This is a genomic window from Geodermatophilus siccatus (genome assembly GCF_900103785.1).
GTDB classification, from domain to species: Bacteria; Actinomycetota; Actinomycetes; order Mycobacteriales; family Geodermatophilaceae; genus Geodermatophilus; species Geodermatophilus siccatus.
In genome coordinates, this window is the sequence record NZ_FNHE01000008.1 from 62,941 (window position 1) to 117,816 (window position 54,876).

The 54,876-nt window shown below is 74.7% G+C and carries 61 protein-coding genes and 1 tRNA gene (2 of these 62 cut by a window edge); 36 read left to right on the forward strand and 26 right to left on the reverse strand.

Features of this window, described 5'->3' with window-relative positions:
- The 5 genes from BLS21_RS15410 to BLS21_RS15430 form a co-directional block, all read right to left on the reverse strand.
- Window positions 1-293 carry the 5' portion of a Clp protease N-terminal domain-containing protein gene (locus tag BLS21_RS15410; RefSeq protein ID WP_091220083.1) on the reverse strand. 247 nt of this gene lie to the left of the window's left edge, so 293 of the gene's 540 nt are visible here — the first part of the coding sequence; it begins with the start codon at window positions 291-293; its stop codon lies off the left edge, out of view.
- A 2-nt stretch (window positions 294-295) separates the two neighbouring features.
- Window positions 296-529, reverse strand: coding sequence for a helix-turn-helix domain-containing protein (locus BLS21_RS15415; protein WP_091220085.1), 234 nt, complete (start codon window positions 527-529; stop codon window positions 296-298).
- A gap of 57 nt (window positions 530-586) precedes the next feature.
- Window positions 587-886, reverse strand: a complete 300-nt coding sequence (locus tag BLS21_RS15420; protein ID WP_091220087.1) for an antibiotic biosynthesis monooxygenase — start codon at window positions 884-886, stop codon at window positions 587-589.
- Window positions 887-906: 20 nt separating this feature from the next.
- On the reverse strand, window positions 907-1,377 hold the full coding sequence (locus BLS21_RS15425; RefSeq protein ID WP_245700463.1) for a YbaK/EbsC family protein: 471 nt from the start codon (window positions 1,375-1,377) through the stop codon (window positions 907-909).
- Window positions 1,378-1,444: 67 nt separating this feature from the next.
- Window positions 1,445-2,413: a zinc-binding dehydrogenase gene (locus tag BLS21_RS15430; protein WP_091220089.1), complete on the reverse strand. Its 969-nt coding sequence runs from the start codon at window positions 2,411-2,413 to the stop codon at window positions 1,445-1,447.
- 119 nt (window positions 2,414-2,532) lie between these two features.
- On the opposite strand from BLS21_RS15430, the gene BLS21_RS15435 reads away from it, so the two are divergent.
- A complete protein-coding gene (locus BLS21_RS15435) occupies window positions 2,533-3,405 on the forward strand; it encodes a class I SAM-dependent methyltransferase (RefSeq protein ID WP_091220092.1) in 873 nt (290 codons plus the stop codon).
- 118 nt (window positions 3,406-3,523) lie between these two features.
- Here BLS21_RS15435 and selD read toward each other — a convergent pair whose 3' ends face one another.
- Entirely contained in the window at window positions 3,524-4,531 is a 1,008-nt protein-coding gene (gene selD / locus BLS21_RS15440) for a selenide, water dikinase SelD (protein WP_091220094.1), read from the reverse strand.
- 23 nt (window positions 4,532-4,554) lie between these two features.
- On the opposite strand from selD, the gene BLS21_RS25195 reads away from it, so the two are divergent.
- From BLS21_RS25195 to selB, 5 genes are all read left to right on the forward strand, one after another.
- Window positions 4,555-4,650, forward strand: a tRNA-OTHER gene (locus tag BLS21_RS25195).
- A gap of 74 nt (window positions 4,651-4,724) precedes the next feature.
- The gene (locus BLS21_RS15445) at window positions 4,725-4,973 is read left to right on the forward strand and encodes a carboxymuconolactone decarboxylase family protein (RefSeq protein ID WP_091220097.1); all 249 of its coding nucleotides are present in this window, start codon (window positions 4,725-4,727) and stop codon (window positions 4,971-4,973) included.
- 12 nt (window positions 4,974-4,985) lie between these two features.
- On the forward strand, window positions 4,986-5,333 hold the full coding sequence (locus BLS21_RS15450) for a carboxymuconolactone decarboxylase family protein (protein WP_139177158.1): 348 nt from the start codon (window positions 4,986-4,988) through the stop codon (window positions 5,331-5,333).
- Window positions 5,334-5,391: 58 nt separating this feature from the next.
- The gene (gene selA / locus BLS21_RS15455) at window positions 5,392-6,717 is read left to right on the forward strand and encodes an L-seryl-tRNA(Sec) selenium transferase (RefSeq protein WP_091220101.1); all 1,326 of its coding nucleotides are present in this window, start codon (window positions 5,392-5,394) and stop codon (window positions 6,715-6,717) included.
- Window positions 6,708-8,513 (forward strand): selenocysteine-specific translation elongation factor, encoded by a 1,806-nt coding sequence (selB, locus tag BLS21_RS15460; RefSeq protein WP_245700465.1) that lies wholly within the window; start codon window positions 6,708-6,710, stop codon window positions 8,511-8,513. Before selA ends, selB begins: the two co-directional genes overlap by 10 nt.
- A 25-nt stretch (window positions 8,514-8,538) precedes the next feature.
- On the opposite strand, the gene BLS21_RS25200 is transcribed toward selB, so the two are convergent.
- Window positions 8,539-8,688, reverse strand: coding sequence for a hypothetical protein (locus tag BLS21_RS25200; RefSeq protein WP_175479582.1), 150 nt, complete (start codon window positions 8,686-8,688; stop codon window positions 8,539-8,541).
- Between the two features lie 88 nt (window positions 8,689-8,776).
- Here BLS21_RS25200 and BLS21_RS15465 point away from each other — a divergent pair, with 88 nt between their 5' ends.
- A complete protein-coding gene (locus BLS21_RS15465; RefSeq protein ID WP_091220756.1) occupies window positions 8,777-9,151 on the forward strand; it encodes a PH domain-containing protein in 375 nt (124 codons plus the stop codon).
- 64 nt (window positions 9,152-9,215) lie between these two features.
- Here the strand turns inward: BLS21_RS15465 and BLS21_RS15470 are convergent, their stop codons facing one another.
- Entirely contained in the window at window positions 9,216-9,986 is a 771-nt protein-coding gene (locus BLS21_RS15470; RefSeq protein WP_091220102.1) for an enoyl-CoA hydratase-related protein, read from the reverse strand.
- A 37-nt stretch (window positions 9,987-10,023) separates the two neighbouring features.
- Here BLS21_RS15470 and hemW point away from each other — a divergent pair, with 37 nt between their 5' ends.
- From hemW to BLS21_RS15495, 5 genes are all read left to right on the forward strand, one after another.
- Window positions 10,024-11,244 carry a radical SAM family heme chaperone HemW gene (gene hemW / locus BLS21_RS15475; protein ID WP_091220759.1) on the forward strand — a complete coding sequence of 407 codons (1,221 nt, stop codon included), beginning with the start codon at window positions 10,024-10,026 and terminating at the stop codon, window positions 11,242-11,244.
- A gap of 144 nt (window positions 11,245-11,388) precedes the next feature.
- Window positions 11,389-12,273, forward strand: coding sequence for an ABC transporter ATP-binding protein (locus BLS21_RS15480; protein WP_091220104.1), 885 nt, complete (start codon window positions 11,389-11,391; stop codon window positions 12,271-12,273).
- Window positions 12,270-13,010: an ABC transporter permease gene (locus BLS21_RS15485; protein ID WP_091220107.1), complete on the forward strand. Its 741-nt coding sequence runs from the start codon at window positions 12,270-12,272 to the stop codon at window positions 13,008-13,010. Before BLS21_RS15480 ends, BLS21_RS15485 begins: the two co-directional genes overlap by 4 nt.
- 20 nt (window positions 13,011-13,030) lie before the next feature.
- Window positions 13,031-14,140: a sensor histidine kinase gene (locus BLS21_RS15490; RefSeq protein WP_091220109.1), complete on the forward strand. Its 1,110-nt coding sequence runs from the start codon at window positions 13,031-13,033 to the stop codon at window positions 14,138-14,140.
- The gene (locus tag BLS21_RS15495) at window positions 14,137-14,742 is read left to right on the forward strand and encodes a response regulator transcription factor (RefSeq protein WP_091220113.1); all 606 of its coding nucleotides are present in this window, start codon (window positions 14,137-14,139) and stop codon (window positions 14,740-14,742) included. Before BLS21_RS15490 ends, BLS21_RS15495 begins: the two co-directional genes overlap by 4 nt.
- A 105-nt stretch (window positions 14,743-14,847) precedes the next feature.
- Here BLS21_RS15495 and BLS21_RS15500 read toward each other — a convergent pair whose 3' ends face one another.
- The gene (locus BLS21_RS15500; RefSeq protein WP_091220115.1) at window positions 14,848-15,219 is read right to left on the reverse strand and encodes a type II toxin-antitoxin system VapB family antitoxin; all 372 of its coding nucleotides are present in this window, start codon (window positions 15,217-15,219) and stop codon (window positions 14,848-14,850) included.
- A 243-nt stretch (window positions 15,220-15,462) separates the two neighbouring features.
- Here BLS21_RS15500 and hrcA point away from each other — a divergent pair, with 243 nt between their 5' ends.
- Genes hrcA through BLS21_RS15515 form a run of 3 tightly spaced genes read left to right on the forward strand, consistent with a single transcriptional unit; the run spans window position 15,463 to window position 18,390 of the window.
- Window positions 15,463-16,485, forward strand: a complete 1,023-nt coding sequence (gene hrcA / locus BLS21_RS15505) for a heat-inducible transcriptional repressor HrcA (RefSeq protein ID WP_091220118.1) — start codon at window positions 15,463-15,465, stop codon at window positions 16,483-16,485.
- A 16-nt stretch (window positions 16,486-16,501) separates the two neighbouring features.
- Window positions 16,502-17,626 carry a molecular chaperone DnaJ gene (gene dnaJ, locus BLS21_RS15510; protein WP_091220123.1) on the forward strand — a complete coding sequence of 375 codons (1,125 nt, stop codon included), beginning with the start codon at window positions 16,502-16,504 and terminating at the stop codon, window positions 17,624-17,626.
- Window positions 17,623-18,390, forward strand: a complete 768-nt coding sequence (locus BLS21_RS15515; protein ID WP_091220125.1) for a 16S rRNA (uracil(1498)-N(3))-methyltransferase — start codon at window positions 17,623-17,625, stop codon at window positions 18,388-18,390. Before dnaJ ends, BLS21_RS15515 begins: the two co-directional genes overlap by 4 nt.
- A gap of 122 nt (window positions 18,391-18,512) precedes the next feature.
- Here BLS21_RS15515 and BLS21_RS15520 read toward each other — a convergent pair whose 3' ends face one another.
- The 3 genes from BLS21_RS15520 to BLS21_RS15530 form a co-directional block, all read right to left on the reverse strand.
- Window positions 18,513-20,126 carry a PhnE/PtxC family ABC transporter permease gene (locus tag BLS21_RS15520; protein WP_245700466.1) on the reverse strand — a complete coding sequence of 538 codons (1,614 nt, stop codon included), beginning with the start codon at window positions 20,124-20,126 and terminating at the stop codon, window positions 18,513-18,515.
- Between the two features lie 73 nt (window positions 20,127-20,199).
- Window positions 20,200-20,946, reverse strand: a complete 747-nt coding sequence (locus BLS21_RS15525) for a phosphonate ABC transporter ATP-binding protein (protein ID WP_091220765.1) — start codon at window positions 20,944-20,946, stop codon at window positions 20,200-20,202.
- Window positions 20,943-21,878, reverse strand: coding sequence for a putative selenate ABC transporter substrate-binding protein (locus BLS21_RS15530; RefSeq protein ID WP_091220127.1), 936 nt, complete (start codon window positions 21,876-21,878; stop codon window positions 20,943-20,945). Before BLS21_RS15530 ends, BLS21_RS15525 begins: the two co-directional genes overlap by 4 nt.
- 197 nt (window positions 21,879-22,075) lie before the next feature.
- Here BLS21_RS15530 and BLS21_RS15535 point away from each other — a divergent pair, with 197 nt between their 5' ends.
- Entirely contained in the window at window positions 22,076-22,435 is a 360-nt protein-coding gene (locus BLS21_RS15535; protein ID WP_175479584.1) for a histidine triad nucleotide-binding protein, read from the forward strand.
- A gap of 65 nt (window positions 22,436-22,500) precedes the next feature.
- On the opposite strand, the gene BLS21_RS15540 is transcribed toward BLS21_RS15535, so the two are convergent.
- The 10 genes from BLS21_RS15540 to BLS21_RS15585 all read right to left on the reverse strand — a co-directional run bounded on the left by BLS21_RS15540 (window position 22,501) and on the right by BLS21_RS15585 (window position 30,570).
- Window positions 22,501-23,286 (reverse strand): GntR family transcriptional regulator, encoded by a 786-nt coding sequence (locus BLS21_RS15540; RefSeq protein WP_091220770.1) that lies wholly within the window; start codon window positions 23,284-23,286, stop codon window positions 22,501-22,503.
- A 93-nt stretch (window positions 23,287-23,379) separates the two neighbouring features.
- Window positions 23,380-24,159, reverse strand: a complete 780-nt coding sequence (gene fabG, locus BLS21_RS15545; RefSeq protein ID WP_091220130.1) for a 3-oxoacyl-ACP reductase FabG — start codon at window positions 24,157-24,159, stop codon at window positions 23,380-23,382.
- 29 nt (window positions 24,160-24,188) lie between these two features.
- Window positions 24,189-25,208 carry a phosphotransferase enzyme family protein gene (locus BLS21_RS15550; RefSeq protein ID WP_091220132.1) on the reverse strand — a complete coding sequence of 340 codons (1,020 nt, stop codon included), beginning with the start codon at window positions 25,206-25,208 and terminating at the stop codon, window positions 24,189-24,191.
- Window positions 25,208-25,855: a microcompartment protein gene (locus tag BLS21_RS15555; RefSeq protein WP_091220135.1), complete on the reverse strand. Its 648-nt coding sequence runs from the start codon at window positions 25,853-25,855 to the stop codon at window positions 25,208-25,210. The genes BLS21_RS15550 and BLS21_RS15555 overlap by 1 nt, the downstream gene beginning before the upstream one ends.
- Before the next feature lie 41 nt (window positions 25,856-25,896).
- The gene (locus BLS21_RS15560) at window positions 25,897-26,178 is read right to left on the reverse strand and encodes a BMC domain-containing protein (protein WP_091220138.1); all 282 of its coding nucleotides are present in this window, start codon (window positions 26,176-26,178) and stop codon (window positions 25,897-25,899) included.
- 60 nt (window positions 26,179-26,238) lie between these two features.
- The gene (locus BLS21_RS15565) at window positions 26,239-26,535 is read right to left on the reverse strand and encodes a EutN/CcmL family microcompartment protein (protein ID WP_091220140.1); all 297 of its coding nucleotides are present in this window, start codon (window positions 26,533-26,535) and stop codon (window positions 26,239-26,241) included.
- Complete coding sequence (locus BLS21_RS15570; RefSeq protein WP_091220143.1) at window positions 26,535-27,089, reverse strand: hypothetical protein; 555 nt, start codon at window positions 27,087-27,089, stop codon at window positions 26,535-26,537. The genes BLS21_RS15565 and BLS21_RS15570 overlap by 1 nt, the downstream gene beginning before the upstream one ends.
- The gene (locus BLS21_RS15575) at window positions 27,086-27,688 is read right to left on the reverse strand and encodes a BMC domain-containing protein (RefSeq protein ID WP_091220145.1); all 603 of its coding nucleotides are present in this window, start codon (window positions 27,686-27,688) and stop codon (window positions 27,086-27,088) included. Before BLS21_RS15575 ends, BLS21_RS15570 begins: the two co-directional genes overlap by 4 nt.
- Window positions 27,689-27,691: 3 nt before the next feature.
- Window positions 27,692-29,284, reverse strand: coding sequence for an aldehyde dehydrogenase family protein (locus BLS21_RS15580; protein ID WP_091220148.1), 1,593 nt, complete (start codon window positions 29,282-29,284; stop codon window positions 27,692-27,694).
- Entirely contained in the window at window positions 29,284-30,570 is a 1,287-nt protein-coding gene (locus BLS21_RS15585) for a class-III pyridoxal-phosphate-dependent aminotransferase (protein WP_091220150.1), read from the reverse strand. Before BLS21_RS15585 ends, BLS21_RS15580 begins: the two co-directional genes overlap by 1 nt.
- 230 nt (window positions 30,571-30,800) lie before the next feature.
- On the opposite strand from BLS21_RS15585, the gene BLS21_RS15590 reads away from it, so the two are divergent.
- A complete protein-coding gene (locus tag BLS21_RS15590; protein ID WP_091220155.1) occupies window positions 30,801-32,411 on the forward strand; it encodes an APC family permease in 1,611 nt (536 codons plus the stop codon).
- A 168-nt stretch (window positions 32,412-32,579) separates the two neighbouring features.
- Window positions 32,580-34,607 carry a primary-amine oxidase gene (locus tag BLS21_RS15595; RefSeq protein ID WP_091220773.1) on the forward strand — a complete coding sequence of 676 codons (2,028 nt, stop codon included), beginning with the start codon at window positions 32,580-32,582 and terminating at the stop codon, window positions 34,605-34,607.
- A 66-nt stretch (window positions 34,608-34,673) separates the two neighbouring features.
- On the opposite strand, the gene BLS21_RS15600 is transcribed toward BLS21_RS15595, so the two are convergent.
- A complete protein-coding gene (locus tag BLS21_RS15600) occupies window positions 34,674-35,144 on the reverse strand; it encodes a TspO/MBR family protein (protein WP_091220158.1) in 471 nt (156 codons plus the stop codon).
- Between the two features lie 44 nt (window positions 35,145-35,188).
- On the opposite strand from BLS21_RS15600, the gene BLS21_RS15605 reads away from it, so the two are divergent.
- The 5 genes from BLS21_RS15605 to BLS21_RS15625 all read left to right on the forward strand — a co-directional run bounded on the left by BLS21_RS15605 (window position 35,189) and on the right by BLS21_RS15625 (window position 39,614).
- The gene (locus tag BLS21_RS15605) at window positions 35,189-36,067 is read left to right on the forward strand and encodes an enoyl-CoA hydratase/isomerase family protein (RefSeq protein WP_245700467.1); all 879 of its coding nucleotides are present in this window, start codon (window positions 35,189-35,191) and stop codon (window positions 36,065-36,067) included.
- 92 nt (window positions 36,068-36,159) lie between these two features.
- Window positions 36,160-37,305: a PhoH family protein gene (locus BLS21_RS15610; RefSeq protein ID WP_245700468.1), complete on the forward strand. Its 1,146-nt coding sequence runs from the start codon at window positions 36,160-36,162 to the stop codon at window positions 37,303-37,305.
- A 5-nt stretch (window positions 37,306-37,310) separates the two neighbouring features.
- Window positions 37,311-37,814 (forward strand): rRNA maturation RNase YbeY, encoded by a 504-nt coding sequence (gene ybeY / locus BLS21_RS15615; protein ID WP_091160483.1) that lies wholly within the window; start codon window positions 37,311-37,313, stop codon window positions 37,812-37,814.
- Window positions 37,811-39,196, forward strand: coding sequence for a hemolysin family protein (locus BLS21_RS15620; RefSeq protein ID WP_091220160.1), 1,386 nt, complete (start codon window positions 37,811-37,813; stop codon window positions 39,194-39,196). Before ybeY ends, BLS21_RS15620 begins: the two co-directional genes overlap by 4 nt.
- A gap of 85 nt (window positions 39,197-39,281) precedes the next feature.
- The gene (locus BLS21_RS15625; RefSeq protein WP_091220162.1) at window positions 39,282-39,614 is read left to right on the forward strand and encodes a cytidine deaminase; all 333 of its coding nucleotides are present in this window, start codon (window positions 39,282-39,284) and stop codon (window positions 39,612-39,614) included.
- Window positions 39,615-39,757: 143 nt separating this feature from the next.
- Here BLS21_RS15625 and BLS21_RS15630 read toward each other — a convergent pair whose 3' ends face one another.
- On the reverse strand, window positions 39,758-40,354 hold the full coding sequence (locus BLS21_RS15630) for a hypothetical protein (protein ID WP_091220165.1): 597 nt from the start codon (window positions 40,352-40,354) through the stop codon (window positions 39,758-39,760).
- A gap of 67 nt (window positions 40,355-40,421) precedes the next feature.
- Here BLS21_RS15630 and era point away from each other — a divergent pair, with 67 nt between their 5' ends.
- From era to BLS21_RS15660, 6 genes are all read left to right on the forward strand, one after another.
- The gene (gene era / locus BLS21_RS15635; protein WP_091220167.1) at window positions 40,422-41,348 is read left to right on the forward strand and encodes a GTPase Era; all 927 of its coding nucleotides are present in this window, start codon (window positions 40,422-40,424) and stop codon (window positions 41,346-41,348) included.
- Window positions 41,348-42,139 carry a DNA repair protein RecO gene (gene recO, locus BLS21_RS15640; RefSeq protein ID WP_091220170.1) on the forward strand — a complete coding sequence of 264 codons (792 nt, stop codon included), beginning with the start codon at window positions 41,348-41,350 and terminating at the stop codon, window positions 42,137-42,139. The genes era and recO overlap by 1 nt, the downstream gene beginning before the upstream one ends.
- Window positions 42,140-42,155: 16 nt before the next feature.
- Window positions 42,156-42,908 carry an isoprenyl transferase gene (locus BLS21_RS15645; RefSeq protein WP_217636151.1) on the forward strand — a complete coding sequence of 251 codons (753 nt, stop codon included), beginning with the start codon at window positions 42,156-42,158 and terminating at the stop codon, window positions 42,906-42,908.
- A gap of 15 nt (window positions 42,909-42,923) precedes the next feature.
- Window positions 42,924-43,202, forward strand: coding sequence for an antibiotic biosynthesis monooxygenase family protein (locus tag BLS21_RS15650; protein ID WP_091220175.1), 279 nt, complete (start codon window positions 42,924-42,926; stop codon window positions 43,200-43,202).
- Window positions 43,203-43,349: 147 nt separating this feature from the next.
- The gene (locus BLS21_RS15655) at window positions 43,350-43,697 is read left to right on the forward strand and encodes a hypothetical protein (protein ID WP_091220179.1); all 348 of its coding nucleotides are present in this window, start codon (window positions 43,350-43,352) and stop codon (window positions 43,695-43,697) included.
- A gap of 162 nt (window positions 43,698-43,859) precedes the next feature.
- The gene (locus tag BLS21_RS15660; RefSeq protein ID WP_281241944.1) at window positions 43,860-45,263 is read left to right on the forward strand and encodes a glycine--tRNA ligase; all 1,404 of its coding nucleotides are present in this window, start codon (window positions 43,860-43,862) and stop codon (window positions 45,261-45,263) included.
- 238 nt (window positions 45,264-45,501) lie between these two features.
- On the opposite strand, the gene BLS21_RS15665 is transcribed toward BLS21_RS15660, so the two are convergent.
- Window positions 45,502-46,140 carry a class I SAM-dependent methyltransferase gene (locus BLS21_RS15665; protein ID WP_091220184.1) on the reverse strand — a complete coding sequence of 213 codons (639 nt, stop codon included), beginning with the start codon at window positions 46,138-46,140 and terminating at the stop codon, window positions 45,502-45,504.
- A gap of 58 nt (window positions 46,141-46,198) precedes the next feature.
- Between BLS21_RS15665 and dusB the strand changes: the two genes are divergently transcribed.
- The 7 genes from dusB to BLS21_RS15700 all read left to right on the forward strand — a co-directional run bounded on the left by dusB (window position 46,199) and on the right by BLS21_RS15700 (window position 54,665).
- The gene (dusB, locus tag BLS21_RS15670) at window positions 46,199-47,371 is read left to right on the forward strand and encodes a tRNA dihydrouridine synthase DusB (RefSeq protein ID WP_091220187.1); all 1,173 of its coding nucleotides are present in this window, start codon (window positions 46,199-46,201) and stop codon (window positions 47,369-47,371) included.
- 41 nt (window positions 47,372-47,412) lie between these two features.
- Window positions 47,413-47,859 (forward strand): hypothetical protein, encoded by a 447-nt coding sequence (locus BLS21_RS15675; RefSeq protein ID WP_091220188.1) that lies wholly within the window; start codon window positions 47,413-47,415, stop codon window positions 47,857-47,859.
- Window positions 47,860-48,200: 341 nt separating this feature from the next.
- A complete protein-coding gene (gene ppdK, locus BLS21_RS15680; protein WP_091220190.1) occupies window positions 48,201-50,912 on the forward strand; it encodes a pyruvate, phosphate dikinase in 2,712 nt (903 codons plus the stop codon).
- A gap of 134 nt (window positions 50,913-51,046) precedes the next feature.
- A complete protein-coding gene (locus BLS21_RS15685; RefSeq protein WP_245700469.1) occupies window positions 51,047-51,676 on the forward strand; it encodes a YdcF family protein in 630 nt (209 codons plus the stop codon).
- Window positions 51,677-51,688: 12 nt separating this feature from the next.
- Window positions 51,689-52,201 (forward strand): hypothetical protein, encoded by a 513-nt coding sequence (locus BLS21_RS15690; RefSeq protein WP_091220194.1) that lies wholly within the window; start codon window positions 51,689-51,691, stop codon window positions 52,199-52,201.
- A complete protein-coding gene (gene dnaG, locus BLS21_RS15695) occupies window positions 52,201-54,087 on the forward strand; it encodes a DNA primase (RefSeq protein WP_091220196.1) in 1,887 nt (628 codons plus the stop codon). The genes BLS21_RS15690 and dnaG overlap by 1 nt, the downstream gene beginning before the upstream one ends.
- The gene (locus tag BLS21_RS15700; RefSeq protein WP_091220198.1) at window positions 54,084-54,665 is read left to right on the forward strand and encodes a hypothetical protein; all 582 of its coding nucleotides are present in this window, start codon (window positions 54,084-54,086) and stop codon (window positions 54,663-54,665) included. Before dnaG ends, BLS21_RS15700 begins: the two co-directional genes overlap by 4 nt.
- 79 nt (window positions 54,666-54,744) lie before the next feature.
- On the opposite strand, the gene BLS21_RS25950 is transcribed toward BLS21_RS15700, so the two are convergent.
- A protein-coding gene (locus tag BLS21_RS25950; RefSeq protein ID WP_245700470.1) for a hypothetical protein crosses the window boundary here: on the reverse strand, window positions 54,745-54,876 show its final stretch. The gene runs 189 nt beyond the window's last position; only the last 132 of its 321 coding nucleotides appear in the window; the start codon falls outside the window, past its right edge; it ends in the stop codon at window positions 54,745-54,747.

Below are 54,876 nucleotides of genomic sequence, written 5' to 3' on the forward strand. Positions count from 1 at the left end.
GCGCCGGGGCCGAAGGTCGCCTCGACGACGTCGCGGACGGCGTCCAGGTCGATGCCGAGGGTCCGCAGCGCCTCGGCGTCCAGGTCCTCACCGCCGAGGTGGGCGGCGACCGCCTCGGCCACCCCGTCGTGGTCGAGCCCCTGCCGGCGCAGGACGGCCGTCGTCGGGGTGTCCAGCCGCAGCTGGGCGAGCAGCAGGTGCTCGGTGCCGATGTGGTCGTGCCGGAGGACGCGGGCCTCCTCCTGGGCCAGGACGACGACCTCGCGGGCGTCGGACGTGAAGCGTTCGAACACGGTCAGTCCCTCCGCCGGAGCGGCCCCCGGCCGCCTGCGTGCTTCTTGTGCACCGCCTGCCTCGTGACGCCGAGCAGCTGGGCGATCTGCTCCCACGTCCAGCCCTGGTCGCGGGCGTTCTCCACCTGCAGGGCCTCGAGTCGCTCGATGAGGGTCCGCAGGGCGCGGACCGCCTTCAGCCCGACCGCGGGGTCGCGGCTGCTGGCGGCGGAGGCGACCTGTGCTGTGTCGGCCATGCGTCAACTGTGGTTGACGCCGCGCGCGGTGTCAACCGTCATTGACGCGGCAGGGTGTCAGTGCACCTGGTGGTGGGTGACCGTGCGCTCGCGGTCGACCAGCCAGCGGTCGTCCTCCGGGTAGAAGACGGCGGTCGAGACGTCGTCGCCGGCGAAGGCGCGGACGGCGTCCAGCGAGGTCCAGAAGCTGAGGGTGACCACCTCGGTGCGGCCGTCGTCGAGGTCCCGGGTGAGCAGGTGGGCCTCGAGGTTGCCGGGGGTGGCGCGGTACTCCGCGATGCCGGTCTCCCGGATGTAGGCCACGTAGGCGTCGCGGTCCTCGGTGCGGACCCAGCCGCGCCAGGTGCGGGCGATCATCGGCCACCCTCCTCGAGGGCTCAGGCCACGGCCGCCTCGTCGCCTCCGGTCAGCCGCAGCAGGTCGGCGTAGGTGAGCGAGACCATCGTGTGGTGGTCGCCGCCGCCTGCCCAGAGGAGCGGGTGCGCCGCGAGGTCGACGTCCACCAGCGCGCGCAGCGGGGCGGGGTGGCCGGTCGGCGCCACCCCGCCGACCTCCTGGCCGGTGGCCGCGAGGACGAACTCCGGGGTGGCCCGCCGCACCCGCTCCGCGCCGACGAGCGCCGCCACCCTCCCCGTGTCCACCCGGTGCGCGCCGCTGGCCAGGACGAGCAGCGGGGCGCCGTCGGCGTCGAACACGAGGCTGTTGGCGATGGCGCCCACCTCGCAGCCGAGCGCCTCGGCCGCGGCGGCCGCCGTCGGGACCGGCCGGTCGAAGCGGCGCACCTCGGCGTCCACCCCGGCCTCGTGCAGCGCGGCGACCACCCGGTCGACCGGGCTCACGGTGCTCACTGGTTCGCTTCCGCGGGGCGCTCCGCTCCTCGCTCGTTCCTCGCTGCGGTGCTCACGCCCTGTCCGCTCACGGCAGCGTGAAGACGATCTTCCCCGCCGTCCGGCCCTCGAGCATGCGCTCGAAGCCCTCGCGCGCCTGCGTCAGCGGCAGCTCGACGTCGATCACCGGGCGCACGCCGGTGGCCGTGCACATCCGCATGAGCGCCTCGAGCTCCTCCCGGGTGCCCATCGTGGAGCCGATGACCGACAGCTGGGTGAAGAAGACCCGGTTCAGCTCGGCGCCGGGGTTGGGGCCGGTGGTCGCGCCGGAGATGACGATGACGCCGCCGGGCTTGAGCGACTTGACGCTGTGGCTCCAGGTCGCCTCGCCGACGGTCTCCATCACACCGTCCACCCGCTCGGGCAGCCGGGCGCCGGTCTCGAACGCCTGGTCCGCACCGAGGTCGAGGGCGCCCTGTCGCTTCTCCTCGCTGCGGCCGGTCACCCACACGCGGAAGCCGGCGGCCTTGCCGAGCACGACCAGCGCGGTGGCGACGCCGCCGCTGGCGCCCTGCACCAGCACGGTCTGGCCCGGCCGCAGCCCGGACTTCACGAAGAGCATCCGGTAGGCGGTCAGCCAGGCGGTGGGCAGGCACGCGGCCTCGGCGAGGGACAGCTCGGCCGGCTTGGGCAGCACGTTGCGCCGGGGGACGGCGACCCGCTCGGCCATCGTGCCCTGGTACAGCTCCGAGAAGAGCGTGCGCTTGGGGTCGAGCGTCTCGTCCCCGATCCAGTTCGGGCTCGCGACGACGCCGTGCACGACGACCTCGTCGCCGTTCTCGTCGAGCCCGGCCGCGTCGGTGCCCAGGATCATCGGCATCCGCTCCTGCGGCAGCCCGACCCCGCGCAGGCTGAACAGGTCGTGGTGGTTCAGCGAGACGGCCTTGACCTGCACCGTCGTCCAGCCGTCGGGCACCTCCGGCTCGGGGCGCTCACCGACCTCCAGCACGGAGAGCGGGTCCTTCGGGGCGGGCGTCGAGACGAAGGCAGCGAGCATGCCCGGACGCTAACCGAGGGACCCGGCGGGGGCGACGTCAGACCGCGTCCGCAGGGGTGGGCAGACCCGTCGCGGTCCGGGACCATCCGAGGTCCAGGCCCCGCCGACGGGAGACGGCGATGACCGTGCCGACGCCACCGCAGCCCCCGCTCGTCGACGCCCGCAACGCCGAGATGGCCGGCGCCTGGAACGGCGAGGAGGGCGAGGACTGGGCGGCGCGGGCCGACCGCTTCGACGCGGCCTCGGCGGCCTTCGACGCAGGTCTGCTGGAGGCCGCCGGGATCGGCCCGGCCGACCGGGTGCTCGACGTCGGCTGCGGCGCGGGCACCTCGACCCGCGCGGTCGCGCGCGCGGCGCCCGACGGGCACGTCACCGGGATCGACCTGTCCGGACCGCTGCTGGCCGAGGCCCGCCGGCGCAGTGCCGCCGCGGGGCTGACCACCACGACGTTCGTCCAGGGTGACGCCCAGGTGCACCCCTTCGAGGCCGCGTCGTTCGACGTCGCCGTCAGCCGGTTCGGGGCGATGTTCTTCGGCGACCCGGTCGCGGCGTTCACCAACCTCGCCCGGGCGCTGCGGCCCGGTGGGCGGCTGGCGATGCTGTCGTGGCAGCCGCTGGCCCGCAACGAGTGGCTGCTCGTGCTCCGCCGGACCCTCGCGGCCGGCCGCTCGTTGCCCGAGCCGCCGGGTGGTGCTCCCGGGCCGTTCGGCCTGTCCGACCCCGACCACGTCCGCCGGGTCCTGGCCGCCGCGGGGTTCGGGTCGGTCCACCTCGCCGAGGTGCCGGGGGTGGTCCGGCTGGGCGCAGACGCCGAGGACGCGTTCGACTTCGTCAGCGGGCTGGGCCCGACCCGGGGGCTCCTCGGCGGGCTGGACGACGGCGCCCGGCGGGCCGCTCTCGACGAGCTGCGGGCCGCCCTGGCGGAGCACGCGACACCGGACGGGGTCCTGTTGGGTGCGGCCGCCTGGCTGACCACCGCCCGCCGGTGGTGAGCGGTCGGCCGGGAGAGCCACGTCGGCCGAGTGAGCAGTTGTCGTCGGCGACCCGCACGGACACGCCGGGCAGGACGACCGCAGCTGCGCGCTCGCAGTACCGCCGACGGTGTCATGGTCAGCGGACGACGACCACGTGCTCTCCGCGCGGGACGAACTCGCCGATCACCGCGGCGCCGGGCACCTCGCCGCCCAGCAGCAACCCGCCGGAGGTCTGCGCGTCGGCCAGGAGCAGCGCCTCGTCCTCGGACACGGCCGACAGGTCGGTGTGCGGCCGCACCCAGTCGAGGTTGCGCCGCGTCCCACCGGACACGAACCCCTCGGCCAGCGCCTCGCGCGCACCGGTCAGGTAGGGGACGGCGGCGGCGTCGACGACCGCGGTGACCCCGCTGGCCCGGGCCATCTTGTAGAGGTGGCCGAGCAGGCCGAAGCCGGTGACGTCGGTGCCGGCGCGGATCCCGGCGGCGACCGCGGCCCGACCGGCGTCGCGGTTGAGCGTGGTCATCGCCGCCACCGCCTCCTCCGACACCTCGCCGGTGGCCTTCATCCTGTTGTTGAGGACGCCGATCCCCAGCGGCTTGGTCAGCGACAGCGGCGTCCCGGCGACCGCGGCGGAGTTGGTGATGACCCGGTCGACGTCCACGACGCCGGTCACCGCCATGCCGTACTTCGGTTCGGGGTCGTCGATGGAGTGCCCACCGCCGACGTGGCAGCCGGCCTCCTGCGCGGCCTCCAGCCCGCCCCGCAGCACCTCCGCGGCGAGCTCGGCGGGCAGCACGTCCCGCGGCCAGCCCAGCAGGTTCACCGCGACGACGGGCGTGCCGCCCATGGCGTAGACGTCGGAGAGCGCGTTGGTCGCCGCGATCCGGCCGAAGGTGTACGCGTCGTCGACGACCGGGGTGAAGAAGTCGGTGGTGAGGACCAGCCCCTGCCCGCCGGCGATCCGGACGACGGCCGCGTCGTCGCCGTCGTCCAGGCCGATGACCAGCTCCGCGGCCGGGTCGACCGGGCCGGCCGCGGTCAGGCCGGCCACCACGGCCTCCAGCTCGCCGGGCGGGATCTTGCAGGCGCAGCCGCCGCCGTGCGCGTACCGGGTCAGCCGGACCTTCTCCTGCGCGGTCGTCACAGCCCCACCGTAAGCTCCGCAGCGGAGGCGTCAGGGCGCCTGGTGGCCCCCGCGGCCTCTAAAGCCGACGTGGCCGAGCACCTCGGTCAGGCGGGTTCGATTCCCGTCCGCCTCCGCCAGCTCGTCGTCCGGCCGGGGCGTCCCGTCCCCGGCCGGACGCCCGTGGACGACGACGTCCGAGGAGGCACCGGCGGTGGCACGCATCCCCCTGGTCTCGGGAGACGACCCGGACGCCGACCCCAGGGCCCGCGCCCTGCTGGCGATGGTCCGGGAGAGCCGCGGGCGCGAGGTGAACGTCTACCGGGGTATCGCGAACCACCCGGACATCCTCGAGGCGGTCCTGAAGCTGGGGCAGGTCGCCTACTTCGGCAACAGCCTGGACCCGGTGCAGCGGGAGCTGGCCTACTACACCTCCGCCGTCACCAACGAGTGCTTCTACTAGACGCCCACCCACGTGGTGCTCGGTCGGAGCGCCGGTATCAGTGACGAGCAGATGGCCCACGTCCTCGACGACCCGCTGCCCGAGGGGCTGTTCACCCCGGACCAGGCGGCGATCGTGGTCTTCTGCCGGAAGTCGACGCTCATGCAGCCCATCGACGACGCGACGTGGGCAGCGCTGCGCGAGCACTTCACCACGCAGCAGGTCCTGGAGATCACCTTCACCTGCGGGCTGAACCAGATGATCAGCCGGTTCCACGCCGCCGTCCGCACCGACGTCGACGCCGAGACGATGGACCAGCTGGGCACCTCCTGCCCCGTCCGGCTGCCGGACCTCCCGGCCGACGGTCCGGCGCCGGCCTGACCTCCCGGTCGGACGGGACGCCGCACCCCGGCGTGCCGGCGACCTACGCTCGGCCCCGATGAGCTCCCAGGCGACAGGCACCGACCCGCGGCGGCGCGTGCCCCGCACCGACACGCTGCTGGCCGATCCGCAGCTCGCCGCCGCCGCCGACCGGCTGGGCCGCGCCCTGGTCAAGGCCGCCGTGCAGGACGTCCAGCAGCGGGTCCGCACCGGCGCGCTCGCCCCCGCCGACGCCGTCCCCGCCGTCCTGGCCGCCCTGCGGACGACGGCCGGCAGCCTGCGCCCGGTGCTCAACGCGACCGGCGTCCTGGTGCACACCAACCTGGGCCGCGCACCGCTGTCCCCGGCCGCGGTGGAGGCGGTCGTCGCCGCCAGCGGCACCACCGACGTCGAGCTCGACCTGACCACCGGCCGGCGCGGTCCGCGGGGGGAGGCGGCGCTGGCCGCCCTGGTCGACGCCGTCCCGGCCGCGGAGGGGGCGCTCGTGGTCAACAACTGCGCCGCCGCGTTGGCGCTGGTGGCCACCGCGCTCGGCGGGGAGCTGGTCATCGCCCGCGGCGAGCTGGTCGAGATCGGCGACGGCTTCCGCATCCCCGAGCTGCTCGAGGCCACCGGGGCCCGGCTCCGCGAGGTGGGGACGACGAACCGGGTCGCGCTCCACGACTACCGCCGCGCGCTGTCCGAGCGCACCGGCGCGGTGCTCAAGGTCCACCCGTCGAACTTCGTCGTCCGCGGGTTCACGCGGGCGGTGCCGGTGGCCGAGCTCGCCGCGGGGCTGGCCGGCAGCGGGATCCCGCTCGTGGCCGACGTCGGCTCCGGGCTGCTGCGCCCGCACCCGGTGCTGCCCGAGGAGCCGGACCTGCAGACCACCCTCGCCGACGGCGCCGACCTGGTGCTGGCCAGCGGCGACAAGCTGCTCGGCGGGCCGCAGGCAGGGCTGGTGCTCGGCCGCGCCGACCTCGTGCAGCGGCTGCGGCGGCACCCGCTCTACCGGGCGTTCCGCGTCGACAAGACGACGCTGGCCGCGCTGGAGGCCACGCTGCGCGGCCCGCAGCCGCCGGTGCAGCAGATGCTCGCCGCGGACGTCGACGACCTGCGCCGCCGCGCTGCCGCGCTCGCCGCCCGGCTGACGGCGGCCGGGCTGGACGCGGTCGCGGTGGAGTCCGAGGCCCGCGTCGGCGGGGGAGGGGCGCCGGAGCACCCGCTGCCCAGCGCCGCGGTGTCGCTGCCCGCGGAGTTCGCGGTGCCGCTGCGCACCGGCACGCCCCCCGTGGTCGGGTACGTGGCGGGCGACCGCACCCTGCTCGACGTGCGCAGCCTGCCGCCGGCGGACGACGAGACGCTGGCGACCGCGGTGCTGGAGGTGGCCCGCCGGTGGACGTGACCGCTCCCGGCACGTCCGGGATGGACGTCATCGCGACTGCCGGCCACGTGGACCACGGCAAGTCGACGCTGGTCCGCGCGCTCACCGGCATGGAGCCCGACCGGTGGGAGGAGGAGCGCCGCCGCGGGCTGACCATCGACCTCGGCTTCGCCTGGACGACGCTGCCCTCGGGCCGCCGGCTCGCGGTCGTCGACGTGCCCGGCCACGAGCGCTTCGTGGGCAACATGCTCGCCGGGGTCGGCTCGGTGCCCGCCGCGCTGGTCGTGGTCGCGGCGGACGACGGGTGGTCGGCGCAGACCGCCGAGCACGTCGCCGTCCTCGACGCCCTCGGCGTGCGGCACGCGCTGCTCGCCGTCACCAAGGCCGACCTCGCCGACCCCGCGCCGGTGCTCGCCGACGTCCGGGAGCGGCTGGCCGCCACGTCCCTGGGGAGCGGGCCGACGGGTGAGGTGCCCGGGGTGGCGGTCAGCGCCGCCACCGGCGCGGGGGTGCCGGACGTCGTCGCCGCGCTCGAGTCGCTGCTCGCCGGGCTGCCCGCGCCGGACCGGGAGGCGCCGGTGCGGCTGTGGATCGACCGCGCCTTCCCGGTCAGGGGCGCCGGCACGGTGGTCACCGGCACGCTCGCCGCGGGGCGCGTCGCCACCGGGGACCGGCTGCAGCTCGGCGGCCGGGAGGTCGGCGTCCGCGGCGTGCACTCGCTGGGGCAGCCGGTCGAGCGGGCCGAGGCCACCGCCCGGGTGGCGCTCAACCTGCGCGGCATCGCCGTCGAGGAGCTGTCCCGCGGTGACGCCCTGCTCACGCCGGGGGCGTTCCGCGGCACCGCCGAGCTCGACGTCACCCTGGCCCGGGGCGGGTGGGCTGCCGGGGACGATGCCCGGCTGCCCGCCGAGGTCGTCGTGCACGTCGGCTCGGCCGCGGTCGGCGCGCGGCTGCGCCCCCTGGAGGGGACGGCGGTGCGGCTGCGGCTGGCCACGCCGCTGCCGCTGCGGGTCGGCGACCGGCTGCTGCTGCGCGACCCCGGCGCCCGCCGCGTGTGCGGTGCCGACGTCCGGGACGTCGACCCGCCGGAGCTGCGCCGCCGCGGAGCCGCCCGCCGGCGGGCCGAGGAGCTGGCCGCCCAGCCCGTCGGCACGGCCGGGGCCGCCGCCGAGCTGGCGCGGCGCCGGTTCGTCCGGGCTGCCGACTTCACCGCGATGGGCTGGCCGGTGCCCGAGCAGGCGGCGGCGGTGGGGCCCTGGCTGCTCGCGCCCGGGCTGGTCGACGAGCTGGCCGCGGCCCTGCCCGGGATCGTCGCCCGCTACCGCAAGCTGCGCCCGCTCGAGCCGGGCCCGCCGGTGGCCGTCGCCCGCCGGGCGCTGGAGCTGCCCGACGACGACCTGGTGCCGGCCGTCGTCCGCGAGCCGCTGGCCCTGCGCGAGGGCCGGGTGGTCGCCGCGACCGCCGGCCTGCCCGCCCGGGTGCAGCAGGCGGTCGACCGGATCCGGGCCACGCTGGCCGCCGATCCGTTCGCCGCGCCGGACGCCGACCAGCTCCGCGCCGCCGGGCTGGGGCCGCGCGAGCTGGCCGCGGCCGTGCGCGACGGGCAGCTGGTCAGGATCGCCGACGGCGTCTACCTCGCCCCCGGGATCGCCGAGCAGGCGCGGGCCCGGCTGGCCGCCGTCCCGGCGCCGTTCACGCTCAGCCAGGCCCGCTCGGCGTGGGGCACCAGCCGGCGGGTCGCCGTCCCGCTGATGGAGTGGCTGGACGCGCGCGGCGTCACCGAGCGGCTGCCCGACGACACCCGCCGGCTGCGGTGATGACGGCCCCCTTCAGGGGGTCCTCTCAGGCGCCGGCCTGGCGCAGGAACACCTCGCGCTCGTCGCTGGAGTCCGCAGCGGGGACGGGGGAGGTGTCGACACCCTCGACCGTGTCCTCCAGCCGCACGGGCTCGGGGAGGTGGCGGAACCGCTCGCGCTCGTCGGGCTCGGTCATGCCCGGAGGGTCCTCCTGCCGGGAGGCCGGGGCAAGGACACACTTGGCGGACGCCGAGAGTGCGTGCTCGGCGACCTACCGTGATGTGGTGATCGACTTCAGCAACGGTTCCGTCTTCAAGCTCAACCCCGCCTCCCCGCAGGAGCTCGGCCCCGAGGTGGCGCCGCTGCTCGTCCCGGGCGAGCAGGTCGTCGCCTGCTTCAAGGCGGTGCGCGACTTCGTCGTCTTCACCGACAAGCGGCTGATCGCCGTCAACGTCCAGGGCATGACCGGCCGCAAGAAGGACTTCACCTCGCTGCCGTACAGCAAGGTGCAGGCCTTCTCGATCGAGACCGCAGGCACCTTCGACCTCGACGCCGAGCTCGACCTGTGGTTCAGCGGGCTGGGCAAGGTCCGCCTGGAGTTCAAGGGGAGCGCCGACATCCGCGGCCTCGGGCAGATGATCGCGGGCTTCGTGCTCTGAGGACCTCCCCGCCGGTGCTCAGCCCCTGCTCACCCGGGTGAGCAGGGGCTGAGCTTCCGGGCTCTCAACGGGCCGCGGGCACCCAGCGGGCCGGGCGCTTCTCCCGGAACGCCGCGATGCCCTCCTGGCCCTCCTCGCCGGCGAAGAAGCGCGCCGAGAGCTCCAGCAGCTCCTCGGCCGAGCCGCGCAGCCCGCCGGCGCGCAGCAGCCGCTTGGTCTCGGCGAGCGCCGCCGGCGCCCCGGCGGCGAGCGCGGTCACCTGGGCGGCCACGGCGGTGTCGACCTCGTCGTCGGGCACGCAGAGGTCCACCAGGCCGCCGGCGGCCGCGGTCGCCGCGTCGAACACCTCGCCGGTCAGCATCAGCCGGTGCGCCGTGTGCGGCAGCATCCGAGGCAGGACGACGGCGGAGATGACCGCCGGCACGATGCCCAGCCGCACCTCGGAGAAGGCGAAGGTCGCCGAGGCCGCGGCGACGACGACGTCGCACGCGGCCGCCAGTCCCAGCCCGCCGGCCCGCGCCGGCCCGCGGAGGACGGCGACCACCGGCTTGGGCGAGCGCCACACGGTCTCCAACAGCTCGGGCAGCTCGCGCACCCCCTGGTCACCGGCCGCGCCGCCGGCCGCCTCGGTGAGGTCCATGCCCGAGCAGAAGACCCGGCCGGTGTGGTCGAGCACGACCACCCGCACCGCGTCGTCGGCCAGCGCGTCGGCCAGGGCCGTGCGCAGCCGGGCGCGCATGGCACGGGAGAGCGCGTTGCGGTTGGCGGGGGAGTCCAGCGTGAGGGTCGCGACCCCCCGGGACGTCGAGACCTGCAGCACGGTGTCGTCGCTCACGTCCGGCATCCTGCCCGGAGCGGCACACTGGACCCAGATGAACACCGTCCTGCCGCTGCTCGAGGCCCCGCCGCGGACTCTGCAGCTCCCCGACAGCGCCCGCGAGGGGCTCACCCGCACGCCCTTCGGGCTGTACGTGCACGTGCCCTTCTGCGCGACCCGCTGCGGCTACTGCGACTTCAACACCTACACCTCCGACGAGCTGGGGCCCGGCGCCACCCGCAGCGAGTACGCCGGCACCGCGATCGCCGAGCTGCGCCAGGCCGCCGAGACCCTGGGCCCGGACCTGCCGACGGTCACCACCGTCTTCGTCGGCGGCGGCACGCCCACGCTGCTGGCCGCCGACGACCTGGCCGCCGTCCTCGCCGCTGCCCGCGAGCTGTTCCCGGTCGCCGACGACGTCGAGGTCACCACCGAGGCCAACCCCGAGACCGTGACCCCGGCGTCCCTCGCCACCCTGCGCGCGGCCGGCTTCACCCGGGTCAGCCTCGGCATGCAGTCCGCGGCCGAGCACGTGCTCGCCGTCCTCGACCGGCGGCACACCCCCGGCCGCGCCGTCGAGGCGGCACGCGAGGCCCGCGCGGCCGGCTTCGAGCACGTCAACCTGGACCTGATCTACGGGACGCCGGGGGAGACCGACGCCGACTGGGCCGCCTCGCTCGAGGCCGTCCTCGCCGCCCCGGTGGACCACGTCAGCGCCTACGCCCTCATCGTCGAGGAGGGCACCCGCCTGGCCCGCCGCATCGACCGCGGCGAGCTGCCCGCGCCCGACGACGACGTCCTCGCCGACCGCTACGAGCAGGCCGACGCCACCCTGCGCGCCGCCGGCTTCGACTGGTACGAGGTCTCCAACTGGGCCCGCGACGAGGCCGCCCGCTGCCGGCACAACGAGCTGTACTGGGCCAACGCCAACTGGTGGGGCGTCGGGCCCGGCGCGCACAGCCACGTCGGCGGGCTGCGCTGGTGGAACGTCAAGCACCCGGCCGCGTACGCCGGCCGGCTGCTGCGCGGGGAGAGCCCGGTGCAGGACACCGAGCTGCTCGACGACGACGACCGCGCGCTGGAGACCGTGATGCTCGGCCTGCGGCTGCGCGAGGGGCTGCCGCTGACCGCGCTGTCGGAGGTCGGCCGGGCCCGCGCCGCCGACGCCGTCGCCCGCGGGCTGCTCGAGCCGGCCGCGCACGCCGCCGGCCGCGCCGTCCTCACCGACCGCGGCCGCCTGCTCGCCGACGCCCTGGTGCGCGACCTCACCGACTGAAGGACCTCCCTGCCCCCCACCGCTCGAACGCTCCCGGCGGGACCCTGCAGGGAGGCCGTTTCCCGTGGGATCTGACAGTTGTCAGGTCCCACTGGCGACGTCCCGCACTACTGCCGGCGGGGCCGTGACCAGCAGGCTCGTCGCGTGCCCCCTGACGCCGTCGCCCTCACCGACCTGACCGTCCGCCACGGCGACGTGCTCGCCGTCGACGGGCTCGACCTGCACGTCCGCCGCGGCGAGACCGTCGCGCTGCTCGGCCCCAACGGCGCGGGCAAGTCCACCACCGTCAGCGCCGTCCTCGGGCTGCTGCGCCCCGACGCGGGCACCGTCCGGGTGCTCGGCCGCGCCCCGGCCGACGCCGTCCGCGCGGGCTGCGTCGGCGCGATGCTCCAGCACGGCGGCCTGCCCGGCGAGGCGCGCGTCGGCGAGGTGCTGCACCTGGTCCGCTGCAGCTACCCGGACCCGTGGCCGCTGGAGGACCTGGTCGCCACCACCGGCATCGGCGGGCTGCTCGGCCGCGACGTCGACGCGCTCTCCGGCGGCCAGCGGCAGCGGGTGCTGCTGGCGCTCGCGCTGGCCGGTCAGCCGCCGCTGCTGCTGCTCGACGAGCCGACCTCGGCCATGGACGTCGAGGGTCGCCGCGCCTTCTGGACGACGATGCGCGACCTCGCCGCCTTCGGCACCACCGTGGTCTTCGCCACCCACCACCTCGAGGAGGCCGACGCGGTCGCCGACCGGGTCGTCGTCATGGCCGGGGGCCGGGTGGTCGCCGACGGACCCTCGGCGGCGGTCCGGTCGGCCGTCGCCGGGCGCACCGTCCGCTTCTCGGCCCCCGACGGCGCGGCCTTCGACCGCGTGCCCGGCGTCACCGGCGCCACCCGGCTGGGTGGCACGGTCGCCCTGGCCACCACCGACGTCGAGGCCACCCTGCGCGCGCTGCTCGCCGACGGGGTCGCGCTGACCGACCTCGAGGTCCGCGGCGCCAGCCTCGAGGACGCCGTCCTGTCCCTGGTGGGAGGCGTGCGGTGAGCCCGCTGTTCGTCTTCCAGCTGCGCCGGGTGGCGCGCAACCGGCAGTTCCTCTTCTTCACCGTGCTGCTGCCGGCGCTCTTCACGGTCTTCTTCACCCAGGTCTTCGCCGGGACGCCGGGCGGCGTCAGCCCCGAGCAGGCCACCGCCACGATGGTGGCGATGATGTCCTACGGCGCGATCGGCGCGGCCCTGGGCGCCACCGTCCGGCCCTCCTTCGACCGGGCGTCGGGCTGGCTGCGGCAGCTGCGCGTCACACCGGTGCCGCAGACCTCCGTGGTGGCCGTCGACGTCGCCGTCGGCATGCTGCTGACCCTGCCGCCGCTGGCCGTCGTCGCGCTGACCGGCCGGTTCGCAGGCGGCGTGCGGCTGGCACCCGGCGAGTGGGCCGGCCTGGTCGGCGTCCTGTGGCTGGGCTCGGCGGTGTTCGTCGCGCTCGGCCTGCTGCTCGGCTGGGCGCTGGAGGAGAAGGCCGCCGGCGGGGCGATCGGCATCGTCGGGACCGTGCTGGCCGCGCTCGGCGGCCTGTGGGTGCCGGTCGAGCTGTTCCCCTCCGGCCTGCGCGCGGTGGCACACGGCCTGCCCTCGTACTGGTACGCCGAGACCGGCCGTGCCGCCGCCGGGGGAGCGCTGCCGCCCGCGCCGGCCATCGCCGCGCTGGTCGGGTTCGCCGCGGTGTTCGGCGGGCTGGCCGTCCTCGTCGCGCGGCGTCGTCCGTTGACCGCCGTCGCGGGCTGATGGAGCTACGGTCGGGCGCCGTGGACCCCCGCCCCCGCTGGTACCGCGTCGGCTGGGCGCTGCCCTGGCTGCTGTTCCAGTTCTTCCCGGCCGCCGACCTGGTGACCACCGACCGGCCGCTCGCCGTCCGGCTGGTCGCCGGCTCCGGCCTGCTGGTCTTCACCGCCGTCTACCTCGACGTCTTCCGGCGGGCCTTCGACCGCTGCTGGAGCGGGTCGGTGCTGGGCCGGCTGGCCGTCGTGGCCGCGCTCGGCGTCGCGCTGGCCGTCTGGCTGGGGCCGTCGTGGGCCGGGCTGCTGATCTACGTGTCGGCGGCCTCGGCCGTGGCGCTGCCGACGCGGTGGGTGTGGCCGGCCGTCGTCGCGGCGGCCGCCGTCTGCGCGGGGGTGCTCGTCCTCCACGGCGAGTCCGGGCTGCTCGTCCTGCCCGTGCTCTGCCTGCTGACCGCCTTCGCGCTGCGCGGCACGCGGCACCTGGTCTCGGTGAACGGCGAGCTGGCCGAGGCGCGGGAGGAGCTGGCCCGCAACGCCGTCGCCGAGGAGCGGCTGCGCTTCGCCCGCGACCTGCACGACCTGCTCGGCCACAGCCTGTCGCTCATCGCGCTCAAGAGCGAGCTGGCCGGCCGCCTGGCCGAGGCCGACCCCGCGCGGGCGCGGGCGGAGATGGCCGACGTCGAGGCCGCGGCCCGCCGGGCGCTGGCGGAGGTCCGGGACGCGGTCAGCGGTTACCGGCAGGTCAGCTGCGGCCAGGCGCTGGCCGAGGCCCGCGCGGCGCTGGCGGGTGCCGGCATCGCCGTCCGGCTGCCGGCCCGGGTGCCGACGCTGCCGGGCCCGGTCGACGCGGCCCTGGGCTGGGTGGTCCGCGAGGCGACGACGAACGTGCTGCGGCACAGCGGCGCCCGCGCGGTGACCGTCACGCTCACCGAGGACGGCGGCGAGGCGGTGCTGACCGTCGCCGACGACGGCCGCGGTCCGGCCGACGACACCGAGCCCGGCTCCGGGCTCACCGGCCTGGCCGAGCGGGTGGGCGCGCTCGGTGGGGTCCTCACCGGCGGCGCGAGGCAGGACGGCGGCTACGAGCTGCGCGCGGTCCTGCCGCTGACGCCGGTGCCCGTCGGGGTGGCGCGGTGATCCGGGTGCTCGTCGCCGAGGACCAGTCGATGGTCCGCGGCGCGCTCCGGGCGCTGCTGGAGCTGGAGGAGGACATCACCGTCGTCGCGGAGGTCGGCCGCGGCGACGAGGTGCTCGCGGCGGCGCGGGAACACGTGCCCGACGTCGCGCTGCTCGACATCGAGATGCCGGGGCAGGACGGGATCGAGGCCGCGCGCGAGCTGGCCGCGCAGCTGCCGGGCGTGCGCGCCGTCGTCCTCACCACGTTCGGCCGGCCGGGCTTCCTGCGCCGTGCCATGGAGGTCGGCGCGGCCGGGTTCCTGGTGAAGGACGCACCCGTCGCCGAGCTGGCCCGCGCCATCCGCGCGGTCGTCGCCGGGGAGCGGGTGATCGACCGGGATCTCGCCGCCGCGGCGCTGGCGCTCGGCGCCACGCCGCTGTCCACCCGCGAGGCCGACGTGCTGCGTGAGGCCGCCGACGGCGCGACCGTCGCCGACATCGCCCGCAGGCTGTTCCTCTCGGAGGGGACGGTGCGCAACTACCTGTCCTCGGCGATCGGCAAGACCGGCGCGCGCACCCGCGTCGAGGCCGCCCGGGTGGCCGCCGACAAGGGCTGGCTGTAGCAGGCCCCCGTGCCCGACGGCCACCCACGAGTGGCGAGGACCGGGGCGGCCACCCTTCCGGGGCCCGCGCCGAGCGTGCGAGGCGTGGGGGGAAGGGGGGTCCTGCTACTGCTGGAGGTCGGGCAGCGGCCGCTGGGCGGGGATCGCCGCGGTCGTGGGGCCGGTCTGCTCGGCCGGGACCAGGGTGTCGAGGTCGAGGACCCGCACGTGGATCACGTTGCGCTGCTGCAGCGCGGCCCGCAGCGGGCGGTGCAGGCCGTCCTCGAGGTAGAGCTCGCCCCTCCACTGGACGGCGTGCGGGAACAGGTCGCCGTAGAAGGTGGAGTCGTCGGCGAGCAGGGTGTCCAGGGCCAGCTCGCGCTTGGTGGTGGTGAGGGTGTCCAGCCGGATCTGCCGCGGCGGGATCATCGCCCAGTCCCGTGTCGACAGCCCGTGGTCGGGATAGGGCCGGCCGTTCCGGACCGCCTTGAAGATCAGGGGACCGACCTCCGCTCTGCGCTGCCTGCTGCGGGCACTGGACCGCCGCCCACCCTAACGGGGGCCGTCTGCGGACGGCGCCGCCCGCCCTCGTCGGCTCCGGGACGCCGACGGCCGTCCCGACGTATGCTGATCTGGCACTCTGTCCGTGCGAGTGCCAGCGCCCGCGACCCGTCGTCCGGGCGCCGGGGGCTCCGGGAGGAGCGCCGCCCGACGCGTCGACCGGTACGGGGAGGTGTCACCGTGGCGCACGACGAACGCCGCCTGCAGGTCCTGCGGGCGATCGTCCAGGACTACGTCTCGACCAACGACCCGGTGGGCAGCAAGGCCCTCGCCGAGCGGCACGACCTGGGCGTCTCGCCGGCCACCATCCGCAACGACATGGCCGTGCTCGAGGAGCAGGGCTACATCACCCAGCCGCACACCAGCGCCGGCCGGGTGCCCACCGACAAGGGCTACCGGCTCTTCGTCGACCGGCTCTCGGCGCTCAAGCCGCTGTCGGTCGCGGAGAAGCGGGCGATCGAGCGGTTCCTCGACGGCGCGGTCGACCTGCACGACATCCTCAGCCGCACCGTGCGGCTGCTGGCCCAGCTGACCCACCAGGTCGCCGTCGTGCAGTACCCGACGCTCTCGCGCAGCGCCGTCCGCCACCTCGAGGTGGTGCAGGTGGCCACCGCCCGGCTGCTGCTGGTGCTCATCACCGACACCGGCCGGGTGGAGCAGCGGCTGGTCGACTGCCCGGTGGACGTCGACCGCGACGACGTCGCCGAGCTGCGCACGCTGCTCAACCAGACCTTCGCCGGGGCCAAGCTCGCCGACGCGGCCGCCCTGGTGCCCGACCTGCTGGAGACCGCGCCGCCGAACCTGCGCCGGCTGGTCGCCGCCATCGGCGCGGTCCTGGTCGAGACGTTGGTGGAGCCGGGGGACGACCGCCTGGTCGTCGGGGGGACGGCGAACCTCGCGCGGGTCGCGGTCGACTTCCCCGGCAGCCTGCGCCCGCTGCTGGAGGCGCTGGAAGAACAGGTCGTCGTGCTGCGGTTGATCAGCGAGGTGGACACCGGGGGAGCCGTGCTCGTGCGGATCGGCGAGGAGAACGCCCACGAGGCGCTCTCCGGTGCGTCGGTCGTGTCCGTGGGGTACGGCTCCGGTGACCGCGCCCTCGGTGGGTTGGGCATCGTCGGCCCCACCCGCATGGACTACCCGACCAACATGGCCGCGGTGCGTGCCGTGGCCCGCTACGTCGGCCAGATCCTGGCCGAGAGCTGAGGTAAGAGACTTCTCGATGGCAACCGACTACTACGGCGTGCTGGGCCTGGCCCGCGGAGCCTCCGACAGCGACATCAAGAAGGCCTACCGGCGGCTGGCCCGGGACCTGCACCCGGACGTCAACCCCGACCCGGGGGCCAAGGAGCGCTTCCAGGAGGTCAGCCGCGCCTACCAGGCCCTGACCGACCCGGAGAAGCGCCGCATCGTCGACCTCGGCGGCGACCCGTTCGACAACGGCGCGGGGGCCGGGGCCGGCGGGTTCAGCGGGGCCGGCTTCGGCGGGCTCGGCGACATCATGGACGCCTTCTTCGGCGGCGGGGCCACCACGCGCGGTCCGCGCAGCCGCGTCCGCGCCGGCGGCGACGCGCTCATCCGGCTGGACCTCGACCTCGACGAGACGGTGTTCGGCACCACCAAGGACATCACCGTCGACACCGCCGTCCTCTGCGACGCGTGCACCGGCGCCGGCACCGCGCCCGGCACCCACCCGACCACCTGCACCACCTGCTCGGGCCGCGGCGAGGTGCAGAGCGTGCAGCGCTCCTTCCTCGGCCAGGTCGTGGCCAGCCGCCCCTGCCCGACCTGCGCCGGCACCGGGCAGGTGATCCCCGAGCCCTGTCCCAAGTGCGGTGGCGACGGGCGGGTGCGGGCCCGGCGGACCATCCCGGTCAAGGTCCCGGCCGGCGTCGAGGACGGCATGCGCATCCGGCTCACCGGCCACGGCGAGGTCGGCCCCGGCGGCGGGCCCGCCGGCGACCTGTACGTGGAGATCGCCGAGCGGCCGCACGACGTCTTCACCCGGGACGGCGAGGACCTGCACTGCCGGGTCACCCTGCCGATGACCGCCGCCGCGCTCGGCACCACCCTCACCCTCGAGACCCTCGACGGCCGGGAGGAGGTCGACATCCGGCCGGGCACCCAGTCGGGCAGCGTGCTCACCCTGCGCGCCAAGGGCGCTCCGCGGCTGCGCGCCACCGGCCGCGGCAACCTGATGGTGCACGTGGAGGTCGAGACGCCGACCCGCCTGGACGCCGAGCAGGAGAAGCTGCTGCGCGAGCTGGCCTCGCTGCGCGGCGAGGACCGCCCGGCGGCCGCTGGTGCCGAGGGCCACGGCGGGCTCTTCTCCCGGCTGTTCAAGTGAGTTCCGTCCCCACCGACGACCGGCTGCCCGAACGCGACGGGGCACCCCTGTTCCTGCTCGACGAGCTGCCCGACACCGCCGACCTGCTGGTCGACGGCGCCGAGGGCCGGCACGCCGTCGACGTGCTGCGGCTGACGCCGGGCGAGCGGGTGCGCGTCGGTGACGGGCGCGGCACCGTCGCCGAGGGCGAGGTGGTCGCGGCCGGGCCGCAGGGGCTGCGGGTGCAGGTCTCGGCCCGCCACGAGGTGCCGCCGCCGGCCCTGGAGCTGGTGCTCGTGCAGGCGCTGCCGAAGGGCGAGCGCGGGCCGCTGGCCGTCGAGCTGGCCACCGAGCTCGGCGTCGACCGGATCGTGCCGTGGGCGGCCTCCCGCTGCGTGACGCGCTGGCGGGAGGACCGCGCGGCCAAGGGCGTCGCCAGGTGGCGCGCGGCGGCGCGGGCGGCCAGCAAGCAGTCCCGCCGTCCACGCGTGCCCGAGGTGACCGACGTGCTGACCACCCGCCAGGTGTGCGGGGCGCTGGCCGACGTCGACCTGGCGCTGGTGCTGCACGAGCAGGCCCGCCACCCGATGGCGCGCGTCGACCTGCCGCGGTCGGGCTCGATCGCGGTCATCGTCGGTCCCGAGGGCGGGCTCAGCGACGGCGAGGTGGTCGCGCTGACCGCCGCCGGCGCGCGCCCGGTGCGGCTCGGTCCGGAGGTGCTGCGCACCTCGACCGCCGGCGCCGCCGCCCTCGCCGCGCTCTCGGTCCGCACCCGCTGGGCGTGACGGCACCTCCGCGATGACCAGGTGAGCTGATCGTCGCGGGTCCTGGCTCACCACCGGTCGCGAGCCAGGACCTGCGACGGTGAGCCAGGACGGCCAGGGATGTCGGCCGGGCATGACAGCGCTCAGCGGAGGGCGGCGCGGGCGCGGTCGCTGACCACGTCGACCGCCCAGGTCAGGACGACGACCGCGGCGAGCACCGTCGTCCCCGCGGCCCAGTCGAAGGTCGCCAGCTCCGAGGCCAGCAGCGCACCGAGGCCGCCGGCGCCCAGCAGCCCGACCAGCACCGTGTCGCGGACGGCCACCTCCCACCGGCACAGCGCGTGGACCAGCACCGGCCCGGCCGCCCGCGGCAGCACCCCGTACAGCCACGCCCCCGCCGGCCGGGCGCCCAGCGCGGTGAGCGCCGCCCGAGGCCGCGGGTCGAGCTCCTCGGTGGCCTCCGCCGCCAGCCGGCCCAGCACCCCCAGCGTGTGGACGCCGAGCGCCAGCGCGCCGGGCAGCACCCCGGGCAGCAGCACGAAGAGCAGCACGAGCGCCCACACCGGCGGCGGCACCGCGCGCAGCAGGAGCAGCCCGCCGCGCACCAGCGCCCCCGCGACCCGCCGTCCGGGGGACGACCTGCCCGCCGGCCGCGCCGCCGGACCGGCCAGCAGCACCGTGCCCAGCAGCGCGACCGCGATCGCGACCACCGACATCTGCACCGTGTCCACCGCGAGCACGCCGAGGCTGCGCAGCAGGTCCCCGTCGGTCGCCGGGGGCCAGGCCGCGCCCAGCAGGTGGCGCAGCTGCGTGACCGTGCGCTCCGACACCAGCGACGCCGGCGACAGCGCCAGGTACCAGCACGACCACCCGACCAGGACGACGGTGCCGACGACCGCCGCGGTGAGCACCGGGTCCCGGCGGGCGGACGCCGGCGGCGCGGCCACCCGCCGGCGCAGCGCCCGCCCGGCGACGTCGGCGACCAGGCAGAGCAGCGACAGCGCGTAGACCGCGCTCCACACCTGCTCCCAGCGCAGCGACGCGAACGACAGCGCCAGCTGGTAGCCCAGCCCGCCGGCGCCGACCATCCCGAGGACGACGGCCGACCGGACGGCGCACTCCAGCCGGTAGAGGGCGTAGGACAGCAGCCCGCCCGCGGCCGGCGGCAGCAGCCCGTAGAGCGCGGCCGCCGTCCGCCCGGCCCCGGCCGCCCGCAGCGCCCGGTACGCCCCGCGCGGCACCTCGTCGACCAGGTCGGCGAACACCTTGGCGGATCCCGCGCCGTAGGGGATCCCGATGGCCAGCACGCCCACCCACGGGTCCAGGCCGAGCACGTTGACCAGCAGCAGGCCCCACACCGCCTCGTGCAGACCGCGCGGGACGGCGAGCACGCCGCGGGCGGCCAGCCAGCCGGCGCGGCGCCGTCCCCACGTGGTGCGGGCGACCAGCGGCGCCCCGACCGCGCCCAGCAGCAGCGCCAGCGCGGTGCCGGCCGCGGCGTAGGCGACGGTGACCAGCGCCGACCGGGCGAGCAGACCGAGGAACGCCGCGTCGGCCGCCGGGTCCAGCGCCGCGGCGGCGAACCGGCCGAACTGCGCCGACCCGCCGGGGTTGAGCACGTCGCCGCTGAACAACCCGGCGCCCGCCAGCGACCAGGCCACCACCACCGCAGCACCCAGGCCCCAGGCCCACCGGCGCCGGTCGCGACGCAGCGGAGGGGCGGTCGGCCGGGTCGGGTGGTCGGCGGTCAGCGTCACGGCGCTTCCTCGCTGGCGCTCGTCAGCGCCGTGCCGGAGCGCGCTCCACCAGCGCGTGACCTCGCGAGCTCGGTCACGTGGTCACCCCGTAGAACTCCGCGAGGTCGGCGTCCGACAGCGTGGCGACCGGCCGGTCGAGCACGACCCGGCCCTCGGCGAGGCCGACCACCCGGTCGCAGTGCCGGCGCACCAGCCCGGGGTCGTGCAGCGCCGCGACCAGCGCGCCGCCCCGGGCCGGCGCCAGCTCGCCGAGCAACGTCAGCGCCCGGTCGGCGAGCACCGGGTCGAGGGCGGACGCCGGCTCGTCGGCCAGCACGAGGTCCGGCTGCTGCACCAGCAGTCGCGCGATGGCCACCCGCTGCCGCTGGCCACCGGAGAGCCGCTCGGTGCGCTCGAAGGCGCGGTCGGCCAGGCCCACCCGGTCCAGCGCGGCCAGCGCCTCGGGCAGGCCCTGCGGGCGCACCAGCGACCAGGCCGCCCGGGCCCCCGACCAGTCCGCCAGCCGGCCGGCGTTGACGTTGTGCACCACGCGCAGCCGGCCGACCAGCTCCAGCGACTGGTGCACCGTGCCCACCCGCGCCCACAGCCGGCGCCGGTCCCGCGCGGACAGCCCCGCGGGGTCGGCGCCGAGCACCCGCACGGTCCCGGCGCTGGGCGGCACCGAGCCGTTGGCCAGTGCGAGCAGCGTGGACTTGCCCGCCCCGGAGGCGCCGACGAGGGCGACCCGCTCGCCGGGACCGACCTCGAGGTCGACCCCGGCCAGCGCCGTCGTCCCGCCGTACCGGACCGTGACGTCGTCCAGCCGCAGGACGGCGGTCAGCTGACCAGCCCCAGGTCGCGGCCGATCTCCTCGATCCGGTCGTAGTGCGACGAACGCGCCGGCACGAACGCGCCCGCACCGAAGAGCTCCAGCACCGGGTCGCCGGGCGGCAGGCCGGTGAAGAGGTCCCGCAGCCGGTCGGCGAGGTCGGGGACGCCGGTCCGCTCGGCGGCCTGCGGGCCGAGCAGCCAGTGGTAGTCGTGGTACGGCGGGCTCTCGGCGTAGCGCACGACCGCCGGGTCGACCGCGCCCTGCTCGCTGCGGGAGCGCCAGACCTGGGAGTTGAGCACCCCGGCCTGGTAGCTGCCGGAGGCGACCAGCGCCAGCGTCGCGTCGTGCGAGCCGGAGAAGCCGGGGCCGCCGGGGAAGCCCTGCGGGTCGACGCCGGCCTCGCGGAGGAACCACGCGGGCATCAGCCGGCCCGACGTCGAGGTCTCGCTGCCGTAGGTGAAGCGCAGCGGGGCCAGCGCGGTCAGCTCGCCGGACGGCGCGAGCCCGGTGGCGGCGTTGACCACGAACACCGAGGTGAAGGCCTGGTCGATGTCGCGCTGGGCGATCGGCTCGGCGCCGGGGGTCTGCAGCCGGGCCTGGACGCCGGTGAGCCCGCCGAACCAGACCAGGTCGAGGTCGCCGGTGCGGAAGAGGGAGACGGCCGCGGCGTAGTCGGTGACCGGCGTGTACTCGACCTCGAGGTCGAGCGCCGCGGACACCGCGTCGGCGACGGTGCCGTACAGGCGCTGCAGGACCTCGGGGTCCTGGTCGGGGATGGCGCCGACGTGCAGCGGACCCGACGGGGCCGAGGCGGCGGAGCGGCCGCACCCGGTCACCGCGGCGGCGAGGGCGACGCCGGCGCCGGCCAGCAGGCTGCGGCGGGAGAGCGGGGGGAGCAGGGCATCGGGGCCACCCGACCGGGCGGCGCGGCGGGTGCTCACTACGTCCGCGCGTGGGGGACGGGGACGGGCACGGGACACCTCCGGCGGGAGAGGAACGGGTGCCCGCCATCCTGACCGACGCCGCGTCGGCCTGCCCCACAGGGCGTGGCCGGGCCCCCTCGCCGGCCCCCTTCGCCGGGGCCCGCGCCGAGCTCGCGGGCCGTGGGGGGCGAGGGGGTCCTTATAGGGTCGAGGACGTGACCGACTGCCTGTTCTGCCGCATGGTCGCCGGCGAGATCCCGGCCGACGTCGTGCACGAGACCGACCGGACGCTGGCCTTCCGGGACATCAACCCGCAGGCGCCCACCCACGTGCTGGTCGTGCCCAAGGAGCACCACCCGACCGTGGCCGCGCTGGCGCACGCCGACCCCGACCTGCTGGGCGCCGTCGTCCGCACGGCCGAGGCGGTCGCCCTCCAGGAGGGTCTGGCCACCGCGGACGGCGTCGAGCCCGGCTACCGCGTCGTCACCAACACCGGCCCCGCGGCCGGGCAGACCGTGCCGCACGTGCACCTGCACGTGCTGGGCGGCCGCGACCTGCGCTGGCCGCCCGGCTGAGTCCCGCCTCGGCGCGGGTCGCGCCGGAGCGGGGCCGGGTCCCCGGGCGTGCGGGCCCGCCCCCGTCAGGCCTGCCCGAGCCCGGTGACGCTCAGTTCGACGAACTCACCGTTGCGGCGGGAGTTGCCGCGCAGCCCCCGCCCGGCGATCCGGGTGATGATGCGGGTGCGGTCGGCGCGGAAGAGGTCCCCGGAGAACTCGAAGGGCGCCCCCTCGCTGTCGTAGGTCGTCCGGGAGATGCTGAGCAGCGGCGCGCCGGTCTCGACCGACAGGAGTGCCGCCTCGTCATCGGTGGCGTGGACGACCTCGATGAGCTCCTCGGCGTCGGCAGGAGTCGTGTCGAACTCCTGCTCGAGCAGCTCGTACAGCGAACCGCCCAGGGGCATCTCGAGCAGCCCGGGGAAGCGGTCGGCGGGGAAGCGCGCGTGGTCCAGGGAGATCGGCGTCCCGTCGGCCAGCCGGATCCGGCGGATGTCGACCACCAGGGAGTCCGGCTTCAACTGCAGGGCCGAGCACGTCTGGTGGTCGGCGACGGTCATCCCGGTCGACAGGACGCGGGTCCCGGCGACGTAGCCCTGCCGGGCCAGGTAGGCCGGGACGCCGGCGATCCGGCTCAGGTCGCGCTCCACCTTGGCGTGGTTGACGAACGTGCCGCCGCCGCGTCCCGGCACGCGTCGCACCAGACCGGCCTCCTGCAGCGCGGCGAGGACCTGTCGCAGCGTCGCCCGGCTGACGCCGTAGTGCTCGGCGAGCTCCCGCTCACTCCCCAGCCGCGACCCGGGCGCCAGGGTGCCGGACCCCATCTCGGCGAGCATCCTGCGCTGCAGGTTCTCGGCCACCGCCTGCTCCATCGCCACGACAGCCCCTGCGCCTTCCCCCGTGAGTACCGGTGTTCCCACGTACCCCGCTGACGACGAGCGTATCGACGCAGGGCCCCGTCCAGGTCACATCTCCTGCAGCGCCATCAACGACTCCGGCAGGACCTGCCCGCCGTCGACGACGATCGACTGGCCGGTGATGTACTCGGCCTCGTCGGTGGCGAGGAACAGCGCCGCGTGCGCGATGTCGTCGACGTGCCCGAGGCGACCCTGGGGGACCGTCGCGGCCATCTGCTGCAGGTAGTCCTCGCCGAGGTCGTCCAGCCCCTCGGTGCGGATGTTCCCCGGCAGGACCGCGTTGATCGTGATCCGCCGTCCCGCCAGCTCCATGGCCGCGGAGCGGATGAACCCGAGCTGGGCGGCCTTGCTCGCGCCGTAGTGCGACCAACCCGGGTACCCCGTCATCGGGCCGGTGATCGAGGAGACGACCACGATGCGGCCGTGACCGCTCTCCTGCAGCGGGGGGAGGCACGCCTGCACCGCGTACACCATCCCCTTGAAGTTCGTGGCGAGGACGTCCTCGAGGTCCTCCGGCGTCATCGCCTCGAGTCGCGCGGAGGGGAAGATCCCCGCGTTCGCGCAGAGCACGTCCACGCCGCCGTACCGCTCGACGGCGGTCCGCACCATCTCCTGGCAGCCCTGGACGTCGGCGACGTCGGCCTGCAGCCCGGAGACCTCCCCGGGCAACGCGGCCATCTCCTTGACCGCCGCGTCCAGGGCCTCCGCGCCCCGCCCGACGATCAGCACGTTGGCGCCCGCGGACGCGAAGACCCTCGCGATGCCGCGGCCGATGCCCTTGCTCCCCCCGGTCACGACGACGGACCGACCCGAGACTGGTGTGAACACGACGACTCCGTTCTCTCAGAGGACGCTGTCTAGAGCAGCGAGTGACCACCCGAAGCGAGGTAGCGCCGGGCGAGTTCGCAGGACGCCGCCGTGTAGCTCGGGCCCTTGACCTGGCACTCACGGGAGTGGGAGTGGGAACCCATCCACGCCACCAGGAGCAGCCGCCGGAGCATGACGAAGGTGGCGAGCATGTCCTCGTCCTCGGCGGGAACCGGTGCGATGTCGCGATAGCCGCGCAGCCACGCGTCCTGCCACTGCGGCAGGCGGGGGTCGTCCTCGAGGAAGGAGACCGCCGTGCCGAAGTCGTACAGGTACCAGGTGAAGCCGCAGTCGTCGAAGTCGATGACCGTCACCTGGTCGTCGTGCACGAGGAGGTTGGCCAGTCGCAGGTCGGCGTGCGCCAGCCCGTACCGGTCCGGTTCCTGCCCGTAGGCCTCCAGTCGCTGCCGCACCAGGTCCGCGGCCGCGCCGAGGATGCGCTCCTCCTCGCCGCCCACCCCGATCCCGTCCTGCCAGCGGCCCCATCGCGGGTCCTCGCCGAGCGAGGACGACCAGTCCCAGGAGAACCTGGTGAACCCGGCGGGACGCTGCCAGGACCGAGCGTGCTGGTGCATGCGAGCGGTGATCCGGCCCAGTGTCTCGAAGCTCTCCAGCGGGACCTTGAGCTCGTCGGGCTCGATCCCGGGGGCGACCTCGAAGAGCACGGCGTGGCGCTCCACACCGTCGACCTCGGCGGTGACCACGCGCTCGCCGTCCTCGGAGGGGAGCACGACCGGCGTGGCGACGCCGGCCTCCTCCCGGAGGGCGGTGACCCAGTCCAGCTCGGACTCGATCGCCGGTCGCGTGTGGTAGTCCTCCCGGTGGACCCGCAGGACGCCGCTGCGCCCGGTGCCGGGGTCGTGGACGAGGTAGGTGGCGTTCTCGGAGAGGTTGATCATCCGGCAGCTCACCTGGTCGGACAGCCCGTACCTGGTCAGCGCGACAGCGGCCACCCGGTCGTCCCCGCGGTCGACCTCGCCCTCCCGGGTCGCCGTCTCCTGCTCCGCCATCAGTGCTCCCGCCCCTCGATCGACTCGAGAACGCTGGTGATCCGGTCGCGGGCCGTCACGACGTCCTTGGCGCTCCCGCTCATGTAGATGCGCCCCGCGGCGCCGATCATCTGCACGTCGACCAGCGTGGTGTCCGGTGCCGCCCGCTCCGCCTCGTTGGCCGCGACCGCGGCGAACAACGCCGGCGTCATCTCGTAGACGAGCAACGCCTCTCCCGGCATCACCATGGAGCCCTGCCGGTTGCGGTTCAGGATCACGGCGTGCTGGTCGGTGATGTCCTCGATGACGTCCTGGTAGAGCACCCGCGGACGCAGCTGGTCGTTGGCCGAGGCACCGGTCCCGTCGAGGACCGCCTGCCCGGCCCGGACGACGTCCTCCAGGACGCGCGAGTGCAGCTCGAGGATGCCGAACTGCCTCTCGACGTACAGGATCCCCGGTTCCACGGTGGGCACCGACTTGAGCGCCAGGTCGATCACGCGCTCGATCGCCAGCGCCGGCGACACCTCGATGATCAGGGCGTGGTCCCGCTCGAACGGCGGGTACCCGCGGGCGCGGGTGGGCGTGCCCATGTACGCGGCGAACTGCTTCTGCAGGTCCTCCACGAGCAGGTACACCCGTAGCTCGGTGCGCGGCGTGCTCTCGCTCACCTCGGTCTCACCTCCGGTCCGTGCGCGACGCGAGGGGTGCGTCAGGGGGCGGCGACGTCGAAGTGACTGCCGAGGTCCGGGTGCGGGCGCGGGATCACGTGGACGCTGACGAGCTCACCGACCTGGGAGGCGCTCTCGGCACCTGCCTCCGTGGCCGCCTTGACGGCGCCCACCTCCCCGGTGATGACCACGGAGACCAGCCCGTCCCCGACCTCCTGCCGGCTGCTGATCGTCACGTTGGCGGCCTTGACCATCGCGTCCGCGGCGGCGAGGGCGGCGACGTAACCCTTGGTCTCGATCATGCCGATCGCGCTGCTTGCCATGTCTGGTTGCTCCTTCTGGTGTCCGCTCGCACGGTGCGAGACGTCGGTGACCGGGGCGCTCTACCGCCGGCCGGGGATCCTCGAACCGGCCGGTAGAGCGGCCTCGCCGTCGTCGCCCGGCGCGTCGATCGAGCCGATGATCAGCGCGTCCACCGGAGGTGGCGTGCCGGGGAACCACGCAGCCGCGACCGAGCCCTGGACGACCAGGACGGACTCACCGACGCCGCTGCCCAGGACGTCGAAGGCCACCAGCCTCGAGCCGCCCCCCGCGACCTCGACCTCGAGGAACGCCCCGCTGGGCAGCCCGTCGATGCGCCTGGTGGACCACACGTTGCCGGTGACGACCGCTCGCAGCATTACCGCTCCTTCTCCACGTGGACGCCGAGCTTGCGGGCCTTGTCCCGGGCGAGCGGGGTGAGCACCGCGCGCCGGCCGAGGACCAGGCGTTCACCGGCCGCAGCCGCGGCGGCCACCGTCTTCTCCGTGACCGCGCCCTGCTCGACCCGCCGCGCCGGCCCCGGGCCCGCCGGGGACGACCGCGGCTCCGGGGCCAGGGAGAACCGGTAGCGACCGGCGCGCAGCTCCTGCCGGCTGCGAGGGTCCTCGAACACCGTCAGCAGGTGGCGCACGAACACGTTCAGGTCCGCGTCGGTGCGGATCCGCACCGACTCCACCCGCCCGGGGCCGCCGCCCGGGGCAGGGGCGTGACCGTTGCCGGTGCCCCCTCCGTGCGCACCGGGGGGGAACGGCAGGGCGGCGGCGACCCGGTCGACGCGCGAGGACGGGGAGCCGTCGACGCGCAGACCGTCCGGGACGGCGTCCCGGGCGGAGGCGGCGACGAGGTCGCGCACGACCTCGCGGACCGTCTCGGCGACGAGCGCCCGCAGGCCCTCCGGGAGCGGCGGGCTCACGTCCGGCTGCCCAGGACCTCGTGGGCAGCCTCGGCGGCCTGCCGGACGTCGGCCTCCCGGCCGGACAGGTAGACCCGTCCGGTCGCCCCGATCATGCGGTAGTCGACGACCTTGATCTCCGCGGCCTTCTCCGCCTCGTTCGTGGCGAGGATGGCGTAGGAGGCGGGCTGCACCTCGAGCACGAACAGCGACTCGCCGGGCAGCGCCATGGAACCGATCTTGTTGCGGTTGATCAGGAACGCCTGCTGGTGGTCGATGGACGAGATGATCGTGCTGGCCAGGATCTGCGGCCGGGTCGCGTCCTCCTCGAGAGCCCCGAGGTCGTCGAGGACGGCGGCAGCGGCAGCCTTCACCGAGCCGGTGTCGCCGTGGAACTCCAGGTAGCCGAACTGTCGCTCCACGACCAGGATCCCCGCCTGGACCTCGGCGTGCTTGAGCGCCACGTCGGTCAGCGGCTCGATGTCCAGGCCCGGGGCGACCTCGATGACCTGGGCCGCCATGTCCGCCCGGGGGAGGGAACCGCGGATCCACGTGCCCAGGTAGCACATGGTCTGCGGCTGCAGCCGGTCGATGAAGATGAAGGAGCGCAGCTCAGCCACGGATCAGCCCTTGCGGAGTTGGGAGAGTTCTTCGAGGACGAGCCGGCGGATCTCCGCCCGGAACCTCTCGTCGTCGCCGTTGTGCCGGGTGCCACGGAACTGCAGGGCGTCGGCGACGATCCGCTCGGTGCGCAGCGTCCGCCCGGGTGCGGGTGCAGCCGTGGCGGACCGGTCGTTCGAGGCCACGGGATAGCCGGGCACCGGTCCGGTCTGGTCCCGCCAGGGGCTCAGGCCGGCGAAGTCACCCATCGGCACCGAGGCGTCGGCGTTGTAGGCGATCTTCGTCCAGTTGACCAGGTGGCGCGGGTGCAGGTTCTCCCCGAGCGAGCTGCGGCCGACGAAACCCGTGCCGACGGTCATCGTGGGAGCGAGGTTCGTGTCGAGCCCCGAGCTGCCGGTGCTGCTGCCGACGTTGACCGCCACTCGCAGGACGGGCACCGTCGCGGCGTACTCCATGATCGTCCCGGGGTCGGTCGAGTGGATCGCCGCGGAGTGGCCGGCGCCTGCGATCCGCACGACGGCCCGTGCTGCCTCGATCCCCCGCTGCGCGTCCGGGACGCGCAGCACGCCGAGGACCGGCGAGAGCTTCTCGTGGGTCATCGGCTCCTCGGGGACCGCCACGTCGAAGGACCCGAGGAGGACCGTGGTGCGAGGCCCTGCCCGCACGCCGGCCTGCTGGGCGATCCAGGATGCGCTCCTGCCGACGACGTCCACGTTGAGCCGGCCGTCGGGGAACACGTAGGCGCTGAGCCGGGCCGTGTCCGCACGATCGAGCACGGCGGCTCCGCAACGCTCCATCTCGCGCAACAGCCGGTCGGCCACCGCGTCCTCGACGATGAGCACCGACTCGTTCGTGCAGAGCACGGAGTTGTCGAACGCCTTGCTCTCGACGATGCGCCGGGCGGCTGCCTTGAGATCGGCACTGGCGTCGACGAGGACGGGCACGTTCCCGGGGCCCACTCCGATCGCCGGGTTGCCCGAGCTGTACGCCGCGCGGACCATCGCCGTGCCGCCCGTGGCGAGGATGACGTCGGTGCGGGGGTCCTCCATGAGCGCGGTGACCATCGGGACGGTCGGCTCGGCCACGCACTGGACCACCCCGTCGGGCGCGCCCGCGGCCACTGCGGCCTCGGCCAGCGCCGCCGCTGCGGCGTTGCAGCACTCCCGGGCCATCGGGTGCGGGCTGATGACGACCGCGTTCCGCGTCATCAGGCTCAGGAGCACCTTGAAGTAGACGGTGGCGACCGGGTTGGTCGACGGGGTCAGCGCGAGGACGACGCCGGCCGGACGCGGCACCTCGACGATCTTGCGCGCCGCGTCGATCCGGGGGGTGGCGAAGTCCTCCCCGGCGTACTCGGCCACGATGCCGCGCGAGCACGCCTCGTTCTTCAGGGTCTTGTGCTCCACCACACCGAAGCCGGTCTCCCGCACCGCCCACTCCGCGTAGTGCCGGGCGTCGCGGTGCCCGGCCTCGGCCACGGCCGCGACGATCCGCTGCACGTCCGCCGCCGAGTAGCGCGCGAACGCGCGAGCGGCCCAGCGGGCCCGCTCCAGGACGTGACCGGCCGTCTGCACCTGCGGGGTCCCCTCGCTCATCAGCTGGCCCTCCGCCGCCCGTAGCCGGCCGCCGCCTCGGCGCGGGCGATGCCGACCGCCGTCCGGTCCAACAGCTCCTCGCACAGGTCGGGCGGCATGAGGATCCCGGGCTTGTACTGCAGCACCCGGGGGTCGAGAGTCGAGAAGATCGCCCAGACGCCGAGCTCGTACAGCTCTCGCATGACGTACTTCGCGCCCTCGGGGTGGTCGAACTCCAGCCCGAACACCACGCCGTTCTGCCGGATGCCGGTGAACCAGGCCGGGTGGCGCGCCTGGATGGCCTCCAACCCGCGCCCGATCAGGTCCGCGATGTAGTGGACCATCGACCGGACCTCCGGTCGGGTGGTGATCTCCAGCGTCTTCAGGGCGACGACGCAACCGAGCTCCGCGCCGCCGAAGGTCGAGATGTGCCCGAACCCGTCCTCGTACAGCCAGGCGCCCGCGCGCTCGCTGAGCAGGACCGCGGCGATGGGGTAGACGCCGCCGGAGATCCCCTTGCCGACCACCATGACGTCGGGCTCGATGCCGTGCTTGGTGATCCCCCAGAGCTCACCGGTCCGCATGAGGCCGGTCTGCACCTCGTCCGCGATGTACAGCGCGTCGTACTTCTCGCACAGGTGCTTCACCGCCTCCAGGTAGCCCGGCTCGGGGAGCGGGAAGCCGTAGGTGGCGGGGATGGTCTCCATGATCACCGCAGCGACGTCCCTGCCGCGCAGCGCCTGCTCCATCGCGCCGAGGTCGTTGAAGGGGACCTGGGTGAACTCCTCAGGCCGGTCGGCGAGGAACATCCGCGAGAACCGGTCGTCCCCGGTCGCCACCGCCAGCCCGGTGTGGCCGTGGTACGCCTTGACGATCGACACGATCCTGCGCTTCTTGGTCGCGTGCCTGGCGCTCTTCAGGGCGATGTCGATCGCCTCGCCACCTCCCGACGCGTAGGCGACCTTGGTCAGCGAGGCAGGTGCGCTCGAGACCAGGGCCTCGGCCAGTGCCGTCCTCGCCACCGACGGGAAGTGGTGGTTGCCGATGTCGAACCTCGCCATGGCGTCGGAGAGGGCGGCCACCACCTCGGGATTGCGGTGCCCCAGGTTGTAGGTGCCGCCGTTGAGGTGGACGTCGATCAGGCGCCGGCCGTCCATGTCCCACAGCAGGTAGCCCTCGCGGCGGTCGATCACCAGGTCGACCCCGGAGTCCGACCAGAACTGGGTCTTGTCGGGGTTCCAGAACTGCTTCGACTTCGCCAGCACGTCCTGCTTGGAGTCGAACTCGAACGAGCCGTAGTCGTGCATGCGCCACCCGGGCTGTTCGGGCCCGGCGTACCAGGCGGTCCTGTGGTCGGTGAATCGATCGTGTTTGGTCAGACCGTTTGTGTCAAGGGTTCAGCTCGCGCGCCGATTGGTCCGACCGGGCATTGACTCGGCCAGACCGTCGCTGCCACCATGCCGCCCGGTGTGGCACGGGCCACACCTCATCCCGCTCGCTCGGCACCGGCTCCACCCGACCGGAAGGTGACAGGCGTATGTCCACTGCAGGCAGCCCGCGACGGAGCGAGGGCACCGACGCACCGCAACAGGTCCAGCGGCTCAAGCCCAACGCGGTCGGGATCGTCGGCGTGCTGTTCATGGCCGTCGCGACCGCTGCTCCGATCACCGCCATGGTCGGCAACGTGCCGATCGCGATCGGCTTCGGCAACGGCGCCGGGGCGCCGGCGGGCTACCTCGTCGCCACCATCGTGCTCGGCCTGTTCGCCCTGGGGTACTCCGCGATGGCCCGGCACATCACCGCGACCGGGGCCTTCTACGGCTACATCTCCCACGGGCTCGGCCGGGTCGTCGGCATGGGGGCGGGCGCGCTGACCACCCTGGCCTACGTGGTGTTCGAGGCCTCCCTCGTCGGCATCTTCTCCTTCTTCGCGAGCAGCTTCGCGTCCAACCACCTCGGTCTGGACGTCTCGTGGATCTTCTTCGCGATCCTGATGCTCGCCGCGAACGCCGCGCTGACCTACTTCGACGTCAACCTGACCGCGAAGGTCCTCGGCGTCTTCCTGATCACCGAGATCTTCATGCTGGCGCTCATGGCGGTGACCGTCCTCGTCACCGGCGGAGGGCCCGAGGGCTGGTCGCTGGGCTCGCTGAACCCCCTCAACGCCTTCCGGAACCTCGACGCGACGGTGGCCGACCCCAGCGGCGCGGGCACCCTCGCGGTCGCCGGCTCGGCGGGCATCGGGTTGTTCTTCGCGTTCTGGTCCTGGGTCGGGTTCGAGTCCACAGCCATGTACGGCGAGGAGTCGCGCAACCCCAAGCGGATCATCCCGCGGGCCACCATGATCGCGGTCCTCGGCATCGGCGCCTTCTACGTGTTCGTGTCCTGGACGGCGATCGTCGGCACCGGACCGCAGCGGTCCATCGCCCTGGCCCAGAGCGGCGACACCGCCGGTCAGGTCTTCTTCGGGCCCGTCGAGCAGCACCTCGGGTCGTGGGCGGTCGTGCTGTTCGAGTTCCTCCTCATGACCGGCTCGTACGCCTGCGGCATGGCCTTCCACAACTGCGCCTCGCGCTACATGTACGCGATCGGGCGAGAGGACCTGATCCCGGGGCTCGGCCGGACGCTGGGCGCGACCCACGAGAAGCACGGCTCGCCCTACATCGCCGGCTTCGTGCAGACCGCGATCGCGACCCTGATCGTCTTCTGGTTCTTCTTCACCGACCGCGACCCCTACGCCCAGCTCTACGCGCTGATGGCCATCATGGGGACCACCGCGATCCTGATCGTGCAGGCCCTCGCCGCCTTCGCCTCCGTCAGCTACTTCCACGTCCACAAGAAGCACCCGGAGACGGCGAACTGGTTCCGGACGTTCCTGGCCCCGCTCGCGGGCGGGATCGGCATGCTCTACGTGATCTGGCTGCTGGTCGAGAACGCGAGCTTCGCTGCCGGGGCCGCGGCCACCGACATCGTGTTCAAGCTGTCGCCCTGGATCGTCGGGCTCGCGGGCCTCGGGGGAGTCGCCTTCGCCCTGTACGCCAAGTACTTCTCACCGGAGCGGTACCAGGTCATCGGCCGGGTGGTCCTCGAGGACACCCAGGAGCGCGAGGCGGCCGAGCCGGACGCGGACGGGCTCCCCTCACGGTGACGCGGCGTGGGCGCGGAGGTCCGGCAGGTCCTGCCGCGCCCACACCCGCGGGCTCGCGTCCCCGGTGGACGGACGCGGGAACGGCTCGCTCACGCCGAGCGGGTCCCGAGCAGGTGCAGCGTCAGGGATGACGACGACGATCGACACACCATGGAGGAACCGATGACGATGACCGCGAGCACGGCCCGGGGCCAGGGCACCGCCGGGTCCCGGCCGGGGCACCCGTTGGAGCCGCTGACCCCCGAGGAGCTGTCAGCGGCAGCCGCGCTGCTGCGTGGTCAGGAGCAGTTCCCGGAGGGGACCCGCTTCGTCTACCTCGAGCTCGCCGAGCCCCCGAAGGACGTGGTCCTCTGCTGGACGCCCGGGGCGAGCTGGGACCGGCAGGCGCGGGCGGTGCTGCGCAACCCCCGGGAGCGCGCCACGTACGAGGCCGTCGTCTCCCTGGACACCGGGAGCCTGCTGTCCTGGCGGCACGTGGAGGGCGTGCAGCCGCCGATGACGGCCGAGGAGTTCATGGCCTGCGAGGACGTCGTCCGGGCCGACGAGCGGTGGCAGGCCGCGATGCGGGCCCGCGGGGTCGAGGACTTCTCGCTGGTGATGCTCGACCCGTGGGCCTCGGGTTACACCGGGCCCGACGACGACCCCAGCGGGCGCAGGCTGGCCCGCCCGCTGACCTTCGTGCGGTCCAAGCCCGAAGACAACGGCTACGCCCGTCCGGCCGAGGGCCTCATCGTCACCGTGGACCTCGACACGATGACCGTCCTCGACGTCGCGGACCACGGCGTGGTGCCGCTGCCGCCCCAGCCGGGCAACTACCTGCCCGAGCTGCTGACCGAGCCGGGCAACGTGCCGGCGTTTCCCGAGCTGCGCGCGCCGATGAAGCCGATCAGCATCACGCAGCCCGACGGGCCGAGCTTCACCGTCGTCGGGCACGCCGTCGAGTGGGGACCGTGGCGGCTGCGCATCGGCTTCACCCCGCGCGAGGGGCTGGTGCTCCACGACGTCGGCTACGTCGACAAGGGCGTGCTGCGCCCGGTGCTCTACCGCGCCTCGCTGTCGGAGATGTTCGTCCCCTACGGCGACCCCCGCCCGACGCACTGGAACAAGAACGTGTTCGACGAGGGGGAGTACGGCCTGGGCTGGCTGGCCAACCCGCTGGAGCTCGGCTGCGACTGCCTCGGCGAGATCCGCTACTTCGACGGGTACGTCAACGACCAGGACGGCGAACCCGTCACGATCGGCAACGCCGTGTGCATGCACGAGGAGGACGCCTCGATCGGCTGGAAGCACACCGACTTCCGCACCGGCCGCGCCGAGGTCCGCCGCAACCGCCGGCTGGTCGTCTCGATGATCGCCACGGTCGGCAACTACGACTACGGCTTCTACTGGAACCTCTACCTCGACGGCACCATCGAGTTCGAGATCAAGTTGACCGGCATCCTGTCCACCGGCGCGCTGCCGGTGGGGGAGGACCCGGTCTGGGGGACGACGGTCGCCCCTGGCCTCATGGCCCCCAACCACGAGCACTACTTCAGCGTCCGGCTGGACATGCAGGTCGACGGGCAGCGCAACAACCTCTACGAGGTCGACTCGGTGTCCGACCCGGCCGGCCCGGACAACCCGCACGGCAACGCGTGGCGGACGCGCAAGCGGCACCTGACCAGTGAGCTGGAGGCGCAGCGCCTGCCCGACTCGCTCAGCGGGCGGTCGTGGCTGGTCAGCAGCGCCGACACCGAGACCGCGCTGGGCGCCCGGCCCAGCTACAAGATCGAGCCCGGGCCGTACACGGCCCCGCTGTGGCGGGAGGGCTCCGAGCAGGCCGAGCGGGGAGGGTTCGCCACCCGGCAGCTGTGGGCCACGCCGTACGACCCCACCCAGCGGTTCGCCGCCGGTGAGTACGTGGCGCAGAACCCCGGGCCCGACGGGCTGGTCGCCTACACCGCCGGCGACCGATCGCTCGTGGACGCCGACCTGGTGCTCTGGTACACCGCTGGCGCCCACCACGTGGTCCGGCCCGAGGACTGGCCGGTCATGCCGGTGTCGCGGGTCGGCTTCCACATGCGGCCGTTCGGCTTCTTCGACGGCAACCCCATGCTCGACCTGCCGGCCGAGGGCCGTCACTGCGCCCCCACGGTCGCCGACGGGACCGATCGCGGCTGCGCCTGCGGAGACGCCTGCGGCTGCGGCGGGCACTGACCGGTCCGGCGGTGACCGGCTCCGTCGGTCACCGCCGGTCGTCGGCCGCGCTGAGCGCGGTCCCGCTCAGCGCGGGTTGCGGCGGGCGATGGCCCCGCTCAGCGCCGCCGCGAACGACGTCCACGCCGCGTAGGGCACCAGCGCCGCGCCGGCCCGGCGGTCGACCGCCCACGACCGGCGGGCCAGGTCGGCCGTCGACGCCGCCAGCAGGACGGCCTCGGCGGTGGCGGCCACCGGTCGCCGGGCGCGGAAGAAGACCCAGGTCCAGCCGGTGTTGAGCGCCAGGTTGGCCAGGTAGGCGCGCAGGTACGCGCGCCGTGCCGGCCCGCCGGACCCGGCCAGCGACCGGCCGCCGGCGAGGGCGAGCAGGACGTACAGCGCCGTCCACACCGGCCCGAACGCGGACGCCGGCGGCTGCCACGGCGGCTTGTCGAGCCCGCGGTACCAGCGGGTGCCGGTCGCCGTGCCGATCCCGCCCAGGACGGCGGTGGCGGTGACGGCCGCCGAGGTGAGGACGTAGGGCGAGCGGTCGGTCATGCGACCCCGCGTACCCGGGTCCGGCGTCTGCCAGGCTGCCGGGCATGACCGACACCCCCACCGGCGGCACGAGGACCAGCGGCACGACGACCAGCGGCACGACGACCAGCGGCACGATGCCCGTGCGCATCGAACGGGACGGCGACGTCGCCGTCGTCGTCCTGGACAACCCGCCGCTGAACCTCTTCGACGCCCCGGTGTTCGACGCGATCGAGGCGGTCGCCGACGAGCTGGTCCGGCTCACCGACCCGACCGACCCCGCGCGGGCCCGGGCGGTGCTGGTCGAGGCGCGGGGCAGGGTGGTCTCCGGCGGCGTCGACGTCACGGTGTTCCGCGACATCGCCGAGGGCCCCGAGCCCGCCGAGCGCGGCGCCGACCTGTGGCGGCGGCTGCTGCGGGTGGCGCAGACGTTCGAGGACCTCCCGGTGCCCACCGTCTTCGCCGCGCACGGGCTGACCCTCACCGCCGCGTTCGAGCTGGCGCTGGCCTGCGACGTGCTGCTGGCCGCGGAGCGGGCGTCGTTCGGGCTGGTCGAGATCGTCGTCGGGCTGACCCCGTCGATGGGCGGGCCGCAGCGACTGGCCGAGCGGGCCGGGTCCGCGCGGGCCAAGGAGCTGGTGTTCACCGGCGAGCGCTACCCGGCCGCCGTCCTCGAGCGGTGGGACGTGGTCAACCGGGTGCTGCCCGACGAGGGCTTCGCCGAGGCCGCCCGCGCCTACGCCCGCCAGGTCGCGGCCGGCCCGACCGTGGCGCACGCGGCCACCAAGACGCTGGTCACCACCGCCGTCCGGCAGGGCGCGCGGGCCGCGGACGACCTGGTGCCCGACGTCTCCGGTGCGCTGTTCGCCACCGACGACCTGCGCGGGGCGGTCTCCTCCTTCCTGGCTGACGGACCGGGGAAGGCGACGTACTCGGGCAGGTGAGCGACGGTCCGGACGGCGGTTCCGGGGCTCCGCGCGCGGGTAGACTCGAACGGTCCACACCTCCTCTCGCAGGAAGGCAGGGTCGAGGGTTCTTGCCCGACTCGTCCCCGAACGTCCCCGTGCCCGGAGCGCCCACGTCCCGTGAGGCCTCGGCGCAAGCCGCAGCCGCCGACGGCCACCCCGGACAGCCCGGCCTGGGGGACGTCGCCCCGGCCGCCGTCCGGACCACCATCACCGTCCCCGACTCCGTCCCGATGGTCTCGCTGCTCGGCTCCGGCGACGAGCTGCTGCGCCTGGTCGAGAACGAGGTCGACACCGACGTCCACGTGCGCGGCAACGAGATCGCCGTGACCGGGCAGCCGGCCGACAACGCCTTCGCCGTCGCGGTGTTCGACGAGCTGATCGCGCTGCTCGGCACCGGCCAGGTGCTGCGCCCGGACTCGGTGCGCCGGGTCATCGGGATGCTGCGCGCCGGCGGCTCAGAGCGGCCGGCCGACGTCCTCAGCCTCGACATCATCAGCCGCCGCGGGCGCACGATCCGGCCCAAGACGCTGAACCAGAAGCGCTACGTCGACGCCATCGACGCGCACACCATCGTCTTCGGCATCGGCCCCGCCGGCACCGGCAAGACCTACCTGGCGATGGCCAAGGCCGTGCAGGCGCTGCAGACCAAACAGGTCAACCGGATCATCCTCACCCGCCCGGCCGTGGAGGCCGGCGAGCGGCTCGGGTACCTGCCCGGCACGCTCAGCGAGAAGATCGACCCGTACCTGCGGCCGCTGTACGACGCGCTGCACGACATGGTCGACCCCGAGTCGATCCCGCGGCTGATGCAGTCGGGGACGATCGAGGTCGCCCCGCTGGCCTACATGCGCGGGCGCACGCTCAACGACGCGTTCGTCATCCTCGACGAGGCGCAGAACACCACCGCCGAGCAGATGAAGATGTTCCTCACCCGGCTCGGCTTCGGCTCCAAGATCGTCGTGACCGGTGACGTCACCCAGGTCGACCTGCCCGGCGGCGCGCAGAGCGGGCTGCGGATCGTGCGGGAGATCCTCGACGGCATCGAGGACGTGCACTTCGCCAACCTGACCAGCTCCGACGTCGTCCGCCACCGGCTGGTCGGCGACATCGTCGACGCCTACGAGCGCTGGGACGCCAGCAACAGCCAGAACCGCCCGACGGCCGGCCAGCCGCAGCCGGCCCGGCCGTCACGGCCGCGCCGCCAGGGGAGCTGAGCGCCGTGCCCGTCGAGGTCGCCAACGAGTCCGAGATCGCCGTCGACGAGTCCTCCCTCGCCGCCATCTGCACGTACGTGCTGGGCGAGATGGGCGTGAACCCGATGGCCGAGCTGTCGGTGCTCTGCGTCGACCCGGACTACATGAGCACGCTGCACGAGCGCTGGATGGGGGAGAAGGGGCCGACCGACGTCCTCGCCTTCCCGATGGACGAGCTGGACACCGGCCGTCCCGACGAGCCGGACCCCGGCCCGGCGCTGCTCGGGGACGTCGTCCTGTGCCCCTCGGTGGCCATCAAGCAGGCCCGCGCGGCCGGCCACACGATGGACGACGAGCTGGTCCTGCTCGCCACGCACGGCGTGCTGCACCTCCTGGGCTACGACCACATGGAGCCCGAGGAGGAGAAGGAGATGTTCGGCCTGCAGACCAAGCTGCTCGACGGCTGGCGGGCCGCCCCCCGGGCCCCGATGACCGGTGCGGCCGTCCCCCGGGGACCGGTCGACCGATGACCTCCGGCGAGATCACCCTGCTGGTGATCGCCGTCTGCCTGATCCCGTTCGCCGGCCTGTTCGGTGCCATGGACGCCGCGCTGCAGCGGGTGTCCAAGGCGCGCGTCGACGAGATGCGCCGGGACGGCGTGAAGCGGGCCGGCGTGCTCTCCGACGTCGTGGCCGAGCGCGCCCGGCACGTGGCGCTGCTGCTCCTGCTGCGGATCGCCTGCGAGATGGTGGCCGCCACCCTGGTCGCGGTGATCCTCTACCGCATCTGGGGCGGGGGCTGGCAGGCGGTGCTGGTCGCGGCCGGGGTGATGACCGTCGTCAGCTACGTGCTGGTCGGGGTCGGCCCGCGCACGCTCGGCCGCCAGCACGCCTACGGCACCGCACTGGCCGGCGCGGGCGTGGTCCGGCTGCTGGGCCGGGTGCTCGGGCCGATCGCCACGCTGCTCATCCTGATCGGCAACATGATCACGCCCGGGCGCGGCTTCCGGGACGGGCCGTTCTCCTCCGAGGTCGAGCTGCGCGAGCTGGTCGACATGGCCGAGGAGCGCGGCGTCGTCGAGTCCGGCGAGCGCAACATGATCCACTCGGTGTTCGAGCTGGGTGACACCATCGCCCGCGAGGTCATGGTCCCGCGCACCGACGTCGTCTGGATCGAGCGGAACAAGACCCTGCGCCAGGCCCTGGCGCTGGCCATGCGCAGCGGGTTCAGCCGCATCCCGGTCATCGGCGAGAACGTCGACGACGTCGTCGGGGTCATCTACCTCAAGGACCTCATCCGCCGGACCCAGGGCGGGCAGGACCCGAAGAACACCGTCAAGGTCGAGGACCTCATGCGCCCGCCGACGTTCGTGCCGGAGTCCAAGCCGGTCGACGAGCTGCTGCGGGACATGCAGGCCCAGCGCATCCACATCGCGATCGTGGTCGACGAGTACGGCGGCTTCGCCGGCCTGGTGACGATCGAGGACATCCTCGAGGAGATCGTCGGCGAGATCGCCGATGAGCACGACCGCTTCCAGCGCCCGCCGGTCGAGGAGCTGGCCGACGGCTCGGTGCGGATCACCGCCCGGCTGCCGGTCGAGGACCTCGCCGCCCTCTTCGACGTCGAGCTGCCCGAGGACGACGACGTCGAGACCGTCGGCGGGCTGCTCGCCCGCGAGCTCGGCGTGGTGCCGATCGAGGGCTCGGAGGCCGAGGTCGCCGGGCTCAAGCTGGTCGCCGAGAGCACCGGCGGACGGCGCAACCGGATCGACACCATCCTGGTCTGCCGGGCGCCCGAGCCCTCCGAGCCCGCGGACGACGGGGAGCCGCAGCCGCACGGGGCGACCGCCTCGGGCGCCACGGCCGCCGGGGCCACCCGCGTCGAGGAGCCCGCCGGCGCCCTGGAAGGGTGAGGAAGGACCCTCCCGCCCCCGTCGCTCGCAGGCTCGCGCCGGGCCCCTGCGGGAGGGCCGGATCCCCCGGTAGGAGACTGGTCCTGTGCCCGACCTGCAGCCCGAGGACGCCAAGCTCGTCACCCTGGCCCGCTCCGCGCGCGGCCGCACCGGCGCTCCGGAGGGCGCGGCGGTCCGCGACACCGACGGCCGCACCTACCTGGCCGCCACCGTCTCGCTGCCCTCGCTGCAGCTGTCCGCGCTGCAGGCCGCCGTCGCCGCCGCCGTCTCCAGCGGGGTCGAGGGGCTGGAGGCGGCCGCCGTCGTCTCGGCCGCCGACGGCGTCGAGGAGGCCGGGCTGGCCGCCGTCCACGACCTCACCCCGTCCGCCCCGGTGCACCTCGCCGGCCCGGACGGCGCCCTGCGCACGACCGTGTGACCTGCGGTCCGCGGCTGGCCGCTCGTCCGCGCACAGCCCGCCGGCGCCGGGCTCAGCGGGTGTCCTCCGCCGTCCTCCGCCCCTGCTCCCACCTGTGAGCAGGGGCGGAGGACCGCCGGGGGACCTGCTGGACCGGCCCCGGCTCAGCCCAGCGGCCGGCCGAGGGCCGCGGCGAACGCCTCCGGGTCGCGGACGCGGGTGGTGAAGGCCCGCTCCGTCGTGCCGTCGTCCGACAGGTGCCGGACGACGACCGGCGTCCGCCCCGGCCACCGGCCCCCGCGCCGGGCGGCCTCCGGCCAGTCCGCCGGTGGGGTGCCGCGGCGCACCTCCAGCACCTGGCTGGTGCCGAGCACGTGCCGGGACGACGCCCCGAGGAGGCCGGCGACGTCGGAGGAGACCCCGGCGTCCGAGACGGTCAGCCGGGTCGTCGACAGGACCAGGACGGCCAGCCCGGCGAGGACGGCGACCGGTGCCTCACCGGCCACGGTCGACGGTCCACCGACCCAGGCGGCGGTGCCGAGCCAGGCCACGACGACGGCCAGCACCGTGACCACCAGCCACGGCCGCGCCGGGTCGTACTGCCAGTAGCGCAGCGGCGCGGGTGTCACCGTGGCCGAGCGTCGGGTGCCGCGTGCCGGGGAGAAGCGGTACGCGCCGACCTGCAGCTGGTGCCGCTGGCGCTCCCGCGCCGTCCGCTCGGCCGTCGACTCGCCCGGCTCCCGCCGTCTGCGTCCCGCCACGGACCCGATCCTCCCAGCCGTCCCGGACGGCACGGGCGGCGCGGAGGTGTCGTCCCCGGGTGGGAGGATGGCGGGCGTGACACCACCGGACCAGCCGCCGTACCGGAGCGGTTTCGCCTGTCTGGTGGGCCGCCCGAACGCGGGCAAGACCACGCTGACCAACGCCCTGGTCGGCGAGAAGGTCGGCATCGTCAGCAACCGCCCGCAGACCACCCGGCACGCCATCCGCGGCGTGGTCCACCGCCCGGGCGGGCAGCTGGTGCTGGTCGACACCCCGGGCCTGCACAAGCCCAGGAGCCTGCTGGGCCGCCGGCTCAACGACGTCGTCCGCGACACCCTGTCCGAGGTCGACGTCGTCGTCTTCTGCGTGCCGGCCGACCAGCCCGTCGGCACCGGCGACCGGTTCATCGCCCGGCAGCTGCGGGAGGTCACGGCGCCGGTCGTCGTCGTGGTCACCAAGACCGACGCCGCGAGCAGGAAGCAGGTCGCCGAGCAGCTGCTGGCCGCCAGCCAGCTGGTCGAGGCCGCCGAGGTCGTGCCGGTGAGCGCCGTGCGCGGCGACCAGGTCGAGCTGCTCGAGGACCTGCTGGTCGGCCTGCTCCCCGAGGGCCCGCCGCTCTACCCGGAGGAGCAGACCACCGACGAGGACGTCGAGCGGCAGATCGCCGAGCTGGTCCGCGAGGCCGCCCTGGAGAAGGTGTTCCAGGAGGTGCCGCACTCGCTGGCGGTCACCGTCGAGGAGATGACCCGCCGTCCCGACCCCAAGCGGGACGGCGGCGAGCTGGTCGAGGTCCACGCGCTGCTGCACTGCGAGCGCCCCAGCCAGAAGCCGATGCTGCTCGGCCGAGGCGGCCAGGTCATCAAGGCGATCGGCAGTGAGGCGCGCCAGGGCATCGAGGCGCTGCTCGGCGCCCGCGTGCACCTCGATCTCCACGTCACGGTGCTCGGTGAGTGGCAGGACGACCCCAAGAAGCTCAACCGGCTGGGCTACTGATGTCCACCACACCGCAGTCGCTGTACCGCGACGAGGGCGTCGTCCTGCGCACCCAGAAGCTGGGCGAGGCCGACCGCATCGTCACGGTGCTCACCCGCCGGCACGGCAAGGTCCGCGCGGTGGCCAAGGGCGTGCGCCGCACCAAGAGCAAGTTCGGCGCCCGCCTGGAACCCTTCAGCCACGTCGACCTGCAGCTCTACACCGGCCGCACCCTCGACATCGTCAGCCAGGCCGAGTCGATCCGCTCCTACGGGCAGCCGATCGTCGCCGACTACCCGGCCTACACCGCCGGCACCGCGGTGCTGGAGACCGCCGACCGGCTCACCGCCGAGGAGAGGGAGCCCTCGCTGCGGCTGTTCCTCCTCGTCATCGGGGCGCTGCGGGCGCTGGCCGAGCGCACCCACCCCGCGCCGCTGGTGCTCGACGCCTTCCTGCTGCGCGCCATGTCGGTCGCCGGGTGGGAGCCGGCGCTGGGCGGCTGCGCCCGCTGCGGCGAGGAGGGCCCGCACCGGCACTTCTCGGTGCCCGCCGGCGGCATGGTGTGCCCGCCCTGCCGCCCGACCGGCTCGGCGATGCCGAACCCGGCCACCGTCGAGCTGCTCGACGCGCTGCTCACCGGCGACTGGGACGCCGCCGAGGCCAGCCAGCACGCCAACCGCCGTGAGGGCAGCGGGCTGGTCGCCGCGCTGCTGCAGTGGCACCTGGAGCGCGGGCTGCGCTCGCTGCCGCTGGTCGACCGGTCCGATCCGACGGCGCCGCGCCGGGAAGCAGGTCTGCTGAGTGAGGCGTGAGGTCCCGCGTCGAGAGGTGAAGGCCCCGAACCCGCACCCCTCGGGCGCCCGTCCACCGCAGCTGCCCCCGGACAAGGTGCCCGGCCACGTCGCGATCGTGATGGACGGCAACGGCCGCTGGGCCGAGCAGCGCGGGTTGCCGCGCACCGCCGGGCACGAGGCGGGGGAGTCCTCGCTGTTCGACTGCGTCGAGGGCGCCATCGAGCTGGGCGTCAAGGCGATCAGCGCCTACGCGTTCTCCACCGAGAACTGGCGGCGCAGCCCCGAGGAGGTCCGCTTCCTCATGGGCTTCAACCGCGACGTCATCCGCCGCCGCCGCGACGAGATGCACGAGCTCGGCGTGCGGGTGCGCTGGGCCGGCCGCCGTCCCCGGCTGTGGCGCAGCGTCGTCAAGGAGCTCGAGGTCGCCGAGGAGCTCACCCGGGACAACGACGTCCTCACGCTCACCATGTGCGTCAACTACGGCGGCCGGGCCGAGATCGCCGACGCCGCCGCGGCCATCGCGCGCGAGGTCGCCGCCGGCCGGCTCGACCCCGCGAGGGTCGACGAGCGCACCGTCGCCCGGTTCCTCGACGAGCCCGACATGCCCGACGTGGACTTGTTCGTGCGCAGCTCGGGGGAGAACCGCACCAGCAACTTCCTGCTGTGGCAGTCGGCCTACGCCGAGTTCGTCTTCCTCGACACCCTCTGGCCGGACTTCGACCGCCGGCACCTGTGGGCCGCGTGCGAGGAGTACGCCTCGCGGCAGCGCCGCTTCGGCAGCGCTTGAGCCGGGGACGACGCCGTGTTCGCGGTGACCCGGATGCGGGTGCCCGAGGCCGACGCCGACGGGTTCGCCGCCGCCGTCGACGTCCTGCTGGCCGCGCTCGCCGCCCGTCCCGGCTTCCGGGACGGTGAGCTCGGCCGCTGCGCCGACGACGACGGGCTGTGGGCGCTGGTCACCCGGTGGGACGGCGTCGGCGCCTACCGCCGGGCGCTGTCGGCGGCCGAGGTCAAGCTCGCCGGGGCGCCGGTGTGGGTGCACGCGCTGGACGAGCCGGGCGTCTACCTGCCCGAGGGGTGATCCGCCGCCCGGGTGGGCATCCCCCGTGCAGGCCGGGGCCCCGAGCACGGAGGACGCGCGATGAGCGAGCCCAGGCGGGACGACGCGACGCCACCGGCGGCAGAACCCACCATGAGGGTCCAACCGCCGCCGGTACCGGGACGTGCGGTGCGCGAGCAGCTCGCGCGGGGCGAGCTCGCCACGCCACCGGTCCGCCCGGACGAGCAGACCGTCCACCTCGACGGCCCGGCGCCGAGGGACCCGGACCGCACGCTGGAGCTCGACGGCACGCTGCGCGGCGGCGTCGTCGTCGGGCCGAGGCCCGGGCCGCGACGGCGCCGGCGCACCTGGCCGTGGATCCTCGCCGTCGCGCTCCTGCTGCTCGTCCTCGGCGTGGTCCTGCTGGTCATGCTGTGGCGGGGCGCGACGCTCCCGGGCGACGTCCGGTTCCTGGGCGCGCAGCTGCGGGTGGCCGGCGAGGTCGGCGGGTGGTCCGGCGGGACGGTCCCGCGCTGACCTCCACCGCTGCCCCGCACCGTGGGCAGGGGGCGAGGTCCGCAGGGGAGGACCAGCCGTCCGCGCCGGGACGTCCGGCCGGGCGGCGGGGGAGCAGCCGAGCGGCGGCAACTACCGTGGACGGGTCAGCCGCCGACCGCCAGCCGGATGGAGCCCCTCGCCGTGAGCGACAGCACCGCCAAGCACGACCCCGCCCGCCTCGACAAGGTGGTGAACCTCTGCAAGCGCCGGGGGTTCGTCTTCCCGTCGGGCGAGATCTACGGCGGCACCCGCTCCGCCTGGGACTACGGGCCCCTGGGCACCGAGCTCAAGGAGAACATCAAGCGGCAGTGGTGGCGCACCGTCGTCCAGGGCCGTGACGACATCGTCGGCCTGGACTCCTCGGTGATCCTGCCGCGCCAGGTGTGGGTGGCCTCCGGGCACGTCGGCGTCTTCACCGACCCGCTGACCGAGTGCCAGAACTGCCACAAGCGGTTCCGGGCCGACCACCTCGAGGAGGAGTTCGAGGCGCGCAAGGGCCGGGCGCCGGAGAACGGCCTGGCCGACATCAGCTGCCCGAACTGCGGCACGAAGGGCGCGTGGACCGAGCCGCGCGACTTCAACATGATGCTCAAGACCCACCTCGGCCCGGTCGAGGACGAGTCCGGCCTGCACTACCTGCGCCCGGAGACCGCGCAGGGCATCTTCGTCAACTTCGCCAACGTGATGGGCGCGGCCCGGAAGAAGCCGCCGTTCGGCATCGGCCAGATCGGCAAGTCCTTCCGCAACGAGATCACCCCCGGCAACTTCATCTTCCGCACGCGCGAGTTCGAGCAGATGGAGATGGAGTTCTTCGTCGAGCCCGGCACCGACGAGCAGTGGCACCAGTACTGGATCGACGAGCGCACCCGCTGGTACACCGACCTGGGCATCTCCGCGGCGAACCTGCGGCACTACGAGCACCCCAAGGAGAAGCTCTCCCACTACTCGACGCGCACCGTCGACATCGAGTACCGCTTCGGGTTCCAGGGCTCGGAGTGGGGCGAGCTCGAGGGCATCGCCAACCGCACCGACTTCGACCTGAAGACGCACTCGGAGCACTCCGGCGCCGACCTCACCTACTTCGACCAGGCCAGCAACACCCGCTGGACGCCGTACGTCATCGAGCCGGCAGCGGGCCTGACCCGCTCGCTGATGGCCTTCCTCATCGAGGCCTACACCGAGGACGAGGCGCCCAACGCCAAGGGCGGCGTCGACACCCGCACCGTGCTGCGGCTGGACCCGCGGCTGGCACCGGTCAAGGCCGCCGTCCTGCCGCTGTCGCGCAACGCCGACCTCTCGCCGAAGGCCCGCGACCTGGCCGCTCAGCTGCGGCAGAACTGGAACGTCGACTTCGACGACGCCGGGGCGATCGGCCGTCGCTACCGCCGGCAGGACGAGATCGGGACGCCGTTCTGCCTCACCGTCGACTTCGACACCCTCGAGGACGACGCGGTGACCGTGCGCGAGCGCGACTCGATGAGCCAGGAGCGGGTCGGCCTGGACCAGGTCGAGACCTACCTCAAGACCCGCCTGCCCGTCTGCTGAGTGATCCGTCGGCCCACCGGCCGACACCGCGGCAGTGGAAGGGCCCCGTCCTCCCACCCTGCGCACGCTCAGGACGGGACCCGGGACGGCACCACCGGCGTGGAGCCATCGGTGTCCCGGTCGGGGACCCTCCGGGCCCCGCGCCGACGCCCGGCCGACCGTCGGTGCGCCCGGCGCCGACCGGGCGGTTGCGGTCGCCGGCACGGCCGGACACGCCGACCGGGACGGCGGCGACTGCTCACTCGGCGGCGGGCCTGTGCCAGAGGAGCAGGTACCGCCAGAACAGCAGCCGCCGCACCCGGGCGCCGGGCAGCAGGCGGGCGGCCTCGGCGCGGACCTGCCGGGCGGTGCGGTCGGGCTCGGCCACCGGCATGGCGGCGTGCGTGGCCTCCGGGCGGAACAGGTCCGCGCCGGTGAGCGGCCGCAGCGCGGCGAACCCCAGCCCCAGCGCGGAGTGCGCCACCGCCGCCGCCAGCTCCACCCCGAGCTCGCGGGGCAGGTCGGTGCGGGGCAGGGCCACCGCGGCGAGGACACCTCCCGGGCGCACCCAGCGGGCCATCCGCGGCAGGACGTCGGACAGCGGCAGGTGGTGGAGCAGGGCCGAGCTCAGGACGGCGTCGTAGCGCCCGGCGGGGAGGTCGGCCGTCCGCAGGTCGGCCAGGTGCACCCTCAGGTCGGGCGGAGCCGCGCGCGCGGCGGCGGTCACCATCCCGGGCGAGCGGTCGACCGCGTCGACGTGCTCGACCCGCCCGGCGAGCCGGCGGGCCAGCGTCCCGGCGCCACAGCCGACGTCCAGCACGCAGGTGGCGTCCGGGGGGACCTGGGCGAGCAGCAGGCGGTGGTACCAGCGGTTGTGGTCCCAGTCGGTTCCCCGCACGGGGCACCCCCTGCCGTCGAGCGCCGGGTGACCTGCCTCGCCACCTACCCTGGAGATCGTGAGCAGCAGCGTCCTCGAGCGGCCGTCGTCCCCCGCGACCGGCCCGGCTCCGCTGCGCCTGGGCGCGCTCACCGTCGACCCCGCCGTGGTGCTCGCGCCGATGGCCGGCATCACCAACCCGGCGTTCCGCACGCTGTGCCGGGAGTTCGGCGCCGGGCTCTACGTCTGCGAGATGATCACCACGCGGGCGCTGGTCGAGCGCAACGAGAAGACGCTGCAGATGGTGCGCGCCACCCCCGACGAGAAGGACGCCTTCTCCGTGCAGCTCTACGGCGTCGACCCGGGCACCGTCGGCCGCGCCGTGGAGATGCTCGTCGACGAGGGCGTCGCCGGTACCCGCCCGGCGCACGTCGACCTGAACTTCGGCTGCCCGGTGCCCAAGGTGACCCGCAAGGGCGGCGGGTCGGCGCTGCCGTGGCGGCGGGTGCTCCTCCGCGACATCGTGCGGGCCGCCGTCCGCGCCGCCGGGGACGTCCCGGTCACGGTGAAGACCCGCATCGGCATCGACACCGACCACGTCACCTACCTCGACGCCGGGCGGATCGCCCAGGACGAGGGCGCCGCGGCGATCACCCTGCACGGGCGCACCGCCGACCAGCTCTACAGCGGCACGGCCGACTGGGCGCCGATCGCCCGGCTGGTCGAGGCCGTCGACATCCCGGTGCTCGGCAACGGCGACATCTGGGAGGCCGACGACGCGCTGCGGATGGTCACCGAGACCGGTTGCGCCGGCGTCGTCATCGGCCGCGGCTGCCTGGGCCGGCCGTGGCTGTTCGGTGACCTCGCGGCCGCCTTCGCCGGGCGGACCCGCCGCGCGCTGCCCACGCTGCGCGAGGTGGCCGCGGTGATGCACCGGCACGCCACCCTGCTGTCCGAGGAGCAGGGCGAGCTGCACGGCTGCACCGACTTCCGCAAGCACGTCGCCTGGTACCTCAAGGGGTTCTCCGTCGGCTCCGACGTCCGCCGGGCGCTGGCGATGGTCAGCTCGCTGGACGAGCTGGCCGAGCTGCTGGCCGGCATCCCCGACCAGCCCTACCCGACGGCGGTGCTCGGCGGGCCACGCGGACGCACCAGCCCGCCGCGGCCGGTCGCGCTGCCCGAGGGCTGGCTGGCCGACCGCGACGACCCCCGGCCGCCGGCCGGGGCCGAGCTGCTGGTGAGCGGCGGATGAGCGTCGACGAGCGCGGCGGGCACACAGACCGGAGTCGAGCCATGAGTGACGGCCCCCATCTCTACGACGACGACCCGGCGCCGCTGCACACCGGCACCCCCCGCCCCGCGCGGGCGCTGATCCTCGCGGTGATCGGCGGGACCGTCGCCGTCGCCGTCGGCATGGCCGTCGGCCTGCCGCTGGTCAAGGGCAGCCCGGAGGAGCAGGCCCGCGAGGTCTCCGGGGTCTTCCTCGCCGCGCTCGCCCAGGACGACCTCGAGACGGCCTACGGGCTGCTCTGCGCGGAGGAGCAGGCGCGGCTGGCACCGCAGGCGGTGCCCGCGGAGTACGCCCCCGGCGGAGCCGGTGAGGTCACCGGCACGACCGCCGACGAGGTGGACGGCACACCGGTGCAGCGCGTCGAGGTCGCGTGGAGCGACGGGAGCACCTCCACCCTCACCGTCGTCAGCCAGCAGGGCCCCCGCGTCTGCGGGACCGCCGCCGGCTGAACGAGGACCCTTCCCTCCACGCCTCGTGGGAGGACCCCGTCCTCCCCGCCCTCCGCAGGTTCAGGGCGGGACCCGGGACGGGGCCGGAGGAACTCCGGAGGGTGGGCCGTTCCAGCACCTCGCGAGCTCGCGGCGGGAGCCTGCGGCCCCTTCCAGTCGCCGTCGGTCTGGCGCGTTCCGGGCGGGTGGGCCACCATCGCTGTCTGGTCCCGGGATGACGTATGAGACGTCTACCCGTGGCGGCGTCTCGGGACCGTGCTCGCCGGGGCGGCGACGGGAGACCCCGGGACGCCGTCCCCGGCAGGCAGGGACCAGCCGGCGGACGAGCGCGGAGGTGCACGGTGGGCAGCGGTACCGGGACGGCCACGTGGGTCTACGACTTCAGCGAGGGGAGCAAGGACCAGAAGGACCTGCTGGGCGGCAAGGGCGCCAACCTGGCCGAGATGACCAACCTCGGGCTGCCGGTGCCCCCCGGGTTCACCATCACCACCGACGCCTGCCGCTTCTACCTCGAGCACGGCAGCACCCCGCCGGAGCTGGCCGACCAGGTGACCGAGCACCTGACGGCGCTGGAGAAGGCGATGGGCAAGACCCTCGGCGACCCGACGGACCCGCTGCTGGTCTCCGTGCGCTCCGGCGCCGCCGCCTCGATGCCCGGGATGATGGAGACCGTCCTCAACGTCGGCCTCAACGACGAGTCGGTCCGCGGGCTGGCCGCCCAGTCCGGCAGCGAGCGCTTCGCCTGGGACTCCTACCGCCGGCTGATCCAGATGTTCGGCAAGACCGTCCTCGACATCGACGGCGAGCTGTTCGAGCACGCCCTCGACGAGGCCAAGCGCGAGCAGGGCACCGAGTCCGACCTGGACCTCGACGCCGAGCACCTCGAGGACGTCGTCGACCGGTTCAAGGCCATCGTCCGCGAGCAGTGCGGCCGCGACTTCCCGCAGGACCCGCGCGAGCAGCTCGACCTGGCGATCAACGCCGTCTTCGACTCGTGGAACTCCGAGCGGGCCATCCTCTACCGCCGCCGCGAGCGCATCCCCAGCGACGCCGGCACCGCGGTCAACGTCGTCGCCATGGTCTTCGGCAACCTGGGCATGGACTCCGGCACCGGCGTCGCCTTCACCCGCGACCCCGGCACCGGCGAGCAGGGCGTGTACGGCGACTACCTGCAGAACGCGCAGGGCGAGGACGTCGTCGCCGGCATCCGCAACACCGTGCCGCTGCCCGACCTGGAGCGGATCGACCAGGGCGCCTACCGCGAGCTGCTGTCGATCATGAGCACCCTCGAGTCGCACTACCGCGACCTGTGCGACATCGAGTTCACCGTCGAGCGCAACAAGCTCTGGATGCTGCAGACCCGCGTCGGCAAGCGGACGGCGGCGGCCGCCTTCCGGATCGCCACCCAGCTGGTCGACGAGGGCCTCATCGACATGGACGAGGCGGTCCGGCGGGTCACCGGCGACCAGCTGGCCCAGCTGATGTTCCCGCGGTTCGTCTCCGGTGGCGACGCCACCCAGCTCACCCAGGGCATGAACGCCTCGCCCGGCGCCGCCGTCGGCAAGGCGGTGTTCTCCTCGGAGACCGCCGTCCAGTGGGCCGACCGGGGCGAGAAGGTGGTGCTCGTCCGGCGGGAGACCAACCCCGACGACCTCTCCGGGATGATCGCCGCCGAGGGCGTGCTCACCAGCCGCGGCGGGAAGACCTCGCACGCCGCCGTCGTCGCCCGTGGCATGGGCAAGACCTGCGTCTGCGGCGCGGAGGAGCTGCAGGTCGACACGAAGAACCGCCGCTTCACCGCGCCCGGTGGCACGGTGGTCGAGGAGGGCGACGTCATCTCGATCGACGGCTCCACCGGCCGGGTGTGGCTGGGCGAGGTGCCGGTCGAGGACTCCGCCGTCGTCCGCTACTTCGAGGGCGAGATCGACCCGGACTCCGCCGAGGCCGACGACCTGGTGCGCAGCGTGCACCGGGTCCTCACCCACGCCGACGAGGTGCGGCGGCTGGACGTGCGCACCAACGCCGACACCCCCGAGGACTCCGCCCGCGCCCGGCGCTTCGGCGCCCGCGGCATCGGCCTGTGCCGGACCGAGCACATGTTCCTCGGCGACCGGCGGCAGCTGGTGGAGAGGCTGATCCTCGCCGAGGACGACGAGGGCAAGCAGACCGCCCTCGACGCGCTCGCGCCGCTGCAGGAGCAGGACTTCCTGGAGATCTTCGAGGCGATGGACGGCCTGCCGGTGACCGTGCGGCTGCTCGACCCGCCGCTGCACGAGTTCCTGCCCGACCTCACCGACCTCTCGGTGCGCGTCGCCGTCGCCGAGGCCCAGGGGCACCCGGACGAGGCCAACCTCCGGCTGCTGGCCGCCGTCCGCCGGCTGCACGAGCAGAACCCCATGCTCGGCCTGCGCGGCGTGCGGCTGGGCCTGGTGGTCAAGGGGCTGTTCGCCATGCAGGTGCGGGCGATCGCCGAGGCGGCCTGCGAGCGCAAGCTGGCCGGCGGCGACCCGCGGCCGGAGATCATGATCCCGCTCGTCGGGGCGGTGCAGGAACTGGAGGCGATCCGCGAGGAGTCCGAGCAGGTCCTCGCGTCGGTGTTCGAGGAGCGCGGCGTGGAGCTCGAGGTCCTCATCGGCACGATGATCGAGGTGCCGCGCGCGGCGCTCACCGCCGCCGAGATCGCCCAGTCGGCCGCGTTCTTCTCCTTCGGCACCAACGACCTCACCCAGATGACCTGGGGCTTCTCGCGGGACGACGTCGAGGCCGCGTTCTTCCACGCCTACCTGGACAAGGGCATCTTCGGCGTCTCGCCGTTCGAGTCGCTGGACCGGCCCGGCGTCGGCCGGCTGGTCGAGGTCGCCGTCGGGGAGGGCCGGGCGGCGCGGCCGGAGCTCAAGCTCGGCGTCTGCGGCGAGCACGGCGGCGACCCGGACTCGGTGCACTTCTTCCACGAGGTGGGGCTGGACTACGTGTCCTGCTCGCCGTTCCGCGTGCCGGTGGCCCGGCTCGAGGCCGGCCGGGCGGCGCTGGGGGCGGACCGCGCCGGCTCCTGAGCGCCCCCGCGAGATCTGCACACCGGCGCCCATCAGCGCCCCGATGACGGCGGGTGTGCAGATCTCGCGGAGGTGGCCCGGCACACCGGTCGCACCGGCTCCGGACCGACGGCCTCGCGTGGTACCCATGACGGGTGGGCGTGCGCGCGGGGAGCCTGGTGGGCCGGGTGGTGGGCGCCGTGGTGCTCGCCGTCGTCCTGCTGGTCGTCTCCACCGCGACGGCGATCTGGTGGACGGCGCGGCAGGACTCGCAGCCGCACTCCGACGCGATCGTGGTGCTCGGGTCGGCGCAGTACAACGGCGTCCCGTCGTCCATCTTCGAGGCGCGGCTGGAGCACGCGCTGCAGTTGTTCGAGGCCGGGGTCGCGCCGGTGGTGGTGACCGTCGGCGGCAAGGCCGACGGTGACCAGTTCACCGAGGCGGCGTCCGGGCAGGCCTACCTGGCCGAGGCCGGGGTCCCGGAGGAGGCGCTGCTGGCCGTCGAGGAGGGCGTCGACACGCTGGAGAGCATGCGGGCCGTCGGCACCGCCTTCGACGAGCGCGGCTGGGACTCGGCGGTGCTGGTCACCGACCCGTGGCACGCGATGCGCGCCGAGCGGATGGCCGAGGACGCCGGCATCACCGCGGACAGCTCGCCGACCCGGCAGGGCCCGGCAGTGCAGACCCGCACCACGCAGTTCCGCTACATCCTCCGCGAGACGGCCGCCTACCTGCTCTACCGCGCGACCGGCGAGAGCGTCGCCGGGGCGCCGGGGATCGGCTGAACGGAGGAGCCCGTGCTCGTACTGGGCAAGGCCGGCACGGCCGGCACCGAGAAGCGCGTCCTGCCCGTGCTGCGCGGCGGCGTCGTCGTCGCCACGCTGCGGGCATCGAACTGGAAGGAGGCGGCCACGGCCGTCGTCGGCAACCGCGAGTGGGTGCTCGCGAAGGCCAGGCGCGAGCTCACCGGCCGGTGGGCGGCCGACCCCGAGGGGACGGCGCGGCTGCGCGCCCGCCAGACCTCCTTCTGGAGGGGGACCTGGGAGGCCGACCTGGAGGGGACGCCGGTGCAGGCCGAGGTGGTCTCGCGGTGGAAGGGCGGCCACCGCTACCGGTCCGGCGGGCGGGTGATCGCCGAGACCGGGACCACCGGCGGATGGTCGCCCCGCCCCACCCTGACCGCGGACGAGTCGATGCCGCTGGACCACCAGGTCTACCTGCTCTGGTTGGCGCTGGTCATGAGCCGCCGCGACGAGGCGGCGACGATGGCCGCGGTCGCCGGCGGCGCAGCCGCGGCGGGAGGCAGCTGATGGCCGGCCGGGGACGCATCCGCGCCGCCGACATCGCCCTGGTCCGCGAGCGGTCGCGGATCGACGAGGTCGTCGGCGACCACCTGCAGCTCAAGCGCGCCGGCGGCGGCAGCCTCAAGGGCCTCTGCCCGTTCCACGACGAAAAGTCGCCGTCCTTCCACGTCACGCCCAGCCGGGGGCTCTACCACTGCTTCGGCTGCGGGGTGGGCGGTGACGTCATCCGCTTCGTGCAGGAGATGGACCACCTGTCGTTCACCGAGGCGGTCGAGCTGCTGGCCGGTCGGGCCGGCGTCGAGCTGCACTACGAGGACGACGGCGGCCGGCCCACCGGCGCCCCGGACCGCTCGCAGGCCGGGCAGCGGGCCCGGCTGGTGGCGGCCAACACCGCGGCGGCGGCCTTCTACGCCGAGCAGCTGCGCAGCCCGGAGGCCGCGCCGGCCCGGCAGTTCCTCGCCGACCGCGGCTTCGACCGGCAGGTGGCGCTGGACTTCGGCTGCGGCTTCGCCCCCGGCGGCTGGGACACGCTGACCCGGCACCTGCGCGGCAACGGGTTCACCCAGCAGGAGCTGGTGACGGCGGGGCTGGCCAAGGAGTCCAGCCGCGGCACGCTCATCGACCGCTTCCACCGTCGGCTGGTCTGGCCGATCAAGGACATCACCGGCGACGTCATCGGCTTCGGCGCCCGCAAGCTGATGGACGACGACCAGGGGCCCAAGTACCTCAACACCCCCGAGACGCCGCTCTACAAGAAGAGCAGCGTGCTCTACGGCATCGACCGGGCCAAGCGGGACATCGCCCGCCGTCACCAGGCCGTCGTCGTCGAGGGCTACACCGACGTGATGGCCTGCCACCTGGCCGGCGTCACCACCGCCGTCGCCTCCTGCGGGACCGCGTTCGGGCCCGAGCACATCAGCGTGCTGCGCCGGCTGCTCATGGACCAGGACGAGTTCCGCGGCGAGGTCGTCTACACCTTCGACGGCGACGCCGCCGGGCAGGCCGCAGCGATGAAGACCTTCGCCGAGGACCAGCGCTTCGTCGGCCAGACCTTCGTCGCCGTGGAGCCCGACGGCCGCGACCCCTGCGAGCTGCGGCAGGCGCACGGCGACGCCGCCGTCCGCGACCTGGTGGGCCGCCGGACGCCGCTGATCGCGTTCGTCCTGAAGACCACGCTGGCCGGCTACGACCTCGACACCGTCGAGGGCCGGGTGGCCGCGCTGGAGAAGACCGCCCCGCTGGTCGCCCAGATCAAGGACCACGCGCTGCGCCCGGCCTACGCCCGCCAGCTGGCCGGGATGATCGGCAACACCGACGAGGCCGAGGTGCTCGAGCGGGTCCGCCGGATCACCGGGGACACCGGTGGACCGCCGCAGCGGGGCCGGGCGCGGACGCCGCAGAAGAGCCCGGACGACGTCGCGGTCGAGGTCGAGCGGGAGGCGCTGAAGGCCGCGCTGCAGAGCCCGGAGCTGGCCGGGCCGTCGTTCGACGCGATCCCGGTCGAGGCCTACACCGACCCGGACTACGCGGCCGTCGCCGCCGCGGTCGCACGGGCCGGGGGAGCGGCCGCCACCCGCGTCACCGGCCCGGCCTGGCTGGACGAGGTGGCCGCCCACTGCACCCGGGAGAGCGCGACCGCGCTGCTGACCGCGCTGGCCGTCGAGCCGATGCGCTCGGTCGGCGAGGCCGACGCCGGCTACGTCAACGCGGTGCTGGCCCGGTTGGAGGAGATGCACACCGTCCGGCAGGTGGCCGCGCTCAAGGGCCGGTTGCAGCGGATGAACCCGGTCGAGGCCGGCGACGAGTACATGAAGGCGTTCGGCCAGCTCATGGCGCTGGAGCAGCAGGCGATCTCGCTGCGCAAGCGCGCGATGGGTGGGCTGGGCGCGTGACCCTGCTCGACCGCGTGCGGCAGCGGTTCACCCGGCCGCCGGAACTCGTCCGCGCGGTGGTGCTCGCCTCGTCCGACCCCGACGAGCGGCTGCTGGCCTGGGGGACGCTCGTGCGTGGCGAGGGCTGGCTGGTCGCGACCTCCCGCGGGCTGCGCCGCGTGCCGGCCGACCTGGCGCTGCCGCAGGCCGGCGAGGTCGGCGTCCTGCCGTGGCACGAGGTCGGCACCGCCCGGTGGACGGCGACCGGCGACGGCGGCGGCCGCTTCGAGGTGACGCCGCTGACCGAGGTCGAGCCCGGGGTGCAGGCGCGGCTGCCGGTGGAGCGGCACGCGCTGGCCGACGCGGGGGGCCTGCCGCCCGTCGTCCGCCGGCGGGTGGACCAGACGGTGGTCGCCAGCCGGCGCGCTCCGCTGCCGGGCGGGGGAGGGGTCGTGCTGGTCGCCCGGCGGCTGCCCGGTCAGGCGGAGCGGGAATGGACCGTCGTCTTCGACGACGACGCCGACCGCGACGACCCGACCGCGCGCGAGGTCGCCCGGCAGAGGCTGGCCGAGGCGGTCGCGGCCGACCAGCCGGGCTGAAGGAGGACCCCCTGCCTCCCACCGCTCGCAGGCTCGCGGCGGGACCCTGCAGGGGGCCTGACCAGCGACCGCCGGGGGCTCAGAGCCCGCCGGAGGTGTCCGGCGGCGGCAGCGGCGTGTCCGACGCCGGGGTGGTGCCGGGGGCGGTGCGGGCCCGCGGGACCGAGCCCGGGCGGGACGCCGTCGAGCGGTCGCTGGAGCCACCGAGGCC

What these genes read in the sequence shown, in the direction of transcription:
- BLS21_RS15415 (WP_091220085.1), bottom strand. Translation starts at nt 529, where the DNA reads ATGGCCGACACAGCACAGGTCGCCTCCGCCGCCAGCAGCCGCGACCCC.
- BLS21_RS15420 (WP_091220087.1), bottom strand. Translation starts at nt 886, where the DNA reads ATGATCGCCCGCACCTGGCGCGGCTGGGTCCGCACCGAGGACCGCGAC.
- BLS21_RS15430 (WP_091220089.1), bottom strand. Translation starts at nt 2,413, where the DNA reads ATGCTCGCTGCCTTCGTCTCGACGCCCGCCCCGAAGGACCCGCTCTCC.
- BLS21_RS15435 (WP_091220092.1), top strand. Translation starts at nt 2,533, where the DNA reads ATGACCGTGCCGACGCCACCGCAGCCCCCGCTCGTCGACGCCCGCAAC.
- selA (WP_091220101.1), top strand. Translation starts at nt 5,392, where the DNA reads ATGAGCTCCCAGGCGACAGGCACCGACCCGCGGCGGCGCGTGCCCCGC.
- BLS21_RS25200 (WP_175479582.1), bottom strand. Translation starts at nt 8,688, where the DNA reads ATGACCGAGCCCGACGAGCGCGAGCGGTTCCGCCACCTCCCCGAGCCC.
- hemW (WP_091220759.1), top strand. Translation starts at nt 10,024, where the DNA reads ATGAACACCGTCCTGCCGCTGCTCGAGGCCCCGCCGCGGACTCTGCAG.
- dnaJ (WP_091220123.1), top strand. Translation starts at nt 16,502, where the DNA reads ATGGCAACCGACTACTACGGCGTGCTGGGCCTGGCCCGCGGAGCCTCC.
- BLS21_RS15540 (WP_091220770.1), bottom strand. Translation starts at nt 23,286, where the DNA reads ATGGAGCAGGCGGTGGCCGAGAACCTGCAGCGCAGGATGCTCGCCGAG.
- BLS21_RS15550 (WP_091220132.1), bottom strand. Translation starts at nt 25,208, where the DNA reads ATGGCGGAGCAGGAGACGGCGACCCGGGAGGGCGAGGTCGACCGCGGG.
- BLS21_RS15560 (WP_091220138.1), bottom strand. Translation starts at nt 26,178, where the DNA reads ATGGCAAGCAGCGCGATCGGCATGATCGAGACCAAGGGTTACGTCGCC.
- BLS21_RS15565 (WP_091220140.1), bottom strand. Translation starts at nt 26,535, where the DNA reads ATGCTGCGAGCGGTCGTCACCGGCAACGTGTGGTCCACCAGGCGCATC.
- BLS21_RS15580 (WP_091220148.1), bottom strand. Translation starts at nt 29,284, where the DNA reads ATGAGCGAGGGGACCCCGCAGGTGCAGACGGCCGGTCACGTCCTGGAG.
- BLS21_RS15585 (WP_091220150.1), bottom strand. Translation starts at nt 30,570, where the DNA reads ATGCACGACTACGGCTCGTTCGAGTTCGACTCCAAGCAGGACGTGCTG.
- BLS21_RS15590 (WP_091220155.1), top strand. Translation starts at nt 30,801, where the DNA reads ATGTCCACTGCAGGCAGCCCGCGACGGAGCGAGGGCACCGACGCACCG.
- BLS21_RS15595 (WP_091220773.1), top strand. Translation starts at nt 32,580, where the DNA reads ATGACCGCGAGCACGGCCCGGGGCCAGGGCACCGCCGGGTCCCGGCCG.
- BLS21_RS15600 (WP_091220158.1), bottom strand. Translation starts at nt 35,144, where the DNA reads ATGACCGACCGCTCGCCCTACGTCCTCACCTCGGCGGCCGTCACCGCC.
- BLS21_RS15605 (WP_245700467.1), top strand. Translation starts at nt 35,189, where the DNA reads ATGACCGACACCCCCACCGGCGGCACGAGGACCAGCGGCACGACGACC.
- BLS21_RS15620 (WP_091220160.1), top strand. Translation starts at nt 37,811, where the DNA reads ATGACCTCCGGCGAGATCACCCTGCTGGTGATCGCCGTCTGCCTGATC.
- era (WP_091220167.1), top strand. Translation starts at nt 40,422, where the DNA reads ATGGCGGGCGTGACACCACCGGACCAGCCGCCGTACCGGAGCGGTTTC.
- recO (WP_091220170.1), top strand. Translation starts at nt 41,348, where the DNA reads ATGTCCACCACACCGCAGTCGCTGTACCGCGACGAGGGCGTCGTCCTG.
- BLS21_RS15675 (WP_091220188.1), top strand. Translation starts at nt 47,413, where the DNA reads ATGAGTGACGGCCCCCATCTCTACGACGACGACCCGGCGCCGCTGCAC.
- dnaG (WP_091220196.1), top strand. Translation starts at nt 52,201, where the DNA reads ATGGCCGGCCGGGGACGCATCCGCGCCGCCGACATCGCCCTGGTCCGC.